The sequence below is a fragment of the Gluconobacter sp. genome, assembly GCF_047723935.1.
Lineage (GTDB): Bacteria > Pseudomonadota > Alphaproteobacteria > Acetobacterales > Acetobacteraceae > Gluconobacter.
The window spans coordinates 1-56,146 of the sequence record NZ_JBDOBO010000016.1; the positions used below are offsets into that span (position 1 = coordinate 1).

The window sequence follows — 56,146 nt, forward strand, 5'->3', positions numbered from 1 at the left end:
GAACACAGTGCTCTACCAGGCTGAGCTACACTCCGGCCGACGGCGCTTCTCCTACCGGGAATTTGCTTTCGTGGCAAGAGGATGGAGTGAAAAATCAGATGGGAAGCAATATTCTCTTGATGCTTCTCCACGAGAATAGAACAGTGATTGCGTGACCCTGAAGATTCCAGACTGGGAGCAGCCCTACACCACCTTCTGTTACGGGAACACGAGAGTCAGCTGAATTATCCCGGTTGTCCCCCATGACGAACAATCTTTCTGCCGGGACCGTAAATTCGGGGATGTTATCAAGTGGCCCATGGGCGGCCAATTTGATGATGTCATGGCGTACTCCGTCAGGAATCGTTTCTTCATAACGTTCACCGGAATGCGCTTGAGCACGATCTTCCTGATCAGAGCCCTCGTCTTTCCAAGGCAATATTTTCCCATTCAATACAATTCGGCCGTTTGTTAGTGCAATTCTGTCTCCGGGCAGGCCGATGACGCGTTTGACCCATGTTTCATGAAGATTTGCAGGGGCTCTAAAGACAACAATGTCGCCCCGGTGCGGCAAGTGACCAAAGATGCGTCTTTGCGTAACTTGGGCGAATGAGGAGCCAAAGGGTAGGGATGCTGTGCTCAGGCCATAAGAGGGTGCAGAAACAATAATTTCGTCACCGATCCTCAGGGTCGGTTCCATCGACGCTGATGGGACAATGTAAGCTGCGCCGAGCGCGGTATGGATAAATAGCACACCCATAATTGGGGGCAGTGCAGCTAGAATTTTTTGGAAGATCTGACGGTATTTCATTGCGGTCTCTCCATGGCCGGAGAGTGCCATACGGCAGGCGTTCCGCAACTTAAGCCTTGGACAGGCTATGTCAGAAAAATTGCAGGTGACCTGTCATAATGGTCACCTGCAAAGACGTGTTAGAGAGCTTTTTCGAGTGCCGGAAGCACTTCAAACAGGTCACCCACGATACCGTAATCGGCAACGCGGAAGATCGGAGCTTCAGGATCTGTGTTGATTGCCACGATCACGCGGCTGTCCTTCATGCCAGCCAGATGCTGGATTGCGCCAGACAATCCGACAGCGATGTAGAGTTCTGGTGCCACGATCTTGCCGGTCTGCCCGACCTGCATTTCGTTCGGAGCAAAACCAGAGTCCACCGCCGAACGGGAAGCACCGATTGCGGCATTCAGCTTATCAGCAATCGGCTCAAGCAGCTTGAAGTTGGCTGCATCCTTCATGCCTTTGCCGCCAGAAATTACCACCCGCGCGGATTCCAGTTCCGGACGATCGGATGCTGACAACTCAACCTTCACGAAAACTGACTTTTCGCTGGCTGGGGCTTCCAGTGTTTCGACCGCTGCAGAACCGCCATCCTTTGGAGCAGGATCAAAGCTGGAACTGCGAATGGTCAGAACCTTGATGCTGTCGGCAGAACGAACGGTTGCCAGTGCATTGCCCGCGTAGATGGGACGCACGAACGTCTCGGCGTCCTTGATCTCCACAACATCCGGGACAGGCTGCACGTCAAGCAGGCCCGCCAAGCGTGGCAGGATATTCTTTCCACTTGCTGAGGCCGATGCCACGATGTGGCTGTAGTCCTTTGCAATGGACGCCAGAAGGTCGGCGGCAGGCTCAGCAAGATCCGTGGCCAGAGCTGGCACGGACAGAACCCGCTTTACCCCAGGAAGGGCTGCGGCTGCGCTGGCGCCTTCACCAAAAACGATGGCGTCTACATCGCCAAAGCGTGCGGCGGCTGTCAGGGCTGAACGTGATGCCTGACGAACTTCACCATTCTCGACTTCGAGCAGAACAAGAGCGGTCATCAGATCACCTTCGCTTCTGTCTTGAGCTTTTCGACCAGTTCGGCCGCACTGCCCAGCTTGATACCTTCCTTGCGTTCCGTCGGCTCGGCGACAGATACGATGGTCAGGCGGGAGGCCAAATCAACACCGAGATCTGCGGCCTCAAGCGTTTCAAGTGGCTTTTTGCGAGCTTTCATGATGTTCGGGAGGGACGCGTAGCGCGGCTCGTTCAGGCGCAGATCGGTCGTCACCACAGCGGGAAGCGTCAGGGAGACGACTTCCGTGCCGCCGTCGATCTCGCGAGCAACTTCAATACGATCGTTCGCAACGGTCACCGCGCTGGCGAACGTGCCCTGGGGCCAGCCGAGCTTTGCTGCCAGGATCTGGCCCGTTGCGTTCATGTCGTCATCGATGGCCTGCTTGCCCATGCAGACAAGACCCGGCTGTTCACGCTCGACAATGGCTTTCAGCGCATTGGCGACGGCGCGGGGCTCAAGCGTATCATCTGTTTTGACCAGAATGGCCCGGTCTGCGCCCATCGCCATTGAGGTACGCAGGATATCCTGCGCGGCCTGAACGCCGATGGTCACCACGACCACTTCGGTTGCCACGCCTTTTTCGCGTAGGCGGATGGCTTCTTCCACCGCAATTTCATCGAACGGATTTAGAGACATTTTCAGTCCCTGCGTTTCGACACCACTACCATCGGCCGCTACACGTACCTTGACGTTGTAATCGACCACCCTTTTGACTGGGACCAGAATTTTCATCGTGATCTTTCGCTGCTGACGCCGCTGGAAAAACGGCCGCCACCGTAGCGGAAATGGATCAGGAAGTCACATTCCGGTCAGGAAGCGGCCCATCTGTTTAGAGGATTTACATCCCGACAGGGTAGTTCGGGCCGCCGCTACCTTCTGGCGTGCACCATTCAATGTTCTGCGTCGGGTCCTTGATATCGCAGGTTTTGCAATGGACACAGTTCTGCGCATTGATGCGCAGCGACCAGTCATTGTCTCCACTCTTTTCCTGCTCATACACACCTGCCGGACAGTAACGGCTCTCTGGCGCGTCAAACACGTCATGATTGACGGTGCGCCAGATGGCTTCGTTCCGCAGCTTCAGATGGACAGGCTGGTTTTCTTCGTGATTTGTCGCACTTAGGAAAACCGAGCTGACACGATCGAAGGTCAGGACATTGTCTGGCTTCGGATAGTCGATCTGCTCGCACAGCGCCGCTGGACGTAAAGTCTCATTGTCTGCGTGCGGATGATGCAGGGTCCAAGGTGCGCGGCCGCGCAGGATCATGCTGTCGATGCCAGCGTAGAGCGCGCCAGCCTTCATACCCCATTTGGCAAATGCCGGACGGATATTGCGGACATCGCGCAATTCGGACCAGAGCCAGGAATTGCGGACGCGCTCTGTCAGGCTTGAAGCTTCTGTACGCTCAGTCTGGAGCGCTTCGGCTACAGCCTCGGCGGCCAGCATGCCGGATTTCATGGCGGTATGCGTTCCTTTGATCTTGGGAACGTTCAGGAAACCTGCCGAATCGCCGGCCAGAACGCCGCCGGGGAATGTCAGGCGTGGAATGGACTGAAGTCCACCTTCCGAGAGCGCACGGGCGCCATAGATCAGGCGCTTGCCACCTTCAAAATGTTCCCGGAATGCCGGGTGCAGCTTCGTGCGCTGCATTTCCTCAAAGGGGGAGAGGTAGGTGTTGCTGTAGTCGAGGCCGGTCACGAAACCGTAGCTGACCAGATTTTCCCCGAAATGATAGAGCCATGCGCCACCGTAGGTGTGGTCGTCCAGTGGCCAGCCAAAGCTGTGCTGGACGAGGCCGGGGCGATGCTTCTCCTTCGGGATTTCCCAGACTTCCTTGATGCCGAGGCCGTAAGTCTGGGTATCAACATCCTTGCGCAGGCCGAAACGCTTCATGGCGTGGGCGCTCAGCGAGCCGCGTGCGCCTTCGGTCAGGATCGTCTGCTTGGCACGCAGAATCATGCCGGGTGTGAAGTTGGAACCATGCGTGCCATCGCGTTCGATGCCCATGTCGCCCGTAATGACGCCAGCAACGCGATTGTTTTCGATGAACAGCTCAGCGCCCGCAAAGCCGGGGTAGATCTCAACGCCCAGCGCTTCTGCCTGTTCACCCATCCAGCGGCAGACTTCCCCCAGAGACACCACATAATTTCCGTGGTTCGCCATATGGGGCATGACGCGGTCCAGATAGGGAATCTGAATGGCGCGCTTTTCCGTCAGGAAAAGCATGCGCTCTTCCGTGACTTCCGTATTCAGGGGCGCACCAAGTGAGCGCCAGTCTGGCAGGAGTTCCTCAAGCGAACGCGGTTCGATGACAGCACCAGACACGATGTGCGCACCGATTTCGCTACCCTTTTCGATCAGGCAGACCGAGGCGTCCGGAGCCACCTGTCGCAGCCGGATAGCCGCGGACAGACCGGCGGGGCCACCACCGACCACCACGACATCGAATTCCATTTCTTCGCGTTCGATCTGGGTCATGATGTCAGGAACTCACTGTAGTCAGATAAAGGGACGGCGCCTCAAGGGCGCCGGGTAAATGTCCAGTAGAAAGGCTGTCGACCTTCCCGGAAGGCTTTGGCCTCATATCGGGTTGGGGACCATCCTTCAGGACGTTCCGTTTCCGGAGGTGGTGCATCAAACAGATCCTGTTTGCCCATCACTTCCGTCACCCATTCCTGATAGACCGGATGATCGCTGGCGACGCGCCAGATTGCTCCGGGTTTCAGAACGCGGTGAACCTCCTTGAGGTTTTCCGGGTGGATGAAACGGCGCTTCGCATGGCGTGACTTGGGCCATGGATCCGGAAACATCAGATAAGCCCGATCCAGAGAATTGTCCGGCATATCCTTCAGGAGTTGCCGAGCGTCTTCTGGCCAGATCCGGAAATGAGGCGGAGGCTCGGCTGTCTCGTCCTGTCCTTCTGGGACAAGACGCGACATAAGCGAGCACAAGCCGTTCTCGAAAACTTCAGAAGCAATGTACCCGACATCCGGATTCATTTCAGACTGGGCAGCGGCATGCTCGCCGCCACCAAATCCGATTTCGAGAAAAACGCGCGATACAGGCGTGGAAAATCCGGCTGTCGGATTTTCAGCAGACGCAAATGTAAAGCGCGGCAGCACGTCTTCGAGAAGGCGCTGCTGTCTGGCCCGGAGCGGATGGCCGCGTTGGCGGCCGTAAAGCCGCTCCGGCTGGGGTTTAAGAGACTGTGTCAGGGTCTTACCTGTTCAGTGCGTTACGGAGGGTGTCGACCAGATCTGTCTTTTCCCACGTGAAGTTGTCCAGAGCCTCATTCGGCACACGACCGAAGTGACCATAGGCAGACGTCGGAACATAGATCGGGCGGTTCAGGCGCAGGTGCTTGCGGATGCCGCGCGGGGACAGATCCACAACTTCATTGAGGAGCAGGCCAAGGCGTGCTTCGTCGATGTCCTTGCCTGTGCCATCGAGGTCCACATAGACTGAAAGCGGCTTGGAGACGCCAATCGCATAGCTGAGCTGGATCGTGCAGCGATCTGCAAGGCCAGCAGCCACAACGTTCTTGGCAAGGTAACGCGCAGCATAAGCAGCCGAACGGTCAACCTTCGTGGGGTCCTTGCCGGAGAATGCGCCACCACCATGAGGGGCTGCACCGCCGTAGGTGTCCACAATGATCTTACGGCCTGTCAGGCCCGCATCGCCATCCGGGCCACCGATGACGAAGTTGCCGGTCGGGTTCACATAGAACTCGTCTTCCGGGCAGCTCCAGCCATTCGGCAGAACGTCATTGACCACGCCGCGAAGCGTTTCGCGGATCGTGTTCTGGCTCATGCCTTCAGCGTGCTGCGTGGAAATCACGACAGACGTGACGCCAACCGGCTTGCCATCGACATAACGCAGCGTGACCTGGCTCTTCGCATCCGGAAGAAGGCCAGCGCCGCGGGCGTCGCCGTTCTTGCGGTAGTCGCGGATACGCTCAAGGATCGTCTGGGCGTAAAACAGCGGGGCCGGCATCAGGTTTTCGGTTTCGCGCGTGGCGAAGCCAAACATGATGCCCTGATCGCCAGCGCCTTCGTCCTTGTCGCTGCCGCTGTCCACGCCCTGGGCAATGTCAGCAGACTGTGCGTGAAGGTAGGACGTGATGTCAGCCGTCTTCCAAGAGAAGCCGGCCTGGTCGTAGCCGATGTCCTTGATGGCCTCACGGACGCGGTCGATCAGCGTGTCTTCGACGGCCTCGGGGCCACGGACTTCACCGGCCAGAATGACACGGTTTGTGGTGACCAGCGTTTCACAGGCAACGCGGGCTTCCGGATCGGCTTCAAGATAAGCGTCCAGAACTGTGTCGGAGATACGGTCTGCCACCTTATCGGGATGGCCCTCGGAAACAGATTCAGAGGTGAACAGGAAATCGCCGTGATTGCGCACTCAGGGACCTCGCAGGGAATGAGTGGTGAAAAGGGCTGCAGGCGTCATGACGAACGGATGCAGCATTCAGGAGAGGCACGGCTTGGCGGAATTGAACGCAGGGGTCAAGGGGCTTAGGAAAACTTGGACATTTTTTCTGTGAAATCCAAAGAGAAGTCCTTGGAAAATCAGGAAAACCAACAGGAGTATTCACGTTTTCTCATGGTGCGAAATCAGGGGGAGACGACTGCCTTCGATCGCGATATTGTGGGCCGCAGGTGAAAGCACCGTATTTTCATGAGGCACCAATGGCATACGTCGTAAGTTTCTTTAGCGGTAAAGTTTGTCTCGTTACGGGCGCTGGGGGCAATATTGGCCTCGCGACTGCACTCCGGTTGGCAGAAATGGGCACGGAAATTGCTCTGCTCGACATGAATCCGGACGCACTGGCCAAGGCGGAAGCCGCCGTGCGGGAGAAGGGCGTGAAAGCTGCGTCCTATGTCTGTGACGTGACGTCCGAGCAGTCCGTGACTGATGTTGTCGGCCGCGTTGTCGAAGAGTTTGGAAAAATCGATTTCCTCTTCAACAATGCCGGATATCAGGGTGCCTTTGCCCCGGTTCAGGATTATCCGTCCGAAGATTTCCCGCGTGTTCTGAACATCAATGTCACGGGCGCCTTCCATGTGATGAAGGCTGTCTCACGGCACATGATCGAGAACGGTTACGGTAGCATCGTGAATACTGCCAGCATGGCAGGGGTAAAAGGACCGCCGAACATGGCGGCTTACGGGGCATCCAAAGGTGCCATTATCGCCCTGACGGAAACTGCAGCCCAGGATCTGGCACCCTACAACATCCGCGTTAACGCCATCAGCCCTGGTTATATGGGCCCTGGTTTCATGTGGGATCGACAGGTGGAACTGCAGGCCAAGGCCAACACGCAGTACTTCTCCACCAATCCTGAAGAAGTTTCCAAGCAGATGATCGGTAGTGTGCCGATGCGCCGTTATGGCGATATCAGCGAAATTCCAGGTGTGGTGGCGTTCCTTTTGGGCGACGACTCCAGCTTTATGACGGGTGTGAACCTCGAAATCTCGGGCGGCTAACCACTAAATACTTTGCCGGAAAGATCAGTCTTTCCGGCGAAGAACATCTGCCATGCCGTAAAGGCCAGGAGGCTGATGGACGAGCCAGCGTGCAGCCATCAGTGCACCGCGGGCGAAAACCCGTCGATCCAGCGCACGATGAGACAGGGTGATCTGTTCATCTGCAGCCATGAAGAGAAGATCGTGCTCGCCAATAATCTGCCCTCCACGCAGTGAGGCAAACCCGATAGCGTTATCCGGTCGCGGGCCGTTCTGATCCAAGCGAGCAACATCCTCGAACGCTACGTTTCGTCCTTCAGCAACTGCGCGTCCAATGGCCAGCGCGGTGCCGGACGGTGCATCAACTTTCTGCCGGTGATGAATCTCTACGATTTCCGCATCATAACCTGGTAGCCCTGCGCCAAGCTGCTTCGCGAGCTCCAGAAAAAGCGTCAACGCCGGGGAGAAATTGGCAGCCTGTAAAACCGGAATATGTTTTGCAGCCTCGCTCACGGCAGCTTGCGCCGTAGCGTCAAGGCCGGTCGTTCCAAGAACCCATGGGCACTTTGCCGCTGTGAAGGCTTCTGCATGGGTTGCTGCGGTTGAAGCATGGCTGACGTCGATAATGACGTCGCAGCGCGTCGCTAGTTCTGCCGGGTTATTGGTGATGCTGCGTGCTGCATCTGCGTGACGGGACAGCCCGCCAGCCAGGGAGTCTCCCGCTTCTTCGGCGCACAGAGCGCCCAGACGCCCAGTAATACCAGCAATACCGATGTGGGGAGAAATCGTCATAATCCATGCCTGACCGTCAGAAACTATTGGGCGCAACCTAAGGGATTATTGGCGTGCGTCAAAACGGAGGCGGGCATTTTCAATCTGATCCCGGTGTGTGACAGCCCAGCGCCCAAAGGCTTCTGTGATGCTTTGCAGGGAGTGGCCAAGATCCGTCAATTCGTAATCCACGCGGGGCGGAGTAGTGGGGGTGACGGTTCGGGCGACCAGTCCATCGCGTTCCAGATTTCGCAGGGTCAGCGTAAGCATGCGTTGCGAAATGCCTTCGATGGATCGTCGGAGTTCACTAAAGCGCATAGAGCCGTCTCCCAGCATCCGCACGATCAAGATGCTCCACTTGTCTCCAATACGCGCCAGAATGGCACGGACAACAGCGCATGTGTCGCTTTCATGAGCTTCCGGAGGGGGAAGGGTACTAACATCCATGTGCCTATGATCCCTGAATGTGCCGTCTTGCGGAGGTGCAGAAAAGGTTTCTTATCATGTGCTAGTTACGATCAGGAACCGAAAGAAACTCCAATGAAACTGCTTCATATCGATTCCAGTATTCTTGGCGGGTATTCCGCAACCCGCCAGCTGAGTGTGGCGATTGTGGACCGCTACCGTCAGAAGCATCCGGATCTGGAGGTTACGCCCCTTGATCTGGCGGTGAACCCGCTTCCTCACCTGGACGGCGAAGCTCTGTCTTTTCTGGGCAAGGACCTTACGGAAGACGCTGCCTCCAACAAGGATCTGGTAGCGGGCGCGAAAGCTCTCTCCGATTTTAAGGAGGCCGACATTCTCGTACTCGGTGTGCCGATGTATAACTTCGGCATTCCAAGCCAGCTTAAGGCCTGGATTGATCGCATTGCCATTGCCGGACAGACATTCCGCTATGGTGCGAATGGTGTTGAAGGGCTTGCTGGCGGTAAGACCGTTATTCTCGCTGTTGCTCGTGGAGGCATCTATTCGGAGGGTACGCCGCAGGCAGCCTTCGAGCATCAGGTGGCCTATCTCAAGGCCGTCCTCGGCTTCCTTGGTGTCACGGACGTGAAGGTCATCGAAGCGGAAGGTCTTGCAGTCAATAGCGGCAATGATCGCCCTCGCATCCTTGCGGAAGCGGAAAGCGCCATCGCCGCCCTCTGACAGATCAGTCTGTTACGCCGGTATCCGGTCCGAACGTCTCATAACGCAGACGATCGGCTGGAATGCCGGCCTTTGAAAGATCCTGAATCATATCGCGCATGAACCCGGTCGGACCGCACAGATAGCAGATGGCTTTCTCCGGAATGCGGGCTGCGACCCATGCCGCATCCGGGCGACCCTCAACAGACGTCAGACGCGTATGAAGCGTAATCGGGCTTTTCGCTTCCTTGGCGAGGCTGTTCAGTTTCCCTGAAAACGGTACGGCCGTTTCGGAATGGGCAATCTGAATAATACTGACCGCTGGTGAGCCTGACTGCGCGGCCAAAGACTCGATCATTCCAATCATGGGCGTGATCCCAATCCCTGCACAGATGAAGGCAATCGGCGCGTCGTTTTTCTCCGGTAGGACAAACTCACCTGCTGGCGGCGATAGTCGAACCTGATGACCTTTGCAGTCCGGACTGTTGAGCCATGTGGAAACCACACCGTTCGGAACGTGGCGCACGCTGATGGTGTAGGAATCGTGGTTGGGGCGCGATGTGATGCTGTAGTTACGTCTGGTCTGCCCATGTCCCGGAATATTTAGGTCCACACCCAGATATTGGCCGGGGATAGCCTGAATGACGGTTTTGCCATCCACAGGCTTCAGTTCCAGCGTCGTGACATTGTCGCATTCGCGTGTTGCATTGATGATCGTGAAGTCGCGCCAGCCGGTCCAGCCGCCTTCGGCATGTGTGCTGGCGTCATAAAGCTGGCCTTCCCGTCCCATCAGAATGTCGGCCAGAGCCCAGTAAGCACGGCCCCATGCATCCAGAATTGCAGGCGTCGCGGCGTCTCCCAGAACATGTTGAATCGCGCCGATCAGGGCAGTGGCAACATGTGGGTAATGCTCTGGCAGAATTTCCAGGCTGACATGCTTCTGGGCAATGCGCTCAACCGCTCCGCCCATCACTCCGAGATTATCAATGTTCCGGGCATAGGCCAGGACGGCCATGGCGAGCGCGCGTGGCTGCGTTCCTTTGTTTTGATGTGTCGGGTCAAACATCTCAGCAATGGCCGGATCAGCCAGAAGGCGGCGGTACATCTCACTGGTGATGTCGAGACCATGCGCTTCGAGGGCCGGAATGGTCGCCTTGATGGTGGCAATGACGTCTGGCGTGAGGCTGCGGTCGGAAGAGGACATGATGGGTCTTCTTAAAGGTGTATAATAAATACATCTTTAAGCGCGTGACTTCTGACTGTCAATCTGCCAGAGGACTCGTATGCGCCTGACCCTGCATACCGACTATGCCTTGCGGACCCTGCTCTACATCGGGGCACGCCCGACTGTGCGCGTCTCCATTCGCGAAATTGCCGAGGCATACGGCATCTCGGAAAACCATCTGGTGAAGGTTGTGCATCGTCTGGGGCAGGGGCGTTTCATCACCACCGTACGAGGTCGTGGCGGTGGCCTGACGTTGGGCCGCCCGGCACAGGACATTGGTGTGGGAGAGGTCGTCCGGTTTACGGAAGACGATATGATGCTCGTGGACTGTGAGGGCCGGGCAACAGGAAGCCGTGCCTGTGTTCTGTCTCCCTCCTGCCGCTTGCGTGGAGTGCTGGGAGAGGCGCTTTCCGCATTTCTGGCCGTGCTCGATCGCTACACTCTGGCAGATCTTCTTCAGCCTGCGGATCTGGCCAGACTGTTTCCAGAATTAGCCGACCCCCCGTCCAACAATATTGAAAAAAACTGATTTCCCTGCCGCTCCAGCAGGGTTGAACCGCGTCCTATGGGTGATCCGTGCAATGTGATTGGAAGAGTCTTCAATCCCGCGCGAAGGTCAGTCGTTACTTCTGGTCATGTGACTGAAGAAAAGGATGTAGTGTTCATGCCTGATGCAAAAATGGCCGAGCAGGTGTCAAAAACTCCCGGATTTATCGCTGCTCTTGATCAAAGCGGCGGATCGACTCCCAAGGCTCTGGCACACTATGGCATCGGGCCGGATGCCTACTCGAACGATGCGGACATGTTCCGTCTGATGCATGAAATGCGCGTTCGCATCATTTCCTCTCCTGCTTTCCAGAGCCACGAGGTCCTTGCTGCAATCCTGTTTGAGAAAACAATGGATGGCACGGTCGACGGCACGCCGGTGCCGTCCTATCTCTGGAAAACCTGTGGAATCGTCCCGTTTCTGAAGATCGATAAAGGTCTGGAAGACGAAAAGGACGGCGTTCAGCTCATGAAGCCCATTCCGGGCCTGGATGAACTGCTGGAACGAGCGGCGAAGCTGGGCATATACGGTACCAAGGAACGGTCAGTGATCCGTCTGGCCAATCCTGCTGCCATTAAGAGCCTTGTTCAGCAGCAGTTCGATATTGCGGCGCAGGTGGCATCGCACGGACTCGTCCCCATCCTTGAGCCGGAAGTGCTGGTGAAAAGCCCGGAAAAGGCTGAGGCTGAAGCGCTCCTTGAAGACGCTGTTCTGAGTGGACTGGAAGCACTTCCAGGAGATTATCCGATTATGCTGAAGGTGACGTTGCCTGAAAAGCCGGACCTGTATGCCCGCGTGATGAAGCATCCGCGCATGCAGCGTGTTGTCGCGCTTTCGGGCGGTTATCCTCTCGATGAAGCGTGCCAGAAGCTCAAAGCCAATCATGGCATGATCGCCAGCTTCTCGCGGGCTCTCGTGGATGATCTGCGCGTTTCACAGTCCGATCAGGCGTTCAACGAAACCCTGAGTAAGGTTGTGGACAAGATTTACGACGCCTCTGTTCACAAGAACTGAACAGCGGCTTGAGAGGCGGGTGGGCATACGAATCATTCGCCTCTGATCCAGAAATTTCAGTAATCCGGCTTCGGACTGGCAAAGGGCTTTCAGTTACTGAAAGCCCATAGGGAAGGCATGTGTCATGAGCACCACCCTCTGGCTAATTCGCCACGGCGAAACAGAATGGACCATCAGCGGCCAGCACACGGGGCGTACGGATATTGCCCTGACGGAAAACGGACGTAAGCAGGCGCTGTCTCTTAAGAGCCGTTTAGAACATCAGAACTTTGATCAGGTGTTCACCAGTCCGCTTCAGCGTGCGCATGAAACCTGCGTTCTCGCCGGGCTTGGCGAGCAAGCTCAAATCGAGCCTGATCTCATGGAATGGAATTACGGCGTGTACGAAGGGCTCACCACGCCGGAAATTTTGAAAGCCGAGCCCGACTGGTCTTTGTGGACGTCTGACGTGGAAAATGGCGAAACGGCCGCCCAGGTTCAGAAGAGGGTCAACGGCTTGCTGGAGAGGCTGACTGCACAGGGAGGAACGATTGCCCTGTTTGCACACGGTCACGTTCTTCGCAGCTTGATAGGCGTGTGGATTCATAACGATGTGCGGCTTGGGAAAAATCTGGCACTGGATACGGCATCTGTGTCCGTTCTCGATATTCATCGGGGCGCACGGGTTTTACGCAGACTAAACGCCTGATTGGCCAGAAGGAGGAGTTGCCGTCACGTCATTGTTTGTATGGTGTTGTGCAACATAATGTCAGGGCACGAGATAGCCTCTTGGTTGTCTTCAAACAGACTGGCAGTCTCCTCCTCATTGAATACGTTGGACATTGATGGAACTGCCAGATGATTATTTCCTCAGCCACTGATTATCGTGAGGCAGCCCGCCGTCGTCTGCCGCCTTTTCTTTTCCAGTATATTGATGGCGGTTCCTACGCAGAGCAGACAATGCGGCGGAACATCACGGACCTAGCAGATATTTCCCTGCGGCAACGCATCTTGAAAAACGTGTCCGGTTTGACGACTGGGACAGAGTTGTTCGGGCGCAAATTGAATATTCCTGCGGTTCTTGCCCCTGTGGGACTGACAGGCATGTATGCCCGTCGGGGGGAAGTGCAGGCAGCAAGGGCCGCGGCGCGTAAAGGTATTCCCTTCACGTTGTCCACAGTATCGGTGTGTCCCATCGAGGAAGTGCAGGGTAGAAGCCCGGTGCCCATCTGGTTTCAGCTTTATGTGCTTAAGGACCGGGGATTCATGAAGAATGCCCTGGAGCGCGCGAAGGCTGCGGGCATTACGACTTTAGTGTTTACCGTAGACATGCCAACGCCGGGCGCGCGTTATCGCGATGCCCATTCGGGAATGTCCGGCTCCCATGCCAACATCCGGCGTTATCTTCAGGCCGTGACCCATCCCATGTGGGCTTGGGATGTGGGTCTTCGTGGCAGACCGCACGATTTGGGCAATATTTCGCGCTATCGCGGAAATCCAACCAAACTGGAAGATTATATCGGCTGGCTCGCCAATAATTTTGATCCGTCCATTAGCTGGAAAGATCTGGAATGGATCCGGGAATACTGGGACGGCCCCATGATTATCAAGGGTATTCTTGATCCAGAGGATGCCAAAGATGCTGTCCGTTTTGGTGCGGATGGTATTGTTGTCTCCAACCATGGTGGTCGCCAGCTTGACGGCGTCCTCTCCAGCGCCCGGGCACTTCCGCCGATAGCGGATGCCGTGAAGGGAGAACTGAAAATTCTGGCAGATTCAGGCATTCGATCCGGCCTCGACATTGCCCGTATGGTTGCGATGGGGGCGGACGCTGTTCTGCTGGGTCGCGCCTTTGTTTATGCTCTTGCTGCCGGCGGCCAGAAGGGTGTGGAGAATGTGCTCGATATCATCGAGAAGGAACTCCGTGTCGCTATGACCCTTACGGGTGCGAGTGCTATTTCGGATCTGACGTCAAAGAGCCTGGCTCATTTGGTTCCGGAATCTGATTGAGCCTTTGCCACAAGATATCGGCTAAGGCGCAAGGCTATTCCCAGTAGGAGTTTCCTGTAAGTCAGTATGTCTTATAATAATCAAGAGCTGTGTTGTAAGGAGAACGGCACAGCTTCTATCTGTGCTCAAACATAAGATAGTAGACATTTTCATTCGTCTAAACGGTATGCCGAACGATGTTGAAACCATCCTTTGGTGTAAAAATTTAAAGATAGAGTGTGATCGGTGATAATCGCACGGCACTATCCAGCGACAATCCGACCTTACGAAAGCCATCGAATGTTTGATTCAGGGAATTGTGTATCCGTTGGCGATACGAATTTGTTCGTTTCTGAAGGTGGAAATCCACGAGGAAGAGTCATCGTTCTGCTTCATGGCGGCTTGCAAAGCCGGCGCGATTTTATTCCGCTCGCACAGAACCTGGCAAAAGATTACAGGCTGATTGCTATTGATACGCGCGGGCATGGTCGATCTGGTCTCGGGACGGCCTCTCTGACTTATCGGCAACTCCAGGATGATTTTACTCTACTTCTCACCACGTTGGGGCTGCAAAAATTTGGTATCATCGGACATAGTGACGGAGGCATTGTCGCCTTGCGTCTGGCTGCATCGCGTGCCGTACAACCGGAGTTTGTCATAGCGGTTGGCGCGCATTGGGTGTTGCCCGAGAACGATCCTGCCCGGCAGATTTATCAGACGATCACTCTTGAAAAATGGCGTGGCATGTTCGGGAGTCAAATTGCAGTTTACAATACGGAAAATCCCAAGCCAGATTTCGGAAAGTTATTCAAGGCAGCGACGCAGATGTGGCTTGGCAGCGACGAAAATGCCTATCCCGGCGCGTCTGTAAAAAACATTCAGTGTCCTTTGCTTGTAGTGCATGGTGACGACGATATGCTGGTGTCGCGGCAACAGGCATTCGAGCTTTCTGAGGAGGTTAAAGGTGCCAGGTTACTTAACATACCCTTCGCGAGCCACACGTTACTTGAAGATATGCCTGAACGTGTTTTTCCTTTTCTACAGGATTTCATGAAGTGCGTCCCGGCCTAAGGACCATGTCGTTGCATGTCCCGTTAGAGAAATCCCATTGGGTTCTCCCCAAAAAATGTTTGGCATGCAGGTGGAAGCGGTCGATCAAATATTCATCCTGCTGGAGAGTAGGCTGTAAGTGAGCGTCAGAAAATCGACTCTGGAAGACCACTTCGCTATAGGAAAAACATTCTTCAACGTGGTCTTCAAAAGGGCAGTTTGTGCAGTACGAATGGCGTCGATCTTACGACAGACTGGTTCCGATGCTGATCAAGGAACACTTCGGTGATCCGGGTGTGCTGACTCGGCAGTTCCCCTATATGAAATCGACGTTTCCCGGGAAAAGCGACGACTTCATCCTCACGGCAGAGACGCTTACCAATCCGAATAATAAGTACCACGGGCTTGAACGGCTCGCCTTGCAGCATCATCAGGCTGGATCCTGGCAACTTGCTGGTGAGTATTGGCTGATTGCAGCAGGCTGGCGTCGTAACACAATGGATGCCAGTAACGAGCGTCATGTAGAATCACTGCAGTTTGTCCTGTGTCACGTTGAATATAACAGGGCGCTGGCTGACTGGAAAAAGAAGAAGCTAGGTAGAAATGCGATGCCGTACCCCGAACAGTTTGGCCTTTCTGACGACTGAAGTGTGAGATTTTTAGAGATATAGAGGTCTATTGCAGGCGCACACTCTATTTAGGGCGTAGAAAAATACTCCGTCTGCTTCAGATGAAGACGAAAGGTCTGTTCAAGAAGATAGATCGTAGTGAGTATGTCAAAAAAAATACCCCTCCGTTTCGGGAGGGGTATTTTTAAAATCAGCGACCTTCGAAGAAATCACGGACCTTGGCAAAGAAGCCGCTGTTTTCAGGGCTTGCCTTGGCGTGATCGTCACCCGCTTCTTTCTCGAATTCTTCAAGAAGTTCGTGCTGGCGCTTGGTCAGGTGATGCGGTGTTTCCACCGAGACCTGAATGTACATGTCCCCACGGGCAGAAGACCGCAATACGGAGAATCCTTTGCCTCTTAGGCGGAAGGTTTCACCTGTCTGCGTCCCTGCAGGAATGCGAACACGGGTACGGCTTCCGTCAATGACAGGAACCTCAACCTCCGTCCCCAGCGCAGCCTGCGTCATGCGCAGCGGAACGCGGCAGTAGATATTGGCGCCGTCACGCTGGAAGATGTCATGCGACAGGACCGAAACGTGCACATACAGATCGCCGGGCTGTACACCTTCTCCCCCGGCTTCACCGCGGCCTGCCATGCGGATGCGGGTGCCATCCTCAACGCCAGCCGGGATTTCGATCTGTAGGGTCTCAGTCTTTGCCTGCGTGCCTGTACCCTGACAGACCTTGCACGGATTGCGAACCGTACGGCCTGACCCATGACAGGTCGGGCAGGGACGCTCGACAAGGAAGAACCCCTGCTGTGCACGAACCTTGCCCGCGCCATGACAGGTGGCGCAGGTCGTGCTGCCGCCACCGGCATCAGCGGAACCGGACCCATGACAGGATTCACAGGCAACGCGCGTGCGGACTTCAACACTTTTGGTTACGCCGGAGAAGGCTTCGGTCAGACTGATTTCAACCTGAACCTGAACGTCAGCGCCTGTACGACGTCCACCGCCACGGCGGCCGCCCATCATGTCTCCGAACATCTGGTCAAAGATGTCCCCAAGACCACCGGCGCCGAAACCACCAAAGCCGCCGCCGCCGCCCATTCCACCCATGCCGCCGTCAAAGGCTGCGTGTCCGTACTGGTCGTAGGCTGCGCGCTTCTGCTCGTCCTTCAGGACGTCATAGGCTTCGTTGATTTCCTTGAATTTCTGCTCGGCTGCATCATCACCAGGATTACGATCCGGGTGATAACGCATGGCTTGCTTGCGGAAAGCTTTCTTCAGCTCATCTCCGGAAGCCGTACGCGAAACTTCGAGGCTTTCGTAGTAATCGATCTTCGTGGCCATGATCGGTCCTTGTCTGAGGGCCGGAAACAAGAATGGCGCCCACCCCCTTGCGGGAACGGGCGCCCTTCGGAAAACAGGTCAGGCGGGGCGGGAAGCCCCACCTGGGGAAGTCACCCGATCAGTGTTTCTTGCTGTCGTCGACGTCTTCAAAGTCGGCGTCGACAACGTTTTCGTCCTTGGCTTCCGCACCCGCAGCTTCACCACCCTGCTGGGCCTGATCTGCCTGATACATGGCCTGGCCAACCTTCATGGCAGCCTGCGTCAGACGCTCGCTTGCGCTCTTCAGCGTTTCGACATTCTCGCCGCCCAGAGCTTCACGGGCTGCTGCGATAGCGGCTTCTGCTTCAGACTTGTCTGCAGCCGGAACCTTGTCGCCACCTTCCGTGAGGGACTTTTCGGTCTGGTGGATCATGCTCTCGGTGCTGTTGCGCAGCTCGACCAGCTCGCGCTTGGCCTTGTCAGCGGAAGCATTCGCTTCAGCTTCCTTGACCATGCGATCGATGTCACCGTCGGACAGACCACCAGAAGCCTGGATCTTGATCTGCTGTTCCTTGTTCGTCGCCTTGTCCTTGGCGGACACGTTGACGATACCGTTGGCATCGATGTCGAACGTAACTTCAATCTGCGGAACGCCACGCGGTGCCGGAGCAATGCCCTGCAGGTCGAAGTTGCCAAGCAGCTTGTTGTCCGCTGCCATCTCACGCTCGCCCTGATAGACCTTGATGGTCACGGCGTTCTGGTTGTCTTCGGCCGTGGAGAAAGTCTGGCTCTTCTTGGTCGGGATCGTCGTGTTGCGGTCGATCAGACGGGTGAACACGCCACCCAGCGTCTCGATACCCAGCGACAGCGGCGTGACGTCGAGGAGCAGAACATCCTTCACGTCACCCTTTAGAACAGCGCCCTGAACCGCTGCACCGATAGCGACCACTTCGTCAGGGTTGACGTTGCGTGCCGGATCCTTGCCGAAGAACTCCTTAACCGTCTCGATGACCTTCGGCATACGGGTCATGCCGCCAACGAGGATGACTTCGTCAATCTCGCTCGTGGACACGCCAGCATCCTTGATAGCCGAACGGCACGGACCAAGCGTACGCTGAACCAGATCGTCAACCAGGCTCTCCAGCTTGGCACGGGACAGCTTGACCACAAGGTGCTTCGGGCCAGACGCATCAGCCGTGATGAACGGCAGGTTGATCTCGGTTTCCTTGGAGGAGGAAAGCTCGATCTTGGCCTTTTCAGCGGCTTCCTTCAGGCGCTGCAGAGCAAGCTTGTCGCCACGCAGGTCGATGCCCTGGTCCTTCTTGAACTCATCAGCCAGGAAGTCGATGACGCGGTTATCAAAGTCTTCACCGCCCAGGAACGTATCACCGTTCGTGGACTTCACTTCGATCACGCCGTCAGAGATCTCGAGAATGGAAACGTCGAACGTACCACCACCAAGGTCATACACAGCCACCGTGCCGGAATCGCGCTTGCCAAGGCCATAAGCCAGTGCAGCTGCGGTCGGCTCGTTGATGATACGCAAGACTTCGAGGCCAGCGATCTTGCCAGCGTCACGCGTTGCCTGACGCTGTGCGTCGTTGAAGTAAGCCGGAACCGTGATGACGGCCTGTGTAACCGTTTCACCGAGGTAGGACTCGGCCGTTTCCTTCATCTTACCAAGAACGAATGCAGCGATCTGGGACGGGGCGTAATCTTCGCCACGGGCGCGAACCCATGCATCGCCGTTGTCGCCCTTGACGATTTCGTAAGGGACCATGCCCTTGTCCTTGGCGACGGTCGGGTCATCGTAACGACGACCGATCAGACGCTTGACGGCATACAGGGTGTTGGTTGGGTTCGTGACAGCCTGACGCTTCGCGGCCTGTCCAACCAGACGCTCACCGGTTTCGGTGAATGCGACCATGGACGGCGTCGTACGTGCGCCTTCGCTGTTTTCAATAACGCGGGTCTCGTCGCCTTCACGCACTGCAACGCAGGAGTTGGTCGTGCCGAGGTCAATACCGATGACTTTGCTCATAATATGTCCTTTCAGCGGCTCGCTTCGGCCCTGTCAGGCACCGGGGCGAGCCCTTGTGACGTAAAATCCGATCCATCAAGGGATCGTGTTTCCGAGACCAGATTTAGGCGGGGCAGCAAAGTGTTTCAAGCCTTGGCGGTAACATCTTTCATGAAAAATATACGTTCGCATCATTCAGGAAACGGTTGTGACTTCCGCTTGGCCACGGAATGGTCCACTTTGAGATAAGTCATGAAAATTAATCTGATATTCCGGGCCGCGCCCCTGGCTGCACTTATCTGTCTTGCTGCCTGTGGGCCGATAGGGCCATCAAGGCTTCAGCATGACGAGCTTGAATACTCGCGCGCTCTGGGCGAATCCCAGAAGCACGAGATGCTCCTGAATATCGTTCGCCTGCGCTATGCCGATCCGCCGACGTTTCTGGATACGACGCAGGTCATTGCCGGATATAGCGTATCCAAGAGCGTGAGTGGCGGCTTCTATGCCTATCCTGCCACTGCTGTCGGCAATTATCTCTTCGGAACGGGGACGATGACATCGGGTGAAAGTCCGACCTTCACCTATCAGCCGGTGACGGGGCAGCAATACGCCGAGAATATCGTGCGGCCAATTTCTCCTACCGTTATCATGCCCCTGAGTCTCGGTGGTCTTCCCATTGACACCCTCTTGCGCCTGACAGCGCAGTCGATCGATGGACTGTCCAATGTTCGGGGTTTGGGAGCAGGGCCATTTGGTGGAGGTTCTGTCCGCTTTTATCTCCTGCTGCATGATCTGCGTCAGCTTCAGATCGCAGGCGCGATGACCATCCGCATCACGACTGATGCGCCGCCCCCAACGGATGATAGCAATAACAAGAAAGGTTCTTCCAAGCCGGAAAATGGCAATGGGCAGGAGCATTCCTATCTGGTGCTCTCTTCAACGTCCGATAGCAGCCTTCTTTCGACACAGGCAGAAGTGCGTCGCCTCCTGCATCTGGATGCCCAGGCTGAAGAAGCGGAAATCGTTTACGGCCCCTATCCGAAGCATCCCGGGCAGATTGCCATTCTGACGCGCTCGATGCTCGCGATGCTGACACAGTTGGCTTATGAGGTTGAGGTTCCGGAAGAAGACATCAAGGTGGGCCGGACACCACCGACGATTGGGCAGGTGGGTATCGAGAACCGCCCGGAAGTTGTTATTCATTCAGGACACAAGGTCCCCGACCGCCGATATGCTGCGGTAGAATATAACGACATGTGGTTCTGGATTGATGAAAAAGATTTCCAGAGCAAACTTGCCTTTACAATGGTTCAGGTCCTCAGTGCCTTGGCGGCCACGAACCATACAGGCGGGGCAGTGGTCACAATTCCAGCTGGATAATCCCAATATTTGCAGAAATATTCATTTTTCAAATAGTTCCAAGCACGTTTTTGTTACCGCAAACACGCCTTTGTTAAAGGATATTCAGAAGAACTCTAATGGACCTCGCTGGATAATCGACATACCGTCCCGGGTATTCAGTCTGGGAGGCATCCGGTTATGCCGAATATTAACGGCACGAAGACTCTGACGGAGTGGCTGACGCTGCTTCTGGGGGTCGTTATTCTTCTTGTGGGCCTGATCTTTGTCATCATGGGGGCTGACCTCGCGATGTTGGGCGGCTCTGTTTACTACGTCATTTGCGGCATCGTGCTGGTTGCCAGCGGGGTGTTCATGGTGATGGGCCGCACGCTCGGTGGGTTCCTGTACCTTGGCGCGCTGGCCTACACATGGGTGTGGTCCTTGTGGGAAGTCGGGTTCAGCCCCGTTGATCTTCTGCCGCGTGCTTTCGGTCCGACCATTCTCGGCATTCTCGTGGTCCTGACCATTCCGGTTCTTCGCCGCCTGGAATCCCGCCGTACACTCAGAGGAGCCGTCTGATGCGTCGGTCTCACCTTCTCGCAACAGCCGCAGGCCTCGCGCTCGCCTGTTCGCCTCTTGCTGCTCACGCTCAGTTCGCGCCCGCAGGTTCCGGTGGCTCACCGACTGCGGCAGTTCCTGGGCCAGGGAACGCAAATGAGCCTACGGAAAGTGCTCCGAAAGAGCAGAGCTATTTTGCTGGTCCGTCTCCCTATGCTCCGCAGGCTCCAGGCGTAAATGCTGCCAACCTGCCGGATATTGATTCGATCGATCCGTCAGAAATTCCAGCGATGGCTCCGCAGCAGAGCGCAAATCCTGCCCCTGGAGACTGGGTTGCTTATGGCCGTGATGATCACCAGACACGCTATTCACCGCTGTCTGAAATCACGCCTGAAAATGCTGGCAACCTGAAGGTCGCGTTTACCTATCATACGGGCAGCTATCCACGTCCGGGTCAGACCAACAAATGGGCGGCTGAAACCACACCGATCAAGGTGGGTGACGGCCTCTACATGTGTTCGGCCATGAACGATATCATGAAGCTTGACCCGGTCACGGGGAAGCAGATCTGGCGTCGGAATGTGGACGTAAAGTATCACTCCATTCCGTACACGGCAGCCTGTAAGGGCGTGACGTATTTCACGTCGTCCGTCGTGCCTGAGGGGCAGCCCTGTCACAATCGGCTTATCGAAGGCACGCTCGATATGCGCCTGATTGCTGTTGATGCGGCAACGGGTGAGTTCTGTCCGAACTTCGGTCACGGTGGTCAGGTCAACCTGATGCAGGGTCTTGGCGAGTCCGTTCCGGGCTTCGTTTCCATGACCGTACCACCACCGGTTGTTGATGGCGTTGTCGTCGTCAACCATGAAGTGCTGGATGGTCAGCGTCGTTGGGCACCGTCTGGTGTGATCCGTGGTTACGATGCTGAAAGCGGCAAGTTCGTCTGGGCCTGGGACGTCAACAACCCGACAGATCACAGTCAGCCAACAGGTAATCGCCATTATAGCCGCGGTACGCCGAACTCATGGGCTGCACTAACGGGCGATAGCGCTCTCGGTCTGGTTTATGTGCCGACCGGGAACTCCGCTGCCGACTATTACAGCGCCCTGCGTAGCGATGCCGAAAACAAGGTTTCTTCCGCAGTCGTGGCGATTGACGTCAAGACGGGTGAAGAAAAGTGGGTTTTCCAGACCGCCCATAAGGACGTCTGGGATTATGATATTGGCTCTCAGGCAACCCTGATGGATATGCCTGGTCCTGACGGCCAGCCCGTTCCAGCTCTTATCATGCCGACGAAGCGTGGTCAGACGTTCGTTCTGGATCGCCGGACAGGCAAGCCAGTTCTGCCCGTCGTAGAGCGTCCGGCTCCGTCACCAGGCGTCATTCCTGGCGACCCACGGACGCCGACGCAGCCTTGGTCTGTCGGGATGCCTGCTCTGCGCGTGCCTGATCTGAAAGAGACGGATATGTGGGGCATGTCTCCCATTGACCAGCTCTTCTGCCGGATTAAGTTCCGTCGTGCGAACTACGTTGGTGAGTTCACGCCGCCGAGCGTTGATAAGCCATGGATTGAATACCCGGGCTACAATGGTGGCAGTGACTGGGGTTCCATGTCTTATGACGAGAAGAGCGGAATCCTGATCGCGAACTGGAACATCACCCCGATGTATGACCAGCTCGTCACCCGCAAGAAGGCCGACACGCTTGGTCTGATGCCGATCGACGATCCTAACTTTAAGCCAGGTGGCGGTGGCGCCGAAGGTAATGGTGCCATGGACGGAACGCCTTACGGCATCGTCGTGACGCCATTCTGGGATCAGTACACGGGCATGATGTGCAATCGTCCGCCTTACGGCATGATCACGGCCATCGACATGAAGCACGGTCAGAAGGTGCTCTGGCAGCATCCGCTGGGAACGGCTCGTGCCAATGGTCCATGGGGTCTGCCGACAGGTCTTCCCTGGGAGATCGGAACACCGAACAACGGCGGCTCTGTTGTGACAGGTGGCGGTCTGGTGTTCATCGCAGCCGCTACGGATAACCAGATCCGTGCCATTGACGAGCACACCGGCAAGGTCGTTTGGAGCGCTGTGCTGCCGGGTGGTGGTCAGGCTAACCCGATGACCTACGAAGCCAATGGCCATCAGTACGTTGCCATCATGGCAGGTGGTCATCACTTCATGATGACGCCAGTCAGCGATCAGCTCGTGGTTTACGCTTTGCCTGACGCCGTTAAGTAAAGCCGACGACTGTAGCGGATGTGCTGTGCACATTCGCTACACTCCATCGTCAAAGGGGGACTTCTGTGCTAGCAGGGCATGGACGTCTCCCTTTTTCGTTTCTGCCTGTTTTTCATTCTGAAAGCCTCAGGCGCAGACCGATCAGGAAGGCTTCTCGTTCGGATCAAATTTTCAGAATGGCCCGCCGAAACGCTCATGACTGACCGTTCTCCCGTGATCCTCCAGGTCCTTCCTGCACTCAGTACTGGGGGGCTTGAGCGCGGTGCCATCGAAATCGCCGCTGCCATCACTCAGGCAGGCGGGAAAGCCATTGTTGCTTCAAAGCCGGGCCCGCTGTTGATCCAGCTGAGGCATGCTGGCGCACTTCATGTTCCGCTCAACCTGAAATCCAAGTCACCTGTTGCTGTACTGCGCCGGGCGCGTGATCTTCAGAAACTGATCCGCGAGCAGGGGGTGGATCTGGTGCACGCCCGCTCCCGTATTCCGGCATGGGCGGCCTGGCTGGCCTGTCGTCGTGAAGGGATACCGCTGGTCACGACATGGCATGGTGTTCATGGTGCGGGCTGGTGGGGCAAGAAGCTTTATAATTCTGTTCTGGCCCGTGGCACGCGCGTAATTGCCATTTCGAACTTCATCGCCGGCCGTCTGTCCAGGCAATATGGTGTTCAGCCAGACCGTCTGCGGACTATTCCCCGTGGCGCTGACCCCTCTCTCTTTGACCCGCAAAAGGTTTCCGGCGAGCGGATCCAGCGGCTTGCCGAAGCTTGGTCAGTGCCTCACGGCGCCCGCGTGATCCTGATGCCTGCACGTCTGACGGCGTGGAAAGGACAGAGGGTCCTGATCGAAGCACTGAAGTTTCTCAAACAGGTCTCTGTTGCACCCTGGATCTGTGTTTTGGTTGGCCCGGAAACGGATCATAAATTCGCGCTTTCTCTTGGGCGGAGAATTCAGGAGCTGGGTCTGGAAGACAGGGTTCGCTTCGCAGGGACATGCCGGGACATGCCAGCGGCCTGCGCTTTGGCGTCCGTTGTCGTTGCACCGTCTTTGCGGCCTGAACCATTCGGGCGCACGCTTGTAGAGGCGCAGATGATGGGTAAACCCGTTATCGGAACGGCACAGGGCGCCATGATGGAGACGGTATTGCCCGGACAGACCGGTCTCGTTATTCCTCCTGATAATCCTCAGGCATTGGCAGAAGCACTCGTCGGCATTCTGTCGGCCGATGATGAAACGCTTGCCTATCTGGCGGAAAATGCCCGTGAGCATGTCTTGCGAAATTATACGATCCGACAGATGCAGTCGGCGACACTCGGTGTATATGACGAGCTGCTTGGAACGCATCTTCGAGCATCTTTCGACGGACAGACTGATGACAACTGACAAGACGGAAAACGACAAAGCTACGGCCCATCTGACTGATAAGGCGCAGGCTGCCAAAGAGGCACGTGCAGCTCGCGAAGCCAAGGCGCTTCGGGCCAATCTTCTGCGTCGTAAACAGCAGCAGCGCATCAGGCCCCCAGCGCCCACACCGTCTTCCGAAAGCTAAGGCATCATGAAAATTCGTCTGCCAACGCCATCGCCACAGGAACTGGCGTTGGCGGGCGTTACGGCGCTCTGGGGAGGCACTTTTCTGATCCTGCATCTGGCCATGCAGCATTGCGGACCGATGTTCTTTGTCGGTGTGCGATTTCTGATGGCCGCAGCCATGGTGGCGTGTCTGGCAGGTCGTCACATGACGGGTCTGACACGGAAAGAAGTGCGATCCGGTATTCTGATCGGGATTGCCCTTTCAATCGGGTATGTTCTGCAAAGTGCAGGGTTGCGTGAGGTGACCAGCAGCCGTTCTGCATTCATCACGGCTCTCTATGTGCCGTTGGTGCCACTGTTCCAGTGGGCCATTCTGCGTAAATCGCCGCATATCATGAGCTGGGTCGGAATCGGCCTGGCGTTTGCCGGATTGATTGCGCTGGCAGGGCCGGCAGCCCTGACCCTGACCTTTAGTCATGGTGATTTGCTGACGGTGCTCTCAGCATGCGCCATCGCTGCCGAAATTGTTTTGATCAGCCTGTTTGCCCAAGGCGTGGACAGCCGTAGAATCACAGTCTGCCAGCTTGTTGGAGGCGGCCTTTTTGCACTTTTGCTTATGCCGGTCGCCGGGGAGCATGTGCCGACATTTTCATGGATCTGGGTTGTTTGTGCTGCGGCTCTGGGAAGCCTGAGCGCTCTGGTACAACTCGTGATGAACTGGGCTCAGAAGTCCGTCCCACCTTCAAAAGCTGCTGTGATTTATGCAGGAGAGCCTGTCTGGGGTGGGCTGGTCGGCTGGCTGGCGGGCGATCAGCTGCAGGCCACCACGCTTCTTGGGGCTGCTTTGATTGTCTGTGGTGTTCTTGCCAGTGAGATGAGACCGCGCTGGCTTGTCAAAAGGCAACAGCACCTCACGGAAAATGGCTAAACCGACACATTGCGTGATCGGGCGGCTGTCGCTAGAGCAGATCGATCCCCCCGTGTAGGAGTTAATGCGTCCATGCCAATCATGCCTGATACCTGGATCCGCCAGATGGCCAAAGAACGCGGCATGATTGAACCGTTTGTGGAAAACCAGAAACGGGAAGGCGTTATTTCCTATGGTCTGTCGTCATACGGCTATGACGCGCGCGTCGCGGAAGACTTCAAAATCTTTACCGATGTGGACAGTGCCGTCGTCGATCCGAAGAACTTCGCCGCGAACAGCTTCGTGACACGGACGGGCGACATCACGATTCCCCCGAACAGCTTCGCACTGGCGCACACGATCGAATATTTCCGTATTCCACGGGACACATTGGTCGTCTGCCTTGGTAAGTCCACCTATGCGCGCTGTGGTATCATCGTGAATGTGACGCCGCTTGAGCCGGAGTGGGAAGGGCAGGTCACCATCGAAATCAGTAACACGACGCCGCTGCCTGCGCGCATCTATGCGAACGAAGGCATCTGCCAGTTCCTGTTCTTCCAGGGCGCCAGCCCTTGCGAAGTCAGCTACGCGGATCGTGCCGGTAAATACATGCGCCAGTCCGGCGTAACCACGCCTCGGCTGTAAGGAGCGCATCACTCATGGACCGTTTCATTATTCGCGGTGGCCATCGCCTGACGGGCGAAATCGAGATCGGGGGCGCAAAGAACTCCGGCCTCAAGCTCATGGTCGCAGGCCTGCTGACCTCTGATCGTCTGGTACTGTCCAACGTTCCGCAGATTGCTGACATCAAGACGATGCGTGATCTTCTCAAGGGACTGGGCATCGTCGTCGAGGCTGTGGGGGAGCGTACCCTCTCTATCGGAGGCGAAATCGGATCGGTGGAAGCCCCGTACGACATCGTTTCCAAGATGCGTGCTTCTATTCTTGTTCTTGGCCCGCTTCTGGCGCGTGCCCGTGAAGCCAAGGTTTCGCTCCCGGGTGGCTGCGCTATTGGCACGCGCCCTGTGGACATGCACCTCAAAGGTCTTGAAGCTCTGGGTGCTGAAATCCGCCTTGAGAACGGATACATCAATGCCCGTGCGCCCGAAGGCCTGAAGGGTGACCGGATTATCCTGCCGTTTGCCAGCGTTGGTGCGACAGAAAACCTGCTGATGGCGTCCACGCTCGCCAAAGGCCGTACCGAAATCGTCAACGCAGCGCGTGAGCCCGAAATCAGCGATCTTGTGCACTGCCTCAACGCGATGGGCGCACAGATCACAGGTGAGGGCTCCGGAACGCTCATCATTGAAGGCGTAGAGCGCCTGCATGGTGCCAACTACGCCGTCATGCCAGATCGCATCGAGTGCGGCACTTATGCTTGCGCTGCGGGCATCACGGGCGGTGATCTTCTGCTCGTCGGTGGTCGTGCCGATGATCTGGGGGCTGTAATCCGGACCCTTCAGGAAACCGGTGTTGAAGTTGAGGAAGACCCGCGTGGTCTGCGTGTCCGTCGCACGGGCAAGCTGACAGGCGTGGACATCATGACGGAGCCATATCCGGGTTTCCCGACGGACATGCAGGCCCAGTTCATGGCGATGCTCTCTGTTGCGGATGGTGCGTCCATGATTACCGAGACGATTTTCGAAAATCGTTTCATGCATGTTCCTGAGCTGAACCGGATGGGTGCGCGCATCAATCCGCATGGTCGTTCGGCAATTATCCGTGGCGTTCCGAAGCTGTCCGGTGCTCCGGTCATGGCAACCGACCTTCGGGCGTCTTTCTCGCTCATCCTGGCTGGACTTGCTGCTGAAGGCGAGACGCAGCTTAGCCGGATTTACCATCTGGATCGTGGGTATGAGGGCGTAGATCGCAAGCTCGAAGCATGTGGTGCTGATATCGAACGCGTTTCAGACTGAAGACTGTTCAGGCTTCTTTTTTAGACAAGCGGTGAGCCATTTCGGCTCACCGCTTTTTTTGTGGCTCGTGCGTCTGAAGCCATCCGTTATGAAACGCTTCCTCTCTGTCGGGCGTAATACGTCAAACCCGAAAGTCTTCCTTAGGCATTTGATAAATCCCAAGGGGATTGAATGCAGCAGAGTCAGGAGAAGCAGAGAATGACGATTCCGACAGTCACGCTGAATGACGGCACGACCATTCCGGCGATCACGTTCGGAACCTATAAGCTCAATGGCGCTGCGGGCGTTGAAGCCATGAACAGTGCCCTCAACGTGGGCTATGACGCTCTGGACAGTGCGTTCAATTATGAAAATGAAGGGGCAGTTGGCCGCGCCGTGCGTGAGAGCGGCCGCCCCTGGGAAGAACTGCGCGTCGCCTCAAAATTACCAGGCCGCCATCATGACTATGATGCTGCGCTGACAACGATCGAGGAATCCCTCTATCGCACGCAGCTTGACTACTTTGACCTGTATTACATTCACTGGCCTAACCCGAAGCAGGGCAAGTACGTTGAAGCCTGGAAAGCCCTGATCGAGGCAAAGAAGCGCGGCTATATCCGATCAATTGCTGTATGCAATTTTCTGCCGGAGCATCTTGAGCGGCTAAAAGCTGAAACGGGAGTTCTTCCGTCGATCAACCAGATTGAACTGCATCCCTATTTCCCGCAGGACGATATGCGGAAATGGAACCAGAGTCATGGAATCATTACGCAGGCTTGGAGCCCGCTGGGGCGCGCCAATGACCTTCTGACAAACCCGCTTTTGAAAACGATCGCTGAGCGGTTAGGAAAGGAAGTCGGACAAGTTATTCTCCGCTGGCATCATCAAGTTGGTTCTGTGCCTATCCCCAAGTCTGCCACGCCTGAGCGCCAGATTAAAAACAGGTCCATCTTCGACTTTACCCTGACAGAAGACGATATGAAAAAGATCGCCTCTCTGGCGCGTCCGGATGGACGCCTCGAAAACCAGAACCCTGCCACTTATGAGGAATTCTGAGGCAAGTCGGGGCTTCTGAAACGGAAGCTCCCTTTTTCGTTACCCGCGTGTCAAAGCCCGCTGAAACAGGGCATTCGTCCAGTTCATGGCCTGCAGGAAGAGAGCGGCGTCAAATCGTGGTGCTCCATCGCGGAGAAATGCATGTTGGGCGTTAACTTCATGCCACTCCAGCATGACGCCTGCATCCTCAAGTCGATCCCGGATAATGCGCCGTCCAGCATAGGGAACATGCGGGTCTGACTGGCCCCAGACCATCATCAGTTCCCCTGTGATGTCCGTCGCACGAAGGAGCGAGTCATCGGACTTGCCTTCACCGAGCGTCGCTGAATGTAGGTCTGTGGCGTAAAAACACGCAGTCGCCTTAACGGCCGGATGAAGAGCCGCCCGATAGGCGAGATGCCCCCCAAGGCATACACCGAAAGCACCAATGGCGCCTGTGCAGAAACTGCTGCCCTGTAGCCATTCGACCAACGCTGCCGTGTCAGAGTCAAAGGCTGAGACAGGCTTAGTGTATTTCAGGTCATTTCCGCGGTCGGTCCCATCCTTGTCATAGGCGAGGACAGTCCCGGCAGGTTCGTACTCATGATACACTTCGGGGATTGCGACGAGATATCCCTGTCCCGCAATCATGGCGCCCAATCGTTCGATAGGTGCCGTGACCTGGTAGATTTCCGAAAACAGCATGACAGCCGGGAAACGTCCATCCTGAACCGGACGGAAGATGTGAACGCGCATCGAGCCAGTAGGCGTTTGAAGATCGATTTTTTCGTCAGTTCTGATGATCATGAGACGATCTCCCCTGCGAGAGTTTGCAAGTAACGCATCTGGCTCTGTTTGTAGGCGGCCCACTGTCGTGCCGCAACATACTCTGGGAAAGGGTCCTGTCCCGGTCGATTGCCATTCAATCGGGACAGGGTAGCCTGATCAGCCTTACGGCGCGATGACGTCAGCGAGCGTTGCGGCTGTTCCACGGTCCTGCAAGCTTTGCCGCATTTCAGTGAAAAGCTGGACGAAGCCAGGATTGTCAGTGAGGCCCCAGCCCGCAAAGACGCCCATATCCAAAGCGCGAGCCGGATCGGTGTCCGTCACCAGTGCACGATCTTCCTTGCTGAGACGAGGCTCTGTGACAGGGAAGTCCGCGTCCGTGTCGTCCCGGCCGTTCATGTAGGCGCAGTAGCAGGCCAACAGGAACGCGATCCGGCGCATGTCACCGTTGTCTTTCACCACGATCTCGGCTGTCGGGCGAATAAAGACCGGCAGTTTGGATGTGCTGTCCGACGCAATGCGCAGAAGCTGATCGCTGACAGCCTTGTTCCGGAAACGCTGGAGCAGAAGGGCTCCATATTCCGGAAGGCTGATGCCCGGAGGAGCGGTCAGGTGCGGCTCAGAGTCAAAACCCAGAAACTGCTGAAGCAGACGGAAAAGGTTCTCATCTTCCATGGCTTCGCTGACGAAGCGGTACCCCATCAGGACGGCGGGGAGGGCCAACATGGAATGAGAGGCATTGAGCATGCGCAGCTTGACCTGTTCGTACGGCTCAACATTGTTCGTGAACAGAACACCCGCCTGCTCCCAGGCCGGGCGCCCCTCCGGGAAATTGTCTTCCACAACCCATTGGATGAAATCTTCGCAGAACAGCGGGGCGCGGTCTTCAATGCCGCTTTCACTATTGAGGCGAGCAATGTCTGCGGGTCCAACCGCTGGGGTAATACGATCAACCATGCAGGCTGGGAACGAGACGTTCCGGGCAATCCAGTCCGCCAGTTCGTCGTCTCGCAGGCGTGCGAAGGACAGGACAGCGTGGCGCGCAACCTCTCCGTTCGACGGAACATTGTCGCAGGAGAGAATTGTGAAAGCATTCACACCGGCTTCACGGCGCAGACGAAGAGCCTCGGTGAGGATACCAAATGCTGTTTCCGGCACTTCCCGCTTGAGGTCCGCAACGATAGTCGGATGGTCAGCCATGAAATGGCCTGCCTCATCCATGTAATATCCACCTTCCGTGATCGTCATGGTGACGATGCGGATTGCTGGATCGGTCAAGCGCTTCAGAGCTGCCAGACGGTCTGCGGGAGCGTGGATGTATTCCACCAAAGACTTTACAACCCGGACGACATCCGGGCGCCCCGAGGGACATTCCCGAAGGGTGTAAAGACCATCCTGAGCCTGAAGGGCCTCGGCTTTCTGCACTTCAGAGGGCACATCCATCAGGCCAAGGCCAACAATGCCCCAGCTTTCCTGGCCTGGAAGAGCCAGTGTGCGGTCCGTATAGACGGCCTGATGGGCGCGATGGAAGTTGCCGACACTGAGATGGGCAATCCCCGCAGTCACCTTCTGGCGGTCATAAGGGGAGGTGAGGATGGTCTCTGGAAGATGGGCCAGAGTTTCCGGGGTCAGTTTCATAATGGTTCTTCCGAACGAAAGGCCCGACCCTTTTAAGAAGAAGCTGTGATGAGGAAACTCTTTTTATGGAATATAAATTTTTTCTAATATTCCTCGCATCAATGAGAGGATTGATTAGGAAAACGAAAATATTCATAACCTGAAATCAGATGCTTCCGCCATGGCAATAAAGTCCGGCAATGCTTCTATACGCTCCAGCCATTGCTGAATGGCGGAATAGGGCTCCAGGGAAACGCCTCCTTCAGGTGCGCGCTTGATGTAGGCGTAACAGGCCAGATCGGCGAGTGTCGGTGTTTCACCTGCAAGAAACAGCCGCTGTTTCAGCTCATCATTCATGAAGGGAAGCAGCTTCGCAGCTTTGGCTTGAGCCGGGGCAATATCTTCCGGGCGTTTCCAGAGTGTCGCGGCACGCGCCATGGCTGGCCCATAGCGCAATTCACCCGCTGCAATGGAAAACCACTTCTGAACCCGAGCCGCGCCGAGTGCATCCTCTGGCAGCCATGAACTGTCGGATGCATAGGTTTTCGCGAGATAGACCAGGATGGCATTGCTGTCCGTCAGGACGATATCACTATCTTCCAGGATCGGGATTTGCCCCAGCGGATTGAGCTTCAGCACCGCAGGGGACTGCATGGAGGCTTCTACAAAGCTGTAATCCAGCTTCAGGATCGACAGGAAAAGCCGGACGCGATGCACATGGCCGGACAGAGGAATTCCATAAAGACGTCTAGCCATGATCTGGTCCGGTAATGGTGAAAAGGACAGAGTGGCCATCGTGACGGAGACACGCAACGGCTTTATGGTCCTGTTTCATCTCATTTTAACTCAGGATCATCCGACATGAGTGCGCCTATCCATCGTCTGACCGTGGAAGATCTGGTGGAAACCGTTGAGTCGGTTGTCGCGTCTGAAACGGATCAGATTGCGAACATGGCCAATATCGCGGCCCTGCTGTTCGAGGCCTTGCCAGACATTAACTGGGCCGGATTCTATCTTTTCAAGGATGATCAGCTGGTCCTTGGCCCGTTTCAGGGGCGTCTGGCCTGTACGCGCATTCCGCTTGGGAAAGGTGTCTGTGGAACTGTTGCCCATCAGAAAACCACGCTTGTTGTCCCGGATGTGCATGCATTTCCAGGGCATATTGCCTGTGATGCTGCCTCGGCTTCCGAAATCGTGGTTCCCATCCTGCATGATGGAAACCTGATCGGAGTTCTGGATATTGATAGCCCTGTGAAGAACCGCTTCGATGCGGACGATCAGGCCATGATCGAAAAGATTGTCAGCGCCTTTGAAAAGACGCTGACAGCCTGATTTTCAGGCAGGAACGTTTTCGCGCAGATGGTTCATCAGCGCGGGAACGTCTTCTACAACGGTGAACAGCTTAAGTGTGTTGGGGGAGGCAAAGCCCTGCTCAACGGCATCGGTCAGGGTGCGGACAAGGGATTTTGCCCAGCCACCAATATTGACGATGTAAATCGGGTCCTGATGCAGGCCGAGCTGCTTCCAGGTCAGAATTTCCATCAGCTCATCAAAAGTGCCGAATCCGCCTGGGATGATGGCATACGCATCTGAAAGCTCGAACATGCGGGCTTTGCGGCTATGCATGTTGGGTGTCACTTCAAGCTCTGTCACGCCTTTATGCATGACTTCGCGGTCATGCAGGAACCCCGGAATAACGCCGATAACCTGCCCCCCTGCGGTTAGAGCTGCGTCCGCAACGGTTCCCATCAGACCCACATGGCCACCGCCATAAACAAGCGTAATTCCGTTCTGGGCCAAAGCTGTTCCAAGTTCGGATGCACCTTCTGCATACACAGGGGAGTTGCCGAAGCGGGAGCCGCAGAAGACAGCGCAGGAACGGATGGTCATAGGAAGCAGGTCCTGTAAGGAAGCGGGCAGAACGCTTAGACGGCAGGCTTCCGCCCGAGCGAACGGCTGATGAGCACACCGACCAGACAGCACACCGCAGTCGTGCCGAACATGGTCTTGTAGCCAGCAAACTCGATGACCTGCCCGAGCACAAGACCCGAACATGCAATCGCCAGATCAATGAAGATCGAATAGGCACCCAAAGCGGCCCCACGGTTCTGTGGGCCAGCACTGTTGACGGCCAGCACGCCGAGGGCAGGGAACAGGAGGGAGAAACCTGCACCAGTCAGTGCAGCACCGATAAGAGCGGCCCCTTGTGAGGGGAAAATTGCCAGACACGCCAGCCCGACAGCTTCGATCAGCAGAGAGACGATCGCCACGAAGACGCCACCACGCCGGGCAATCTGTGAGGCGAAAAAGAACCGGATAACAACGAATACGATACCGAAGACGGACAGCGCTGTTGCAGCGCCTTCCCAGTGCAGAACGGCATAATACAACGCCAGAAAGGACGAGATGGCACCGAATCCGATGGAGCCTGCCGCCAATGCCATGCCATGGGGAAGAACCAATCGAAGCGCGCGTGCAAACGGAACAGGCTTTTCCGTGGCCGGGAGAGGCTTGATCCCTTTGTAAAAGCCGATCAGGGCAAGGCCAAAAAGCGGGAGAAGGGCAGACAGGATACCGACCGAGACAATGCCGCCGTAAGGATGAGGAAGCTGTGAGAGCTTGGCACCAATCGGTGCACCAAGAGCAATGCCTCCATAAGAACAGATGCCGTTCCACGAAATGGCAATAGCTGTGTTTTCAGCACCGGCCCGGCGGATATTCCAGACAATGACGCCCGTGGCGGCCCAGCTTTCTGCCCAGCCTAGAAACAGACGACTTAAGAGCAAAATTCCAAGGGAAATGGCTGGCGTTTCGCCCGACCACCCCGCACCGATCATCAGCAGGCCTGATATGAGGCATGTCACCAATCCGCCTAAAACAACCGGTTTTGGACCAATACTATCGACTAGCCGACCGGCAGAAGGGCGCGCTGCGAATGTCGCAAGATATTGCAGGGAGAAGGCCAGACCAGCGATCGTCGTGCTATAACCCAGCGTATGGTGCACGAAGATCGTCAGGACGGCATTGGGAAGCCCGATAACGATGTAAACCAGAAGATTGAACAGGACGACGGTAAGAACCCGCTTCGTCGGTGAACTCACCGGCGTTTCTTCCGCAGTCATGTCTTCAGTCTCCCGGCTCTTATAAGTAACTAATTGGTTACGTCCTGTCAGGCATAGGACAGTTTGAACGATCCGTCACGGTCAATGGACCTCTCAGGTCCAAAAAACAACCGTATGTGATCTCTCGGGAATGAACATCCCGAGAGAAGGTGGCCTTAAAGCATGTTCTGCAGGCGGCTTGAAACCGCTGAACATACTTTCTGGCGCAATGGCTCTGCCAGCGAGGACAGGGAGTATTGCTGGGACGTGTTTGTCTGATTGCTAACGGCCTGAAGAATGCCCTGCTGGCCAGCACTGTATGCGGGGCTATTAGTTACGCCTGCCGCCTGTGTGGCAGAGGAGAGAAGACCCGTAGCATTCGTGCCCGTGGCCAGGTTGTTCGTCACACAATAATTCAGCACGCCTGCCAGATTGCTGGTGGAGGTGGAGGAGAGATTTGGCAGGCCGAGGGCACCCGTCAGGCCACTGGTCAGCTGTGAAGCCGTGCTCTGGGCTGCGGCCGTTGCAGCGGATGTCGCGGCAGCCTGAGTTTCCGGGTTCTGTGCAGCCGATACACCAGACGTGCAGCCTCCAAGGGAGAGGGCGGCAATGGTGGCAATTGCACCGGTTGAGAAAAGAGCTGGCAGGCGGAACGGAACCATGGAATTTCATCTCCTGTGAAGACAACCAAGAGGCGCGATATGCCTCTTTTGTGTCCTAACAACGCTCAAAAGAGAGAAAGTGAGCGAAAAACCTGTCGATTTTCGGGGAGCGTTGTTTCTGGCTGATCGAAAGCAAGCTGCATCTGTGAGTTGTTGTCCCGCTCGTCCAGCGTGGGGCTCGCAAGAGCTGACAACGTGAGGCCAAGAAGACGTACGCCAGGCATTAACGGGAAAAGCGGCGTCAGAAGGGACTGGCCGATTTCAGCCAGACTCGCCTCGGACTCAACGGAGACAGGCAGACTTCGGGCCCGCGTAATCTGCCGGAAATCGGCATATTTGACCTTGAGGGTTACGGTTCGGCCTGTGATCTGTTTACGCTGGGCCTGGAGCCAGAGTTTGGTGGCAATCATCCCCAGAGCATTGCGTGCAGCGGCTTCATCTCGCAGGTCTGTCAGATAGGTCTGTTCCGTTCCCAAAGACTTGCGCTCGCGATTAACAACGACGGGGCGGTCATCAATCCCGCGGGAAATGCCATGATAAAAGGAAGCGGCCTTTCCAAAGTGGCGTGTGAGCGTGAGCAGATCCATTTTCCGGAGGTCCGCGCCGGTTTTAATGCCCAGAGCATTCATTTTTCGAGCAGTCGCCGGGCCAATTCCATGGAACTGGTCTACGGACAAATTTAGCACAAAATCCGGCCCCATTCGCGGCGTGATGACAAAAAGCCCATCAGGTTTGCGGTAATCGGACGCCAGTTTGGCCAGAAACCGGTTGTAAGAGACCCCAGCGGAAGCTGTAAGGCCGGTTTCTTTGCGGATGTCTGCACGAATGCGCTCAGCAACCAGCGTGGCTGAACCATAAGCGCCCAGATAATCTGTGAGATCCAGATAGGCCTCATCAAGGGAAAGAGGCTGGATGAGGGGCGTATATCGAGCAAAGATCTCGTGGATCTGCATGGAAACAGCGCGATAGACGTCAAACCTGGCCGGTACGAATACAAGATCCGGACAGAGGCGCTTGGCTTTCAGGGAGGGCATCGCAGAGCGAACACCAAAAGGACGCGCTTCATAACTGGCAGCGGCAACAACGCCACGGGCCTCGCCCCGTCCAACCGCGAGGGGGCGGCCACGTAAGGACGGGTTATCTCGCTGTTCGACAGACGCATAAAAAGCGTCCATGTCGATATGCACGATCCGGCGGGACTCCATCTGTACAGTGTCGCCGATCAACAGGAACGAAACAAGATCGGATCAGTCCATGAGCATCGAAGACGCCCGTCGCGCCGCTGGTTTCCAGACAGTCTCAACCCGTCTGGCTTACAGCAATCCGTGGACGGCCCTGCGAGAGGACATCATCATTCATCCCAACGGCAAGAAAGGCCTTTATGGCATTGTCGAGCGTGGAGAGTTTGTGGTGATCCTGCCCATGCATGCTGATGGCCGCGTGACCCTGATCCAGCAGTTTCGGTACCCGGTTGGGGAGCGCCTGCTCGAACTGCCAATGGGAATGTGGGAGACCAAAGAGAACGTCGATCCTGTCGAACTGGCTCTTGGTGAACTCCGCGAGGAAACGGGCCTGCGCGCCGGCGAGATGATCCATGTGGGAACGATGTATCAGGGGGCCGGATATTCGAACCAGAAAGGCCACGTCTTTCTGGCGCGTAACCTTACGCGTGGGGAAACCGAGCTGGAAGACACCGAGCAGGACATCACGACGCAGGACATGACGCTGGGCGAATTTGAAGATCTGATCGCACGTGGCGAACTTAAATGCATGGTGTCTCTGGCTGCCTTTGCGCTGATTCGCGCAAAGGGCCTGATCTGACGTTTGTTCAGATTACCGTATCGAGAAACACAACTTTCGAGCCGCCGTCTTCAACCAGTGTTTCTATGGCCTTGTTGAAGACGCGGCCGTGCTCGTTGGAAATATGCGTTCTGAAAGCGGCTTCATCACGGTAGCTTTCTTCCACATGGAAAAAATTAGGGTCTTCTGCCAGTGTGTGCACAACGAAGCGCTCACAGCCGGGCTCAGCGCGCACATCGGCAGCTAAAGCAATCAGAAGGTCACGGACCTTCTCACGGCAGCCCGGCAGGGCTTTCATCGTGGCGTACAGGGATTTGGACATCGATCTTATCCGCATTAATGGTCTGAAAAGCGTGTCATCATTGGGCCTCCTGACGATCTACATCAAGTGGGGCAGTGCTTAACCTTTCCCGATGAGTTCCTGACATCGCATGAATGACAGTTTTTCGCGAAAAATGAACAGGACATAGTAGTCCAACTCACGGCTGCGGGTCTTTGTCGTGCGGGTATAGAATGGATAAATATCCAGCGGTCCCTGCAACCCTGCAGGGCGCGGCTCTGACTTTAAAATACAGTCCACCCGGAACAGCGGCATATAAACTGCATCTTCCCCAGGATTGCGCCGGACGTGCCACAGATTGCGCCGGAATTTCTTGAGTCGGTCAGGAAGCGCAAAGATCATTGATTTTTCAATGAAGCCGGCTGGAAAGACTTCAGGCCGATAGTACTGCGTGTCTTCGGGCATGTTGCAGAAGTAAGGGTGGTCCTGAACAATCATGACCACCCTTTACTCCATTCATTCTCATAGACGAAGAGGCGTGATCTTCAGTCGGCGGACGGCTTGTCTTCTGGTGTTTCACCGCTGATGTCGGCTGCAGCCTGCCGCAGGATCAGCACCACCCGGCGTAGTTCCTCTGCATTCGCTCCGCGACGGGATTTCAGTGCCAGCTTCAGAGCAAGACGTGCCTCATGCAGGTCCTGACCCAGGCTTGGATCAAGATCGTTCACTCCACTGAAGGCATCCCGAACTTCCGACATCCGGGCACCAATCCGGGCGAGGACCTCGAGAATACGATTCGCCGTCTCCCGGTTCGCTTCGTAATGGGTGCGCCCTTCATCCGTAAGGCTGTAAAGCTTACGGTTGCCTTCCTGTGTGACGGCGGTGAGGCCAGCTTCTTCAAGATAGGTGAGGGAAGGATAAATGACGCCAGGGCTCGGTTTGTAGAACCCACCGGAGTGCTCTTCGAGGCGGCGGATCAGCTCGTAACCATGCGCAGGCTGATCATGGAGAAGGGCTTCAATGACAATCTGAAGTTCCTCAGCTGTCAGTTTGCGACCACGCCCGAAAGTGTCGTCACCAAAACTGCCGCCACCGAACCGGCTGCCGCCGCGTGGCCCCCGACCACCAAAGCCGCGTCCGCCACGACCTTCGCCACCCCGGCCACCAAATCGGCGCCCTGCGTGTTCGCCACGCTCTGGAGGAAATCCGCCTTCGCGGAAGTCCGGACGATCCTGCATTTTTTCTCCTTCGCTGTTTGATGCGTCGCTGCGGCTTCGACCGCCCTTGCGATGCTTGTGTCCGCCGAAGCCAAAACCCCGGGAGAACCTTGAGAAACCGCGCTCAGCGCGATGGGTATCATGTTTGAACATTCTGTTTTCCTTCATTCGATATGTCGTACGATATAGTATCTTAAGATATATCTGCAAGAGTTTCTTTTTCAAAATCTGCTCGTGCCATAGCCGCGTGCCGTTTCCGCTGGTATCCGGCGGAGATGGGTAGCCCGATCTCTTCCCCTCCTGATCCCGAACTGCGGCGCACATTTCGTCAGCTTGTGCCGTGGCGTGCTGCTTTGACGATTGGTGCGATGTTGTTGTGTGTGGCGGTGTTGCAGCGGTTGCCCTTCATTCATCGTCTGCTGGAAAACGCGCCGCATTGGCACGAGACTCCCTATGCAGCAGTCTGGTTCCTGCTACTGGCCATTCCGTATTGTGCCTGCGGTCTTCCGCGACAGGCGTTGTGCATTGCCGCGGGGCTGGCGTTCGGAGTCTGGGGTGGGCTGGGCCTGTGTTCTCTGGCGTATATGCTGGGGGCGATGGCGGCTTATGGCTGGGCCAGAGTGCTTGCACCGGTAAAATTTCGACAAAGGTTGCATGACCGCCTGCAAAGGAATTATGCAGCGCTGGCAAGAATCCTTCATCGCAAACCCTTCCGTGCTGTTCTGACCTTGCGGCTTATGCCTGTTGGGTCTGCTCTGCTGGTCTCCATGGCAGCCGGATTATTTGAACTTCCGCTTCCAGCCTTTGCGTTGGCAACCTGCCTTGGCGGTTTGCCTCAGAACCTGGTGTTTGTTCTGGTAGGGGCTGGCACACGTATTGGTCATATGATCCAGCTTGGTCTCGCGGGTGGCCTGTTTGTGGTTTCTGGCGTTCTGGGAGCGTTGCTCCTGCGTCAGGCAGATGAATAACCGTTCGAACATCTCGTTCTGAACGATTCACTGGTTTGATCCGTTCGTGAGGGACGGGTCCTTTCTCATCTTCTGAACATTGCTTTTTCACAGGCAGAAACGAATGACAGAACAGAGCATGGCGTTCCGGCGTGGAGATACCATTCCGGGATGGTTGCCGCTTATGCTGGGTATCTTCACGGCAGTCGGACCTGTCTCCACAGATATCTATCTCCCGGCCCTCCCTGAAATGGAACGCCAGCTTCATTCTGCTCCCGGTTCAGGCAGTATCACCATGGCTGCCTGGGTTATCGGACTGGCCATTGGTCAGATCACGATTGGCCCGGTGTCAGACAGGTTCGGCCGACGGCTGCCGCTTCTGATTGGCATGATCGGATACACAATCGGCGAGATCGGCTGCGCACTGGCCCCGACCATGACCATCATGTGTATCTGTCGGGTTTTTTCAGCTCTGATGGCCTCGGCCGGCCTGGTGATTCCCAATGCATGTCTTCGGGATCTGACGGAAGGTGATGAAGCGTCCCGCCTCATGTCGCGCCTGATCGTCGTGCAGGGTGTTGTTCCGATTCTCGCGCCCATGCTGGGTGGCTTTGCGCTGAAGTTTGTGGACTGGCGGGTCATTTTCTGGGCCACCGCCGTATACGGAGGCCTCTGTACCCTGATGCTCCTGACGGTCTTCCCGGAGACTCTCCCCTTGCAGGAACGCCGGGACATGCGACCTCTCTCCATCATCGAACGCTATATCTATATTCTACGGACCCGCAGCTTCATCACGAATGGCCTCGTCTGGAGCTTTCTGGGCTTCGTAACCTTCACCTATCTGACAGGTGCTCCCACGCTGTTCGAAGAGCGCTTTGGCATGTCTCCGTTCCATTACGGGATGCTGTTTGGTCTGTTCGCTGTCTGTATGATCGGGGCTTCCGCCATCAATGGGCTTGTGGTGGGGAAGGTTAGTACGACCCACATGCTTTTCAGTGCGTTGGGGATCAGCCTGACAGGCAGTATCCTTTTCCTGGCGCTGGCCGTCATTTCCGCTGTTGATCTGACATCGGGCGGACAGCTTCGATCGTTCTTCCTCTGGCCGCTTATCATCTCGCTTGTCATCACAATGGCGCCAACAGGCATCATTGGACCCAATTCAATGGTTGGCATTCTGTCCGAACAGTCCGAACGTGCAGGCTCGGCTTCTGCTCTGGCAGGAACAATGCAGTACCTGTTCGGAGCGGTAGCAAGTGCGCTGTTCGGTCTGATGTCCCCCGGGACGGCCATTCCATTTGCGGGCTTTCTGGTGTTCGCCTTCTGCGCGGCAACCGTGTTTGCTCTGCTGAGGCCCAGACTGCCATCATCAGCGCCCTGAAGGAGTTGAGAGTGATGCAGGTACTTCTTGTTGAAGACGATGTGGCCGTGGCCCTCGTGGTGAAGACGGTTCTGACGCGGGAAGGATGGGACGTTCATCTGGTTGAAGATGCTGAAAGTGCCTTGGCGTGGGACGGGTCCGCAGACCTGCTGGTGACGGACTACAATCTTCCCGGCGTTCTCAATGGCCTGCTCCTTGCCCGGAAACTGCGGGAGCAGAATGCCAGCCTTGCCGTTGTTCTCATGTCAGGAGACTTTGAGGAGGGACAACTCATGGGGGAAAGCGTGGCGGTTTTGCCCAAGCCGTTCCGCAGGAATGCACTGCTTGAAGCCATCGATCAGGCCCGGAACGCAATCCGGGCTTGAGTTAAAGGGGAAGAGTCCCCTACATGGCGCGCTGTTTGTCATGCCCAGAAGAAAGCAGTGCCGCCATGTCGTTTCAGGAACCCCAGCCGCTCAACCTTAAGGACTACATCCGTGAGGTTCCCGATTTCCCGAAGCCGGGCATCCTGTTCTACGACATTTCCACGCTGATCCGCTCTGCCGAAGCCTGGCAGGTTGCAACGGGGCGTCTGGCACGCATTATCTCCGCCTGGCAGCCGGACCTGCTGGCTGGCATCGAAAGTCGCGGCTTCCTGACTGCAGCGCCTTTGGCACAGCGCCTTGGCTGTGGCTTCACCATGCTCCGTAAGCCGGGCAAGCTGCCGGGCGAGACGATTTCCCTGAAATACGGCCTCGAATACGGTGAAGACGAACTCCATATCCAGGTAGACGCCATCAAGCCGGGTCAGCGCGTTGTCGTGCTTGACGACCTTCTGGCTACGGGTGGCACACTTGCTGCTTCCATCGACCTCTTGCGTAAGGTTGGGGCAGAAGTTGTGGGTGCAAGCGTGCTGATCGAGCTTGCAGGTCTCAAAGGACGTGACAAACTGGACGTTCCGCTGAACGCACTCATCACTTACGAAGACTGAGGAACCACCATGTCCGGCATTTCTTCCCTGTGGCAGACCCGCTATCGCACTGACGCCCCAAAAGACCTGCCGGACAATCCGGTTCTCCAGACTCTTCTGAAACACCATTCCGTCCGGGCCTATCTCCCGGATGCGCTGCCTCCCGGAACGCTGGAAGCTGGAATTGCGGCATCCTCTTCTGCGGCAACGTCCAGTAATCTGCAGGTATGGTCCGTTGTTGCGGTTGAAAATCCGGAGACGCGGGCGAAACTTGCCCAACTCTGTGGCAATCAAAAGCACATCGAAGTTGCACCGTTGTTTCTCGCCTGGATCGTCGATCTGGCGCGTCTGGAGCGGATTGCGGGCCGGGCAGGCAAGGGTAGTGAAGCACTGGATTATGAGGAGATCTTCCTCATGAGCACGCTGGATGTCGGTATCGCTGCCCAGAATGCTGTGACGGCGTTCGAGTCCATGGGGCTGGGGACTGTTTACATCGGTGGTCTGCGGAATCATCCGGAAGACGTTGCCAGGCTGCTAAACCTTCCGCCCAAAACCGTTGCAGTTGTTGGTCTCTGTGTGGGACGTCCTGATCCGTCGGCTCAGAATGGTTACAAGCCGCGTCTGGGACAGGATGTCGTGGTGCACCGTGAACGCTATACTTCCGCAGATGAAGCCGAAGGTGTTGCCGCCTATGACCGCGTTGCCGATGCCTATCAGCAGGAACAGGGGCTTCCACCACGAGCCTGGTCCGAAACCGTAGCAAGTCGTGTGGATAGCTACCACGGCTTGAGCGGCCGCCATGTCATGAAAGCCGTGCTCAACCGGCTTGGCTTTGCTCTGAAATAAGATGGTGGTGACGGAAGCTGGACGTGGACGCTTGCACATCTGAGCACCCATTGAAGAGAGTCGGGTTTTGAGACATCTGTCTCCAATTACGCTCAGTGTTGCGGTTCCACGTCGAGCCCCTAATTCCGGAGTTTTGTCCTGAGCGATTTCCTTTCTCCAGATCTTCCGGTTGCGGCTGTTCTTCCTGATCTTTTGAAAACGTTAGAGCAGCAGCCGAACGCTGTTCTCGTTGCTCCTCCCGGTGCCGGTAAGACAACCCTGACGCCGCTGGCACTGCTTGAGGCGGCATGGCTTGCGGGGCAGAAAATCATTCTGGTCGAACCTCGCCGTGTGGCTGTGCGAGGGGCCGCGTCACGGATGGCCTCCACGCTGGGAGAGCGACCGGGTGAAACTGTAGGCTTCCGTACGCGCACCGACAGCGCCGTATCAGGCCGAACGCGTATTGAAGTTGTGACGGAAGGGTTGCTTGTACGGCGCCTTTTGGCAGACCCAACGTTAGATGGGGTTGGCGCTGTGCTATTTGATGAGGTGCATGAGCGCTCGTTGGATCTGGATGCAGCTTTGGGGTTCTGTCTGGACCTCCAGCGTGAACTCAGGCCGGATCTCCGCATTCTGGCCATGTCCGCAACGCCTGATGGGCGTGCGTTTACAGATCTTATGAATGCCGCCCTGATCGAGAGTGAAGGCCGACAATATCCCATTGATATACGCCACACCCGGGATGTAATGCACCCGCGTGACCTGCCAGAAGCCTGCGTACGCGCTATCCGGCAGGCTTTTACAGAGGAAGAGGGCGATATTCTTGCGTTCCTTCCCGGCGTTGGGGAAATTCGCCGAACACAGGCTCTGCTTGGAGATGCTGTGCCTGTTTTTCTTCTTCATGGAGAACAGACGACAGAAGATCAGGACCGCGCGATTGCGCCATCCGACAGACGGCGTGTTGTGCTGGCAACGTCGATTGCCGAAACTTCCGTGACGGTTTCCGGCGTTCGGATTGTTGTCGATGGTGGTCTGCGCCGGGCACCGCGTCTGGATTCCAACACAGGGCTATCCCGGCTGGAAACACTGAAGATTTCGCGTGCGACGGCCACTCAGCGCGCGGGGCGTGCAGGGCGTCAGTCTCCTGGTATCGCGATCCGTCTGTGGTCCGAGGCTACGCAACGCTCTCTGCGGCCACAGGATGTGCCCGAAATCCTTGTTGCGGATTTAACGGACTTCGCTCTCGTGACGGCAGCCTGGCAGGACGTCATGGGAACAGCGCCCGACATGTTGCCACTCCTTGATGCGCCTCCTACCGGAGTGCTTGCGGGTGGGCGTGAGTTGTTGCGTGAGTTGGGTGCCCTGAATGAAGCCGGCCAGATTACGACTCTTGGAAAACGGATGGTTGGGCTCGGAACACACCCGCGTCTTGCGGCCATGCTCTGTGCGGCGAAAACCATCCCCGAGCGTGTGACGGCTGCCTGCCTGGCCGCTCTTCTGGAAGAGCGTGATCCTTTACGCCCCAGACCGAATATGCCTTCCGGGGCATCTGCGGGAGCGGACATTCGCACACGTCTGGCTTTGTTTGAGCGGGATGATCCACGAGCGGACAGGGCCAGCCTGTTCCATATGCGTCAGGCGGCGAAACGCTTTCTGCGCCGCATGGGTGGCAAAGACCTTCCACTCAGCCCGATGCCATCTCATGCAGGGCCACTTCTGGCCGCCGGTTTTCCTGATCGTGTGGCGCAGGCTGCGGGAGAAATTGGCCGATTTCGGCTTGCGGGCGGTGGGAGTGCCCGTGTGCAGGCCAATGATGGTCTTGCACGGGAGAAGCTTTTGGCTGCGGCAGCGTTTCACACGCGAACGTCGACGGAAATCACGCTTGCGGCGCCTCTGGACGCAGAAAATTTACCCCAGACGCTTCTGGATCGAACAACCGAGCAGGTTGAAACCAGTCTGGATGGGGCGTCAGGTCGGATCATCGCGCGACGCAGGCTGCGTCTGGGTGCGTTGATCCTGCGTGATCGCAATACGGAAGTGACGTTTGAGGAGGCACAGGCACTTCTTCTACAGCAAATCGCGGCTGATCTTGCCCGTGCTCTGAACTGGTCTGACCCGGCGTTTCAGTTCCAGGCCCGTGTAGCGCATGCACGCGCGACCTACGCGCCTCATCTGCCGGACCTGTCGATGGCTGCTCTTGCTGATGATCTGGCATGGCTGGAGCCATATCTCGCAGGCTGCGATCGTCTGACTCAGGTGAAAGCTCTCGATCTTCTGTCCATTCTTCGGGCCCGTATGGACTATAGCGACCTTTCCGCACTTGATCGAAAGCTGCCGCCTCGCCTGACGCTCAAAGCCAGCACCCACGACATTGATTATACCGGGGCCGTGCCAACAGTGTCTGCACGAGCACAGGCATTCTATGGCACGGCCGGAACGCCGTTGCTCGCTGATGGCGCCGTGCCGCTTCAGTGTGCATTGCTCTCACCGGCGGGCCGCCCACAGGCGATTACCGCTGATCTTGCCGGTTTCTGGAAAGGGAGCTGGTCAGATATGCGGAAGGATATGCGAGGGCGCTACCCAAGGCATGACTGGCCTGAAGATCCGGCAACGGCTGAACCGCCAAAGCCACGTCCCAAACGCTAGGCTCCATCAGGCCATCTGGAAAACTGCCTTACGGAACAGGGAACGCACGCCCTCGGCGTCCACCTCCGTGCAGATCTGAACAGATGGGCGATTGTCCCAGTCTCCGGGTGGATAAACCCGGCCGTCTGCTTTTTGAACTGATTCACCAAGGGTAACGCCTTCCGTCGAGACGCGAACGGCACCTTTCTGGGTTTTGAACAATTCCGGCGCAATCACGTATGCTGCGGCAGAGGCATCGTTGACATAAATGCCGTCCAGACCCAGCCCCCGATGAAACGTCATGTAGACCCGCGTGATATCCCACAGGAAACGTCCTGACTGGCCTCCATGCTGGCGCAGGTTTTCGAAGTAGGCGTCTGTCATCAGAGTTTGCGTCGTGACATCGAGCCCTACGATTGTCACCGGCCAACGCGCGGCACAGATCTCATCGGCAGCTCGTGGATCGCCATTGAAATTGGCTTCCGCCGCGGGTGTCACATTTCCCCGTGCATCGTGATGCCCGAATGCGCCGCCCATCAGCACGACATCCTTCACCAGACTGGCAATGTCTGGCGCCTTGCGCAGAGCAAGAGCGAGGTTTGTCATGTGTCCTGTCGCCACGAGAGTGATCTCGTGTGGGTTGGCGCGCACCAGATCAATGATGAGATCATGAGCAGGGCGAGGATCGAGTTTTTTGTGGACTGCCGAGAGAGGAATATCTCCCAGAGCGTTTCGTCCATGAATGGTGACAGGAGGGGACGATGTCACACCATCCAGAGACGCGCCCTGGCCTTTTGAAACCGGGACATCGATCCGGAAGCGTTCGGCCAGATAGAGCGCATTGCGTGTTGTGGTGTCGATCAATCCATTACCGGCCGCAGTCGTAATGCCCACCAGTTCGATGTTTGGCGTGCCACACAGCAAAAGAAGCGCCATTGCATCATCGATGCCGGGATCTGTATCGAAAATGACTTTTCGTGGGGCAAATGCAGCGCGGGCCATATTCGGGAGCAGAGACAAGGATGCAAACCCGGCGGACTGAGCGAGCAGGGAGCGACGGGACAGGCGCATGACAAGTCATTCCTTAAGAAAACGAAGTTACCGTTACCATCAAGGAATGACCTGTCTGCGGCAAGCTTTTAGCGGAGCCTGATTGCGAAGCGTCCTGCGCCAGCGGCGGCAAGAGCGAGCAGGCCACCTGCAATGCTGATGTTCTTATAGAAATGGATCATCATGTCGTAGCGGAGCATTCCGGACATCGTCCAGAAATGATGGCCGATCAGCCCTGTCACGATGGTGTAGAGGGCAAGAACAATCGCAATGGGTTCCACTAAAATGCCGCCAAGCAAAGCTAGTCCTGCCCCGAGCTCCACGACGATAGCGAGGATGGCTGACAGGGTGGGAACAGGCGCACCGGTCTGAATCATGTAGGACACTGCTGCGGGGAAGTCGGCGAGTTTGCCCCATCCCATGACGAGGAAAAGACCGGCGAGCAATACGCGACCTGTGAGGAGAAGGGCATCGCGAGGCAGAAAATTGGTGAGCATCGGGAAAATCTTTCGAAGCAGAAGAACTGCCTTGAAAATATGAAAAGTAGATATTTTAAAAAATAGAAATGATGGAATGATATGATTTCCAAAATGCTCATTATCGGGTTTTTATATCTCCCTCCGGCCTAGCAGGAAACCCCTGTCTGCGGCTTCTTTTAGGAGCTTTGACGGTTTTGTGTTAGCAGCTGAAACATGACGATGTTCGTGACCTGTTTCCCATGAATCGCTCTCTTCAGGCCGCTGCAATCGGGGCCGGAACAGCGACTGTCGTGACAGTAGGCCTGATGCTGGCATTGCGTCTGCACAGCCACGGAGAGCAACACTCTCCCACATCTCAGCCTGCTGCAACGACCATTCAACAGCAGGCCGTCAAACCGCTTTCGTCCGTTAGTCCGGACAGCCCTCTGGCAGGAGAAAGCACGGACGCACACGGTATTCCGACGCAGCCGCCGGTTCCGGCCGCGGCACCGGCACTGCCTCCCTTGTTGGTTAAATACGGTCCTCTGAGTTTTGCGCCGCTTGTGCGTCAGGTCATTCCGGCCGTTGTGAACATTGCCATTACCCAGAGCAGCCCGGACGGGCATGATCACGTCCCACCGCAAATCAAGGGAACCCCGCTGGAAAAGCGCTATCATGACCGCATGAAGCGCCAGCAGGACGAAATGGTTGGGGCGGGCTCGGGCTTCATCGTGGATGCGACCGGAATCATTGTGACCAACCGGCACGTTGTCGGCGGAGCGGACAAGGTGGTCGTCTCCCTTTCCAACGGTCATGAAATGCCGGCCCGTCTTCTGGGAGCTGATCCGCTGACGGATATTGCCGTCATCAAGGTTGATAGTCCTGAGCCGCTGCCGCACGTCACCTGGGGCGACAGCCGCCAGACGGATATCGGAGACTGGATTCTGGTGGCAGGGAACCCGTTCGGGTTTGGTTCGTCCGTGACGGCGGGCATCGTCTCTGCCGTAGGGCGTGACTTGGGGATCGGCTCTCTGGACGATTTCATTCAGCTCGACGCCCCCATTAATCCAGGGAATTCTGGCGGTCCGGCCTTCAATATGCGGGGACAGGTTGTGGCGGTGAATGCTGCCATCGTGACGCCTGCTGGGGGCTCCGTAGGCATTGGCTTCGGTATTCCGTCCGAAATCGTCGCCCCGATCGTGGCTGAAATCGAAGCAACTGGACATGTCGAGCACGGCTGGCTCGGTATTACTCTTGATGACGGGGACACGGACGTCGGTATTGCGGGTGTCGATAACGGTGGACCGGCCCAGAAAAGCGGTCTGCGCCGTGGCGACATCGTGCGGCAGGTAGATGGAGCGCCCGTCATCAGCGCCCGTATGCTGTTGCGAAGCATCGCTGCGGCTAGACCGGGCATGGTTCTGAATTTTGGCGTCAGGCGTGGCGGCACGGACCTGACGCTTCCCGTTCATATCGGACCACGCCCCAAGAATGCGGATAACTGATCGAGCCTCCACTTTGACCCGTGGACACAAGCCGGTATTCTGAGGCCCTGATACGGCGCCCAGTCGCCCGGAAGGAAGAGAGTAAAATCAATGCGTATCCTGCTCGTTGAGGACGATTCCACAGTCCGCGCCTTTGTGCTCAAGGGATTGCGTGAAGCCGGGCACGTCGTGGATGAGGCGGATAACGGCAAGGATGGTCTGTTTCTGGCTGTCAGTGAAAATTATGACGTTGTGATCCTGGACCGCATGCTGCCCGGCGGGATTGACGGCCTGCGCATTCTGGAAACGCTGCGTGGACAGCAGAATGCGACGCCGGTTCTGTTGCTGTCCGCTCTGGCAGATGTTGATGAACGAGTGGCTGGCCTGAAGGCCGGTGGCGATGACTACATGACCAAGCCATTTGCCTTCTCAGAGCTTCTGGCCCGGATTGAGGCGCTCGGCCGCCGTGGTCGGCCTGAATCTGCTCCTCAGACACGTTTGACTGTGGGCGACCTGGAGATGGATCTGCTTTCCCGGACTGTGAAGCGCGGGAACGAGAAGATTGATCTTCAGCCCCGCGAATTTCGTCTGCTGGAATTTCTGATTCGTCATGCGGGGCAGGTCGTCACGCGGACCATGCTGCTGGAGCGCGTGTGGGACTATCACTTTGACCCGCAGACCAACGTGATTGACGTGCACGTCTCACGCCTGCGCCAGAAAGTGGACAAGCCGTTTGCAACGCCCCTCATCCATACGATCCGCAACGCCGGATACATCCTGCGCGCGGACTGACCCGTGAAAATCTGGCGCGGGTTTCGCCGTCTCGGGAAGCGTTTGCGCTGGCCGATCCGGTCTGCAGGGCTGAATTTCGCGCTCGCCTACGGATTGGTGTTCATCATTTCTGCGGGCGTGTTCCTGTCGTTCATCTGGTGGAACACCACTGGCCAGCTGGACCGCCAGGTCGAAGCTGCCGTGCAGGTGGATGCCCACGATCTGGCACAACGCTGGGTTCATGGTGGCCCGGCGGCTCTGGCGCTCGCTATTCAGGACCGACTGGATCAGAACGTCGAGGATGACGAGCTGTATTTGCTCGTTGGGCCTGACGGTCGCAAATATGCTGGAAATCTACCTGGCTGGCCTGTGGTCATCACCCAGATGGATGAGTTTTATGAACTCTCCATCCGCCGGGATGGTTTTCGCACCCAAGCCAAGATGCACGCCTTTCCGCTGTCGGAAGGCTTTCGCCTGATTGTTGGGCGGGATGTTCGTGGGCGGCAGGTCGTCCGGCACGTTCTGACCGATACGCTTATCTGGGCCTGGGTCATGGTGTCGCTGCTGGCTGCGGGTGGGACGCTCGCCATTCGGCGGATTTTCCGGCAGGTCGTGCGCTCCATTGCCCGCACGACGTCTGCTGTGGCGCAGGGAGACCTCAGTCGTCGCATACCGCTGACCGGCAATGAAACCGATCTTGTCGCTCAGACGGTCAACACCATGCTCGAACGTATCAACCGTTTGATGGATGGCGTGCGGCAGGTCTCGAATGCCATTGCCCATGATCTGAGAACACCCATTGCACGAGCACGCGCGCGTCTGGAAGATGCGAGCCTCACGGCCACTTCTGAAGACGAGCTTCGTGCGGCGATTGATCGTGCCGTTCTGGATCTGGACCATGTGACGTCCATTTTCGAAGCTCTTCTGCGTATCGCCCAACTTGAAGCGGGCGCGCAGCGGGCGGCTTTCACAGTGCTGGACATTCCGCCTTTGTTGGAAGGTTTGAGCGAGCTTTATGAAGCATCCATGGAAGATGCTGGCCTGAAACTCGATTTCCGGATCGGGACATTGGCGCCGGTCAATGGAGACCCGCATCTTCTGCAGCAGGCCGTTGCCAATCTTCTCGATAATGCCATCAAGTTCGCGCCGGAGAACACGACAATCACACTTGCCGCTGTGATGCAGAAAGGGCGTGTTGCCGTCAGTGTTTCGGATCAGGGCCTTGGCATGAGTGAACAGGATATGGCCCGCGCTTCAGAGCGGTTTTTCCGCGCTGAAACAGCGCGAAACACCCCAGGCGCAGGGCTTGGCCTTTCGTTGGTGCAGGCTGTCGTTCAATTGCACGGTGGAACTATGGAGCTTGCTGCTGGAAAGCCGGGGCTACGGGTAACGCTGCTTCTGCCCGTCATTCAGAATACAAAGACCCTCTCCGCATGACGGAAGTTTCATTCCTCCCTCACACGTGGCTTAGGTGAGACCGTGTAAAGAAGGCCGAATGCGCCTTCTGCCTCCAATGTCTGTCTGTCTTCTGGGTCTGGTGGGAAGCCTCGCGGCTGCCCCTGTTGGGCATACGCCATCGCAGAATGCGCCTGCCCGACCTGTTAGCGGGAAAGAAGAGGGCGTCATTTCCGTGACCTCTGACAGTGCGGAATACTGCACGCAGCTTGCACAAAATGTGGACCATCTTCTGGCGACGCCACATGGCATTCCTGTAGGAGCCATGGATGATGCGCGCCGCCTGCGCACAGAGGGCGATACACTCTGCAAGCATCACCATTTGCGCGCAGGGATCGCACGGCTGCGTCGTGCGTTGGTGCTTCTGGAACATAGTGAGGAGCATTCATGAAGCGTCTTTTCCGTCTGGCCACGCCGCTAGCTGTCCTGTCTCTGGCGATTTTCTGTCAGGCACGGGCAGTGGAACCCCAGACAACTGGAACAGAGCTTGATTTTACCGTTACGGGTGAAGCCCATGCAGCGCCAACGCTTCTGACGGTACGTCTTTTCGGGCGGGCGGAGAGTGCCTCTGCAATTGAGGCTCAGAAAACCCTGAATGCCCATATGGCGGAAGCCATGAAAACGGCATCCGGGCTCTCAGGGATTGAAGCTCAGGCTGGCAGTTATTCCCTGTCGGACCAGACGCCGGAACACGGCCCAACGCGCTGGACCGCTCGTCAGGATCTGAGTTTGAGCGGTAAGGATGCTGTGTCGCTTCTTGCTCTGTCAGGCAAGTTGCAAAGTCATGGCCTGATGATGGATGGGCTGGACTGGTCTTTGGACTCCGAAACACGGGAAACGCTCCTGCGTCAGGCCCGCACTCAGGCGCTTCAGAAAGTTCGCCAGGAAGCTGAAGAAAGTGCCAAAACGCTCGGCTTGCATGTGGTCCGGTTGAAGCAGATCCGTGTGTCCTCCATAGAGCCAGGGCCACGTCCCGTTATGCTGATGGCGGCCCGGGCTGCCAGCGATTCGTTCACACCGCCACAAGGCACTCCGCAGGAACAAACTCTTCGCGTCACAGTGAGTGTTGAAGCCGAGCTGGCTCCCTGACATGTCACGTTTGACGGTCTGGCATGATGGAAACTGCCCCTTATGCCAGCGGGAAATCGCCCTTATGCGTCGGCTCGACTGGCGCGGGAACATTGATTTCATCGATGCTTCTGGCGACATTACGGATTGCCCACTGGATCGGGAGGCCTTGCTCGCCCGGTTTCATGCCAGAGAGGGAGAGCAGCTTTATGACGGTGCGGCCGCCTTTGCGGCCATGTGGCGTGCCATCCCAATTCTCCAGCCTTTGGGAGAAATCGCCCGTTGCTCGCTGGTGCTTAAAGGCCTGGAGGCCCTGTATGGGCAGTTTTTGAAGGTGCGGCCCGTACTCCAACGGCTGGTTCGCAAGGCCAGCCAATAAGGTAACCTTCATTTTTTATTCGAAATGGTTGTGCAAATAGCAAAGTTCAGACATATTTTGACATGAAGCGTTGTGAAGGGCTGTTTCATGAAAGTCTGGATGCCTCTTGTTGCCGCATTGCTTGCCTTAGCGCCTTCTCTTCACGCTCAGGAGAAACTGGTCGTGCAGGGTTACTCTGCCGATCAGACCCGGCATGCCGTGGAAGAAATCGTCCAGCCTGCCAGTGGTCGTCAGATTGCTCGTTGGGACCAAACGGTCTGTTCACAGTTCATTGGTTTTCCAGCCGGGGTGGAAGAGCAGTTTCAGGCTCATCTGGAAGAGCGTTTTGCGAAATATGGTGTTCGCCTGCAGGCACATTGCAGGATACCCCGTCTTTTCATTCTCGCCACTGTCCATGAAGACGATCTCATCTCCCATATTCTGGATCGTGATCCTTATCTCATGCAGGGTGTCGATACGTCGCCCGTCTTTGCGGACAACATCCGCCTCCCATCGCCACGCGTAACGAAAGCCCTGAGGGACAATTATCCGGTTCGTTGGTTCGCCGATGTTGGGATTGAGGATAGCGACCACACGCCGATGCATGTCATTCCAACACTTATGGGCCCAACCTATGTGCAAGAGCCGTTAACGACGTCTTTCCTGGGATCACGGACGGTCGAAACGATCAAGTATATGGCGGTGACAATAGACCTTTCGAGAATGGACGGCGTGTCATGGCCCTCCCTCTACGAGTATGTTTCCATGATCGCTCTCACAAATCCGTCGCTTAAGGATTACGACACCACAGAGAGCATTCTGGGCAGCTTTGTGCAGAAGAAGCAGCCACAGCAGGGTAGTTTTTCCATGACCAACCTGGATGACGCGATTGTTCATCAGGTCTATTCCCTGGACCCTGCTGAAGATGGCCGCTCAGAAACGCAGAAAATTACGTGGGACGTTACGGCCAGTCTTCATCACTGAAGTGCTTTCAGGACAGAGCCATCGTGGTCAGATCACCGCAAAGGGCAGCGGTATTAACGGTCACGACGTGCTCTTCCAGAAGCCATTCGGGGCGCAGACAATCCAACACATGAATGGGCACAATGCGCCCTTCGCGTGCTGTCAGGGTTGAGGCAGCCTGCAGCGCGCGGGGGGAGTGTCTTTCCATGATCATGACGGCACATTCCGGCAAGGCCCCTGGATCAACGCGCTGGATACGGTCGGCCAAACCGGGTGAAAGACGTTGCATCCAGTCCAGTGCATGATCTGGGCCAAGAACCAGAGCAGGGTTGCCGGTTCCCAAAGCCATACCGACAGCCCTGAGAATGGCAGGCCAACTTTCACCTGCGCAGAGTACCGGGCCACAAGGCTTGAGTGTCAGTGTGTTGGTCTCTCCAGCGGGGCCGGGCAGTGTCATTGAGAAGCCCGTCATGGCATGCGCAATATCCTGTCGGATCTGGCGGGCTGAGACGGCATCCCGGCTTTCAAGAAACGTCACCAAACTTTGCGCATGGCGCGGGATACTACCCGGATTTGCATCTTTAGGCGCAAACCATGGGGACGTGCGGGCACTCATGCGACGGAGGGCAAAAGGCCCCCCTGCCTTGGGGCCGCAGCCTGAAAGTCCGGACCCACCAAAAGGCTGTGAGCCAATAACTGCCCCGGTTATGGCCCGATTGACGTAGATGTTCCCCGCTTGAATGCGGTTAGTCGTGCGATCCACTGTCATGGCGACACGCGAATGAACGCCAAAAGTTAGGCCGTACCCCATGGAATTTACAGCGTCGATCACGCCGTCCATTTCGTTGCGGTTGAAGCGACGCACATGCAGGACCGGCCCGAACACTTCATGCGGAATATCGGCAACACGGCCGATTTCAATCAGCGTCGGCGGAAGGAAATGGCCGTATCGACAGTTTTCACCCAGTTCGGGGGACCAGACCGTTCGGCCAGCCCGACGCATCATTTCAATATGATCCATCGCTTCTGTCCGGGCTTCCGGAGAGATGATTGGCCCGATATCCGTTGAAAGGCGTGCCGGGTTCCCAATAGCCAGATCCTGAATCGCGCCCTTCAGAAGCTCAAGAACATGGTCTGCACAGTCTTCTTGGATCAACAGGATACGAAGAGACGAACAGCGTTGCCCCGCACTGTCAAACGCAGAGCTCAGAATATCCTGCACGACCTGCTCTGCATGCGCGGAGCTATCGACCAGCATTGCATTCTGTCCGCCCGTGCGCGCCACGAGAGGAACAGGTGTGCCCGTGCGCCCCTGCCGATCAAAGATCTGGCGTGAAACGGCTTTGCCAACGGGCGTTGAGCCGGTGAACATTACGGCATCAACCCGGTGATCGGCTACTAGACGCTCTCCCACCGATCCATCGCCTGGCAAAAGGTGCAGAACTTCAGGTGGAATCCCAGCATCATGCAGAAGCTGAACGGTGCGGCTTGCAATAAACGGGGTTTGCTCGGCTGGCTTGGCCAAAACAACGTTTCCCGCTGCAAGAGAGACGGAAATCTGTTGCACGAACGCCGCCAGCGGGCTGCTCCAGGGACTGATACACGCAACAAGGCCGAGCGGTGAGGCCTGCAAATGATAATCCCGCCCTTGCAGACGTTCCGCATCATGGCGAAGAATACTGACGGCCTCACGGACTTCATCCTGAGCAGCTGGAAGGGTCTTTCCAGCTTCCCGTACCAGAAGCGCCATTAGCTCAATCCGGTGGGCCTCAATCAGATCAGCAGCTTTCTCCAGACAGGCAATCCGCACTTCAGGGCTGCTGCCTGCCCAACTGGCAAGCGCACGCTCCGCTGTCTCCAGTGCAGATAGCAGTGTCTTTCCATCAGTCTCGACAACGTCTCCGATCGGGTCGTGTCGGTCTGCAGGGTTGTAGAGCAGACGGGAGCGGTCGTGCTGACTGGTGACACCCGGCGTCAGAGCTCGGGCGTGGAGGAAGGGCGCATCTCCATCAAGGGTTTCATGGAGGGCACGAAGTGTCAGCTCATTGAAAAGATCCAGACCTCCCGCGTTGCGTCGCCCAGGCTGGAAAATGTCTGACGGCGCACGAACCGCACGATTAGGGCGCTCGGTTCTCAGCATGGCGCGTGTTGCCTCGACGGGGTCAGCCGTTAACGCTTCGATCGTAATGGCCGGATCTTCGTCGCGGCTGACAACGAGTGAGGCAGCTCCATTTTCCAGTAGCTGTCTGACGAAACTGGGCATGAGTGCCGCGACTTCCCCGATGGGAGCATGCACCCGGCAGGGCAGGTTCATGCCCTGTTGGTTTCGGAGATGCTGCGCGAGAGCCAGCCCTAGCCCATGCAGGCATGCGAACTCGAAATCTCCCGGCCGAACCTGCCCTGCAAGCGCCAGAATATGACCAATAGTCCGCGGGTTATGGGTGGCAAACTGCGGATAGGTGGCATCCAGCGATTCAAGAAGCTGTCGGGCGCAGGCGAGATAACTGACATCCGTGTGGCAACGGCGCGTGAAAACAGGGAAGTCAGCCAGTCCGGTTTTTTGGGCTTGTCGAATTTCCGAATTCCAGCAGGAGCCTTTGACCAGTCTGACAAGAACGCGGCGCCCGGTGCGCCGTCCCAGATCAATAAGAAAATCTACGACAGCTGAAGCACGCCGATCATAGGTCTGGACGGTCATGCCAAGCCCGTTCCAGTTCCCGAGTTCAGGCAGCACACAGAGAGCCTCAAGCAGATCCAGCGTCAGCTCAAGATGTGTGCTGTCTTCGCTGGAGAGCAGGATGCCGACATCCAGTTGCCGGGCCCGGATGGTAAGCCTTTGCAGGATCGGCAGCAGCTCCGTCATGATCCGCTCGCGCCTGAAACGGCTGAATCGCGCGCTCAATGCCGGCAGGCGTACATACAGCATCGGGCGATCATGGAAGTCGCCGGTGATGCCAGCGTGTTGGCTGATGTCTTCCAGTGCGTCTTCATAGACGGTAAGGGCATCGAGGGCTTGATGAGCCGTCAGAGCAGTGTTGACCTGCGGATCATATGCATATGTCAGCCCATATTTTTCTGCAGGGGCGGATAGTCTTAGAGCCTGAGCCAGTGTAGAGCCCAGAATGAATCCGCTTCCTACGGCACGGATAGCTTTTTCCAGACTGCGCCGAACCATGGGAGTAGATGTCTGAAGGGTTAGCCGACGAAGGCTGAACCCCTTGCTCTGGTTGAAACGCCCTGCAAGGGACAGGTTCAACGCAATCGAGTTCACAACCGACGCACGGCGTTTACTGATATGCCGTCCCCAGTCGGTAGCTCCCACGAGAGAACGGATCAGCGCATCCTGAGTCGCAGAATCCGGAATGCGCAGGAGTGCCTCTTCCAGAGCCAGAACAGATTGCCCTTCAGGTGAAGACAGAGGGAATGCCTGTAAAAGGCTCCCCACAATATCGGGCGAGGAGTCTCGTGCGGCCTCAGCAAGGCCGTGGGCTATTCTGGTAGCTTGACGATCCTGCTCAGGTGTCAGGTCAGCACGCGGCAGCAGCGCGTCCACACATTCCGCCTCGGGGCGGTAGTGAGCAGCGGAAACAGCGTTACGGAGCGGTGAGCGTGGTGCGCGTGAGAGTAGAAATTCCGCAAATGGCGCGGCGGGGCGTGAAGCCGGGTTCGTCGTCGGATGGGTCATGGAGTCCATTCCAGGCGGGTTAAAGCCCGGGGAGGCCTTGAAAACAGAATAGAAAGCGCTCTTAGCGCAACATCGTAGCCAAGACACCCAATGATTGATCTGAAATCGGATTTATTTCCGATCACAGCCTCTTTTTCAAACGGCCATAAGATGCACAGAGAAGCTCATTTTATAAATATTGGAAATATTTTCGGACTTGTAA

56 protein-coding genes are annotated in these 56,146 nt (G+C 56.6%); 32 read left to right on the forward strand and 24 right to left on the reverse strand.

Translation table 11 applies throughout. The annotated features are described in order from the left end of the window. Positions 1–94 precede the first annotated feature (94 nt). The 6 genes from lepB to metK form a co-directional block, all read right to left on the reverse strand. Positions 95–790 (reverse strand): signal peptidase I, encoded by a 696-nt coding sequence (gene lepB / locus ABF979_RS07895; protein ID WP_415558980.1) that lies wholly within the window; start codon positions 788–790, stop codon positions 95–97. Positions 791–909: 119 nt separating this feature from the next. Further along, the gene (locus ABF979_RS07900; protein WP_211502388.1) at positions 910–1,815 is read right to left on the reverse strand and encodes an electron transfer flavoprotein subunit alpha/FixB family protein; all 906 of its coding nucleotides are present in this window, start codon (positions 1,813–1,815) and stop codon (positions 910–912) included. Next, positions 1,815–2,564, reverse strand: coding sequence for an electron transfer flavoprotein subunit beta/FixA family protein (locus tag ABF979_RS07905; protein ID WP_415558981.1), 750 nt, complete (start codon positions 2,562–2,564; stop codon positions 1,815–1,817). The genes ABF979_RS07900 and ABF979_RS07905 overlap by 1 nt, the downstream gene beginning before the upstream one ends. Before the next feature lie 106 nt (positions 2,565–2,670). After that, entirely contained in the window at positions 2,671–4,311 is a 1,641-nt protein-coding gene (locus tag ABF979_RS07910; RefSeq protein WP_415558983.1) for an electron transfer flavoprotein-ubiquinone oxidoreductase, read from the reverse strand. A gap of 41 nt (positions 4,312–4,352) precedes the next feature. Continuing rightward, on the reverse strand, positions 4,353–5,048 hold the full coding sequence (gene trmB, locus ABF979_RS07915; RefSeq protein ID WP_415559060.1) for a tRNA (guanine(46)-N(7))-methyltransferase TrmB: 696 nt from the start codon (positions 5,046–5,048) through the stop codon (positions 4,353–4,355). A gap of 4 nt (positions 5,049–5,052) precedes the next feature. Beyond that, a complete protein-coding gene (metK, locus tag ABF979_RS07920; RefSeq protein ID WP_064275660.1) occupies positions 5,053–6,237 on the reverse strand; it encodes a methionine adenosyltransferase in 1,185 nt (394 codons plus the stop codon). 287 nt (positions 6,238–6,524) lie between these two features. On the opposite strand from metK, the gene ABF979_RS07925 reads away from it, so the two are divergent. Continuing rightward, positions 6,525–7,322, forward strand: a complete 798-nt coding sequence (locus ABF979_RS07925; RefSeq protein ID WP_415558985.1) for an SDR family NAD(P)-dependent oxidoreductase — start codon at positions 6,525–6,527, stop codon at positions 7,320–7,322. Positions 7,323–7,346: 24 nt separating this feature from the next. Here ABF979_RS07925 and dapB read toward each other — a convergent pair whose 3' ends face one another. Further along, positions 7,347–8,093 carry a 4-hydroxy-tetrahydrodipicolinate reductase gene (gene dapB / locus ABF979_RS07930; protein ID WP_415558987.1) on the reverse strand — a complete coding sequence of 249 codons (747 nt, stop codon included), beginning with the start codon at positions 8,091–8,093 and terminating at the stop codon, positions 7,347–7,349. Between the two features lie 45 nt (positions 8,094–8,138). After that, positions 8,139–8,519 carry a winged helix-turn-helix transcriptional regulator gene (locus tag ABF979_RS07935; RefSeq protein ID WP_202207018.1) on the reverse strand — a complete coding sequence of 127 codons (381 nt, stop codon included), beginning with the start codon at positions 8,517–8,519 and terminating at the stop codon, positions 8,139–8,141. 93 nt (positions 8,520–8,612) lie between these two features. On the opposite strand from ABF979_RS07935, the gene ABF979_RS07940 reads away from it, so the two are divergent. Then, positions 8,613–9,218, forward strand: a complete 606-nt coding sequence (locus tag ABF979_RS07940; RefSeq protein WP_415558990.1) for an FMN-dependent NADH-azoreductase — start codon at positions 8,613–8,615, stop codon at positions 9,216–9,218. Between the two features lie 4 nt (positions 9,219–9,222). Here ABF979_RS07940 and ABF979_RS07945 read toward each other — a convergent pair whose 3' ends face one another. Beyond that, entirely contained in the window at positions 9,223–10,401 is a 1,179-nt protein-coding gene (locus ABF979_RS07945) for a globin domain-containing protein (RefSeq protein ID WP_415558992.1), read from the reverse strand. Positions 10,402–10,480: 79 nt separating this feature from the next. Between ABF979_RS07945 and ABF979_RS07950 the strand changes: the two genes are divergently transcribed. The 6 genes from ABF979_RS07950 (at position 10,481) to ABF979_RS07975 (ending at position 15,648) form a co-directional block, all read left to right on the forward strand. After that, positions 10,481–10,951, forward strand: a complete 471-nt coding sequence (locus ABF979_RS07950) for an Rrf2 family transcriptional regulator (protein ID WP_211500435.1) — start codon at positions 10,481–10,483, stop codon at positions 10,949–10,951. Positions 10,952–11,086: 135 nt separating this feature from the next. After that, on the forward strand, positions 11,087–11,983 hold the full coding sequence (locus ABF979_RS07955) for a fructose bisphosphate aldolase (protein ID WP_415558995.1): 897 nt from the start codon (positions 11,087–11,089) through the stop codon (positions 11,981–11,983). A 124-nt stretch (positions 11,984–12,107) separates the two neighbouring features. After that, positions 12,108–12,671, forward strand: coding sequence for a histidine phosphatase family protein (locus ABF979_RS07960; RefSeq protein WP_415558996.1), 564 nt, complete (start codon positions 12,108–12,110; stop codon positions 12,669–12,671). Between the two features lie 149 nt (positions 12,672–12,820). Further along, positions 12,821–13,972, forward strand: coding sequence for an FMN-dependent L-lactate dehydrogenase LldD (gene lldD / locus ABF979_RS07965; protein WP_415558998.1), 1,152 nt, complete (start codon positions 12,821–12,823; stop codon positions 13,970–13,972). 279 nt (positions 13,973–14,251) lie between these two features. Then, a complete protein-coding gene (locus tag ABF979_RS07970; protein ID WP_415559000.1) occupies positions 14,252–15,022 on the forward strand; it encodes an alpha/beta fold hydrolase in 771 nt (256 codons plus the stop codon). 242 nt (positions 15,023–15,264) lie between these two features. After that, the gene (locus tag ABF979_RS07975; RefSeq protein ID WP_415559002.1) at positions 15,265–15,648 is read left to right on the forward strand and encodes a hypothetical protein; all 384 of its coding nucleotides are present in this window, start codon (positions 15,265–15,267) and stop codon (positions 15,646–15,648) included. 172 nt (positions 15,649–15,820) lie between these two features. Here ABF979_RS07975 and dnaJ read toward each other — a convergent pair whose 3' ends face one another. Together dnaJ and dnaK are read right to left on the reverse strand one after the other, a co-directional pair. Then, the gene (gene dnaJ / locus ABF979_RS07980; protein ID WP_415559004.1) at positions 15,821–16,963 is read right to left on the reverse strand and encodes a molecular chaperone DnaJ; all 1,143 of its coding nucleotides are present in this window, start codon (positions 16,961–16,963) and stop codon (positions 15,821–15,823) included. Positions 16,964–17,081: 118 nt separating this feature from the next. After that, on the reverse strand, positions 17,082–18,983 hold the full coding sequence (gene dnaK / locus ABF979_RS07985) for a molecular chaperone DnaK (protein ID WP_415559006.1): 1,902 nt from the start codon (positions 18,981–18,983) through the stop codon (positions 17,082–17,084). Between the two features lie 231 nt (positions 18,984–19,214). On the opposite strand from dnaK, the gene ABF979_RS07990 reads away from it, so the two are divergent. From ABF979_RS07990 to ABF979_RS08030, 9 genes are all read left to right on the forward strand, one after another. After that, positions 19,215–20,342, forward strand: coding sequence for a hypothetical protein (locus tag ABF979_RS07990; protein ID WP_415559008.1), 1,128 nt, complete (start codon positions 19,215–19,217; stop codon positions 20,340–20,342). A 159-nt stretch (positions 20,343–20,501) separates the two neighbouring features. Beyond that, complete coding sequence (locus tag ABF979_RS07995; protein ID WP_202207028.1) at positions 20,502–20,882, forward strand: glycerol dehydrogenase; 381 nt, start codon at positions 20,502–20,504, stop codon at positions 20,880–20,882. Then, entirely contained in the window at positions 20,882–23,101 is a 2,220-nt protein-coding gene (locus ABF979_RS08000) for a PQQ-binding-like beta-propeller repeat protein (RefSeq protein WP_415559010.1), read from the forward strand. The genes ABF979_RS07995 and ABF979_RS08000 overlap by 1 nt, the downstream gene beginning before the upstream one ends. A gap of 195 nt (positions 23,102–23,296) precedes the next feature. Continuing rightward, on the forward strand, positions 23,297–24,481 hold the full coding sequence (locus ABF979_RS08005; RefSeq protein ID WP_415559012.1) for a glycosyltransferase family 4 protein: 1,185 nt from the start codon (positions 23,297–23,299) through the stop codon (positions 24,479–24,481). Then, complete coding sequence (locus tag ABF979_RS08010) at positions 24,471–24,647, forward strand: hypothetical protein (protein ID WP_415559014.1); 177 nt, start codon at positions 24,471–24,473, stop codon at positions 24,645–24,647. The genes ABF979_RS08005 and ABF979_RS08010 overlap by 11 nt, the downstream gene beginning before the upstream one ends. 6 nt (positions 24,648–24,653) lie before the next feature. Further along, positions 24,654–25,556 carry a DMT family transporter gene (locus tag ABF979_RS08015; RefSeq protein WP_086633538.1) on the forward strand — a complete coding sequence of 301 codons (903 nt, stop codon included), beginning with the start codon at positions 24,654–24,656 and terminating at the stop codon, positions 25,554–25,556. A gap of 72 nt (positions 25,557–25,628) precedes the next feature. Then, on the forward strand, positions 25,629–26,180 hold the full coding sequence (gene dcd / locus ABF979_RS08020) for a dCTP deaminase (protein WP_211508179.1): 552 nt from the start codon (positions 25,629–25,631) through the stop codon (positions 26,178–26,180). A gap of 14 nt (positions 26,181–26,194) precedes the next feature. Then, positions 26,195–27,451, forward strand: a complete 1,257-nt coding sequence (gene murA / locus ABF979_RS08025; protein WP_415559016.1) for a UDP-N-acetylglucosamine 1-carboxyvinyltransferase — start codon at positions 26,195–26,197, stop codon at positions 27,449–27,451. Positions 27,452–27,649: 198 nt separating this feature from the next. Continuing rightward, positions 27,650–28,486, forward strand: coding sequence for an aldo/keto reductase (locus tag ABF979_RS08030; protein WP_415559018.1), 837 nt, complete (start codon positions 27,650–27,652; stop codon positions 28,484–28,486). Between the two features lie 39 nt (positions 28,487–28,525). Here the strand turns inward: ABF979_RS08030 and ABF979_RS08035 are convergent, their stop codons facing one another. The 3 genes from ABF979_RS08035 to ABF979_RS08045 form a co-directional block, all read right to left on the reverse strand. Then, positions 28,526–29,272: a dienelactone hydrolase family protein gene (locus ABF979_RS08035; RefSeq protein ID WP_415559020.1), complete on the reverse strand. Its 747-nt coding sequence runs from the start codon at positions 29,270–29,272 to the stop codon at positions 28,526–28,528. A 144-nt stretch (positions 29,273–29,416) separates the two neighbouring features. After that, positions 29,417–30,889 (reverse strand): mannitol dehydrogenase family protein, encoded by a 1,473-nt coding sequence (locus tag ABF979_RS08040; protein ID WP_415559022.1) that lies wholly within the window; start codon positions 30,887–30,889, stop codon positions 29,417–29,419. A gap of 132 nt (positions 30,890–31,021) precedes the next feature. Further along, complete coding sequence (locus ABF979_RS08045) at positions 31,022–31,624, reverse strand: glutathione S-transferase family protein (protein WP_415559024.1); 603 nt, start codon at positions 31,622–31,624, stop codon at positions 31,022–31,024. A 105-nt stretch (positions 31,625–31,729) separates the two neighbouring features. Here ABF979_RS08045 and ABF979_RS08050 point away from each other — a divergent pair, with 105 nt between their 5' ends. After that, positions 31,730–32,200 carry a GAF domain-containing protein gene (locus ABF979_RS08050; RefSeq protein WP_202207036.1) on the forward strand — a complete coding sequence of 157 codons (471 nt, stop codon included), beginning with the start codon at positions 31,730–31,732 and terminating at the stop codon, positions 32,198–32,200. Between the two features lie 3 nt (positions 32,201–32,203). Here the strand turns inward: ABF979_RS08050 and ABF979_RS08055 are convergent, their stop codons facing one another. From ABF979_RS08055 to dinB, 4 genes are all read right to left on the reverse strand, one after another. Next, positions 32,204–32,758, reverse strand: a complete 555-nt coding sequence (locus ABF979_RS08055) for a TIGR00730 family Rossman fold protein (protein ID WP_086633532.1) — start codon at positions 32,756–32,758, stop codon at positions 32,204–32,206. A gap of 35 nt (positions 32,759–32,793) precedes the next feature. Continuing rightward, complete coding sequence (locus ABF979_RS08060; RefSeq protein ID WP_415559027.1) at positions 32,794–33,990, reverse strand: MFS transporter; 1,197 nt, start codon at positions 33,988–33,990, stop codon at positions 32,794–32,796. 155 nt (positions 33,991–34,145) lie between these two features. After that, entirely contained in the window at positions 34,146–34,631 is a 486-nt protein-coding gene (locus ABF979_RS08065) for a DUF2501 domain-containing protein (protein ID WP_415559029.1), read from the reverse strand. A gap of 65 nt (positions 34,632–34,696) precedes the next feature. Continuing rightward, positions 34,697–35,836, reverse strand: a complete 1,140-nt coding sequence (dinB, locus tag ABF979_RS08070) for a DNA polymerase IV (RefSeq protein ID WP_415559030.1) — start codon at positions 35,834–35,836, stop codon at positions 34,697–34,699. Between the two features lie 49 nt (positions 35,837–35,885). Between dinB and ABF979_RS08075 the strand changes: the two genes are divergently transcribed. After that, entirely contained in the window at positions 35,886–36,452 is a 567-nt protein-coding gene (locus ABF979_RS08075) for an NUDIX domain-containing protein (protein WP_064275640.1), read from the forward strand. Positions 36,453–36,459: 7 nt separating this feature from the next. Here ABF979_RS08075 and ABF979_RS08080 read toward each other — a convergent pair whose 3' ends face one another. The 3 genes from ABF979_RS08080 to ABF979_RS08090 form a co-directional block, all read right to left on the reverse strand. Then, positions 36,460–36,753: a putative quinol monooxygenase gene (locus ABF979_RS08080; protein WP_415559032.1), complete on the reverse strand. Its 294-nt coding sequence runs from the start codon at positions 36,751–36,753 to the stop codon at positions 36,460–36,462. A gap of 78 nt (positions 36,754–36,831) precedes the next feature. Further along, the gene (locus ABF979_RS08085) at positions 36,832–37,209 is read right to left on the reverse strand and encodes a hypothetical protein (RefSeq protein ID WP_415559034.1); all 378 of its coding nucleotides are present in this window, start codon (positions 37,207–37,209) and stop codon (positions 36,832–36,834) included. A 47-nt stretch (positions 37,210–37,256) separates the two neighbouring features. Further along, a complete protein-coding gene (locus ABF979_RS08090) occupies positions 37,257–38,081 on the reverse strand; it encodes a PadR family transcriptional regulator (RefSeq protein ID WP_415559036.1) in 825 nt (274 codons plus the stop codon). 122 nt (positions 38,082–38,203) lie between these two features. Between ABF979_RS08090 and ABF979_RS08095 the strand changes: the two genes are divergently transcribed. From ABF979_RS08095 to hrpB, 6 genes are all read left to right on the forward strand, one after another. Then, positions 38,204–38,896: a TVP38/TMEM64 family protein gene (locus ABF979_RS08095; protein ID WP_415559038.1), complete on the forward strand. Its 693-nt coding sequence runs from the start codon at positions 38,204–38,206 to the stop codon at positions 38,894–38,896. Between the two features lie 103 nt (positions 38,897–38,999). Next, positions 39,000–40,253, forward strand: a complete 1,254-nt coding sequence (locus ABF979_RS08100) for a multidrug effflux MFS transporter (protein ID WP_415559040.1) — start codon at positions 39,000–39,002, stop codon at positions 40,251–40,253. Between the two features lie 14 nt (positions 40,254–40,267). Then, a complete protein-coding gene (locus tag ABF979_RS08105; protein ID WP_064275635.1) occupies positions 40,268–40,618 on the forward strand; it encodes a response regulator in 351 nt (116 codons plus the stop codon). 65 nt (positions 40,619–40,683) lie between these two features. After that, a complete protein-coding gene (locus ABF979_RS08110) occupies positions 40,684–41,223 on the forward strand; it encodes an adenine phosphoribosyltransferase (protein WP_415559042.1) in 540 nt (179 codons plus the stop codon). A gap of 9 nt (positions 41,224–41,232) precedes the next feature. After that, positions 41,233–42,048: an NADPH-dependent oxidoreductase gene (locus ABF979_RS08115; protein WP_415559043.1), complete on the forward strand. Its 816-nt coding sequence runs from the start codon at positions 41,233–41,235 to the stop codon at positions 42,046–42,048. Between the two features lie 138 nt (positions 42,049–42,186). Next, the gene (gene hrpB, locus ABF979_RS08120; protein ID WP_415559062.1) at positions 42,187–44,673 is read left to right on the forward strand and encodes an ATP-dependent helicase HrpB; all 2,487 of its coding nucleotides are present in this window, start codon (positions 42,187–42,189) and stop codon (positions 44,671–44,673) included. A gap of 6 nt (positions 44,674–44,679) precedes the next feature. Here hrpB and ABF979_RS08125 read toward each other — a convergent pair whose 3' ends face one another. Then, positions 44,680–45,723, reverse strand: a complete 1,044-nt coding sequence (locus ABF979_RS08125; RefSeq protein ID WP_415559045.1) for a nucleoside hydrolase — start codon at positions 45,721–45,723, stop codon at positions 44,680–44,682. A 68-nt stretch (positions 45,724–45,791) separates the two neighbouring features. Next, positions 45,792–46,199 carry a DoxX family protein gene (locus ABF979_RS08130; protein ID WP_086633523.1) on the reverse strand — a complete coding sequence of 136 codons (408 nt, stop codon included), beginning with the start codon at positions 46,197–46,199 and terminating at the stop codon, positions 45,792–45,794. Between the two features lie 221 nt (positions 46,200–46,420). On the opposite strand from ABF979_RS08130, the gene ABF979_RS08135 reads away from it, so the two are divergent. The 7 genes from ABF979_RS08135 to ABF979_RS08165 all read left to right on the forward strand — a co-directional run bounded on the left by ABF979_RS08135 (position 46,421) and on the right by ABF979_RS08165 (position 52,280). Then, complete coding sequence (locus tag ABF979_RS08135; protein ID WP_415559047.1) at positions 46,421–47,665, forward strand: S1C family serine protease; 1,245 nt, start codon at positions 46,421–46,423, stop codon at positions 47,663–47,665. Between the two features lie 90 nt (positions 47,666–47,755). After that, positions 47,756–48,436, forward strand: coding sequence for a response regulator transcription factor (locus tag ABF979_RS08140; RefSeq protein WP_046900612.1), 681 nt, complete (start codon positions 47,756–47,758; stop codon positions 48,434–48,436). 3 nt (positions 48,437–48,439) lie between these two features. Beyond that, complete coding sequence (locus tag ABF979_RS08145; RefSeq protein ID WP_415559049.1) at positions 48,440–49,852, forward strand: ATP-binding protein; 1,413 nt, start codon at positions 48,440–48,442, stop codon at positions 49,850–49,852. A gap of 58 nt (positions 49,853–49,910) precedes the next feature. Further along, positions 49,911–50,261 (forward strand): hypothetical protein, encoded by a 351-nt coding sequence (locus ABF979_RS08150; protein ID WP_415559051.1) that lies wholly within the window; start codon positions 49,911–49,913, stop codon positions 50,259–50,261. Beyond that, a complete protein-coding gene (locus ABF979_RS08155; RefSeq protein ID WP_415559053.1) occupies positions 50,258–50,959 on the forward strand; it encodes an SIMPL domain-containing protein in 702 nt (233 codons plus the stop codon). Before ABF979_RS08150 ends, ABF979_RS08155 begins: the two co-directional genes overlap by 4 nt. Position 50,960: 1 nt before the next feature. After that, positions 50,961–51,317, forward strand: coding sequence for a DCC1-like thiol-disulfide oxidoreductase family protein (locus ABF979_RS08160; protein ID WP_415559055.1), 357 nt, complete (start codon positions 50,961–50,963; stop codon positions 51,315–51,317). 87 nt (positions 51,318–51,404) lie between these two features. Next, positions 51,405–52,280 (forward strand): hypothetical protein, encoded by an 876-nt coding sequence (locus ABF979_RS08165; protein WP_415559056.1) that lies wholly within the window; start codon positions 51,405–51,407, stop codon positions 52,278–52,280. Between the two features lie 7 nt (positions 52,281–52,287). On the opposite strand, the gene putA is transcribed toward ABF979_RS08165, so the two are convergent. Beyond that, positions 52,288–55,944, reverse strand: a complete 3,657-nt coding sequence (putA, locus tag ABF979_RS08170; protein WP_415559058.1) for a bifunctional proline dehydrogenase/L-glutamate gamma-semialdehyde dehydrogenase PutA — start codon at positions 55,942–55,944, stop codon at positions 52,288–52,290. Positions 55,945–56,146: the final 202 nt, after the last annotated feature.

What these genes read in the sequence shown, in the direction of transcription:
- lepB (WP_415558980.1), bottom strand. Translation starts at nt 790, where the DNA reads ATGAAATACCGTCAGATCTTCCAAAAAATTCTAGCTGCACTGCCCCCA.
- ABF979_RS07900 (WP_211502388.1), bottom strand. Translation starts at nt 1,815, where the DNA reads ATGACCGCTCTTGTTCTGCTCGAAGTCGAGAATGGTGAAGTTCGTCAG.
- ABF979_RS07905 (WP_415558981.1), bottom strand. Translation starts at nt 2,564, where the DNA reads ATGAAAATTCTGGTCCCAGTCAAAAGGGTGGTCGATTACAACGTCAAG.
- ABF979_RS07910 (WP_415558983.1), bottom strand. Translation starts at nt 4,311, where the DNA reads ATGACCCAGATCGAACGCGAAGAAATGGAATTCGATGTCGTGGTGGTC.
- ABF979_RS07925 (WP_415558985.1), top strand. Translation starts at nt 6,525, where the DNA reads ATGGCATACGTCGTAAGTTTCTTTAGCGGTAAAGTTTGTCTCGTTACG.
- dapB (WP_415558987.1), bottom strand. Translation starts at nt 8,093, where the DNA reads ATGACGATTTCTCCCCACATCGGTATTGCTGGTATTACTGGGCGTCTG.
- ABF979_RS07935 (WP_202207018.1), bottom strand. Translation starts at nt 8,519, where the DNA reads ATGGATGTTAGTACCCTTCCCCCTCCGGAAGCTCATGAAAGCGACACA.
- ABF979_RS07940 (WP_415558990.1), top strand. Translation starts at nt 8,613, where the DNA reads ATGAAACTGCTTCATATCGATTCCAGTATTCTTGGCGGGTATTCCGCA.
- ABF979_RS07945 (WP_415558992.1), bottom strand. Translation starts at nt 10,401, where the DNA reads ATGTCCTCTTCCGACCGCAGCCTCACGCCAGACGTCATTGCCACCATC.
- ABF979_RS07950 (WP_211500435.1), top strand. Translation starts at nt 10,481, where the DNA reads ATGCGCCTGACCCTGCATACCGACTATGCCTTGCGGACCCTGCTCTAC.
- ABF979_RS07955 (WP_415558995.1), top strand. Translation starts at nt 11,087, where the DNA reads ATGCCTGATGCAAAAATGGCCGAGCAGGTGTCAAAAACTCCCGGATTT.
- ABF979_RS07960 (WP_415558996.1), top strand. Translation starts at nt 12,108, where the DNA reads ATGAGCACCACCCTCTGGCTAATTCGCCACGGCGAAACAGAATGGACC.
- lldD (WP_415558998.1), top strand. Translation starts at nt 12,821, where the DNA reads ATGATTATTTCCTCAGCCACTGATTATCGTGAGGCAGCCCGCCGTCGT.
- ABF979_RS07970 (WP_415559000.1), top strand. Translation starts at nt 14,252, where the DNA reads ATGTTTGATTCAGGGAATTGTGTATCCGTTGGCGATACGAATTTGTTC.
- ABF979_RS07975 (WP_415559002.1), top strand. Translation starts at nt 15,265, where the DNA reads ATGCTGATCAAGGAACACTTCGGTGATCCGGGTGTGCTGACTCGGCAG.
- dnaJ (WP_415559004.1), bottom strand. Translation starts at nt 16,963, where the DNA reads ATGGCCACGAAGATCGATTACTACGAAAGCCTCGAAGTTTCGCGTACG.
- dnaK (WP_415559006.1), bottom strand. Translation starts at nt 18,983, where the DNA reads ATGAGCAAAGTCATCGGTATTGACCTCGGCACGACCAACTCCTGCGTT.
- ABF979_RS07990 (WP_415559008.1), top strand. Translation starts at nt 19,215, where the DNA reads ATGAAAATTAATCTGATATTCCGGGCCGCGCCCCTGGCTGCACTTATC.
- ABF979_RS07995 (WP_202207028.1), top strand. Translation starts at nt 20,502, where the DNA reads ATGCCGAATATTAACGGCACGAAGACTCTGACGGAGTGGCTGACGCTG.
- ABF979_RS08000 (WP_415559010.1), top strand. Translation starts at nt 20,882, where the DNA reads ATGCGTCGGTCTCACCTTCTCGCAACAGCCGCAGGCCTCGCGCTCGCC.
- ABF979_RS08005 (WP_415559012.1), top strand. Translation starts at nt 23,297, where the DNA reads ATGACTGACCGTTCTCCCGTGATCCTCCAGGTCCTTCCTGCACTCAGT.
- ABF979_RS08010 (WP_415559014.1), top strand. Translation starts at nt 24,471, where the DNA reads ATGACAACTGACAAGACGGAAAACGACAAAGCTACGGCCCATCTGACT.
- ABF979_RS08015 (WP_086633538.1), top strand. Translation starts at nt 24,654, where the DNA reads ATGAAAATTCGTCTGCCAACGCCATCGCCACAGGAACTGGCGTTGGCG.
- dcd (WP_211508179.1), top strand. Translation starts at nt 25,629, where the DNA reads ATGCCAATCATGCCTGATACCTGGATCCGCCAGATGGCCAAAGAACGC.
- murA (WP_415559016.1), top strand. Translation starts at nt 26,195, where the DNA reads ATGGACCGTTTCATTATTCGCGGTGGCCATCGCCTGACGGGCGAAATC.
- ABF979_RS08030 (WP_415559018.1), top strand. Translation starts at nt 27,650, where the DNA reads ATGACGATTCCGACAGTCACGCTGAATGACGGCACGACCATTCCGGCG.
- ABF979_RS08035 (WP_415559020.1), bottom strand. Translation starts at nt 29,272, where the DNA reads ATGATCATCAGAACTGACGAAAAAATCGATCTTCAAACGCCTACTGGC.
- ABF979_RS08040 (WP_415559022.1), bottom strand. Translation starts at nt 30,889, where the DNA reads ATGAAACTGACCCCGGAAACTCTGGCCCATCTTCCAGAGACCATCCTC.
- ABF979_RS08045 (WP_415559024.1), bottom strand. Translation starts at nt 31,624, where the DNA reads ATGGCTAGACGTCTTTATGGAATTCCTCTGTCCGGCCATGTGCATCGC.
- ABF979_RS08050 (WP_202207036.1), top strand. Translation starts at nt 31,730, where the DNA reads ATGAGTGCGCCTATCCATCGTCTGACCGTGGAAGATCTGGTGGAAACC.
- ABF979_RS08055 (WP_086633532.1), bottom strand. Translation starts at nt 32,758, where the DNA reads ATGACCATCCGTTCCTGCGCTGTCTTCTGCGGCTCCCGCTTCGGCAAC.
- ABF979_RS08060 (WP_415559027.1), bottom strand. Translation starts at nt 33,990, where the DNA reads ATGACTGCGGAAGAAACGCCGGTGAGTTCACCGACGAAGCGGGTTCTT.
- ABF979_RS08065 (WP_415559029.1), bottom strand. Translation starts at nt 34,631, where the DNA reads ATGGTTCCGTTCCGCCTGCCAGCTCTTTTCTCAACCGGTGCAATTGCC.
- dinB (WP_415559030.1), bottom strand. Translation starts at nt 35,836, where the DNA reads ATGGAGTCCCGCCGGATCGTGCATATCGACATGGACGCTTTTTATGCG.
- ABF979_RS08075 (WP_064275640.1), top strand. Translation starts at nt 35,886, where the DNA reads ATGAGCATCGAAGACGCCCGTCGCGCCGCTGGTTTCCAGACAGTCTCA.
- ABF979_RS08080 (WP_415559032.1), bottom strand. Translation starts at nt 36,753, where the DNA reads ATGTCCAAATCCCTGTACGCCACGATGAAAGCCCTGCCGGGCTGCCGT.
- ABF979_RS08085 (WP_415559034.1), bottom strand. Translation starts at nt 37,209, where the DNA reads ATGATTGTTCAGGACCACCCTTACTTCTGCAACATGCCCGAAGACACG.
- ABF979_RS08090 (WP_415559036.1), bottom strand. Translation starts at nt 38,081, where the DNA reads ATGTTCAAACATGATACCCATCGCGCTGAGCGCGGTTTCTCAAGGTTC.
- ABF979_RS08095 (WP_415559038.1), top strand. Translation starts at nt 38,204, where the DNA reads ATGGGTAGCCCGATCTCTTCCCCTCCTGATCCCGAACTGCGGCGCACA.
- ABF979_RS08100 (WP_415559040.1), top strand. Translation starts at nt 39,000, where the DNA reads ATGACAGAACAGAGCATGGCGTTCCGGCGTGGAGATACCATTCCGGGA.
- ABF979_RS08105 (WP_064275635.1), top strand. Translation starts at nt 40,268, where the DNA reads ATGCAGGTACTTCTTGTTGAAGACGATGTGGCCGTGGCCCTCGTGGTG.
- ABF979_RS08110 (WP_415559042.1), top strand. Translation starts at nt 40,684, where the DNA reads ATGTCGTTTCAGGAACCCCAGCCGCTCAACCTTAAGGACTACATCCGT.
- ABF979_RS08115 (WP_415559043.1), top strand. Translation starts at nt 41,233, where the DNA reads ATGTCCGGCATTTCTTCCCTGTGGCAGACCCGCTATCGCACTGACGCC.
- ABF979_RS08125 (WP_415559045.1), bottom strand. Translation starts at nt 45,723, where the DNA reads ATGCGCCTGTCCCGTCGCTCCCTGCTCGCTCAGTCCGCCGGGTTTGCA.
- ABF979_RS08130 (WP_086633523.1), bottom strand. Translation starts at nt 46,199, where the DNA reads ATGCTCACCAATTTTCTGCCTCGCGATGCCCTTCTCCTCACAGGTCGC.
- ABF979_RS08135 (WP_415559047.1), top strand. Translation starts at nt 46,421, where the DNA reads ATGAATCGCTCTCTTCAGGCCGCTGCAATCGGGGCCGGAACAGCGACT.
- ABF979_RS08140 (WP_046900612.1), top strand. Translation starts at nt 47,756, where the DNA reads ATGCGTATCCTGCTCGTTGAGGACGATTCCACAGTCCGCGCCTTTGTG.
- ABF979_RS08150 (WP_415559051.1), top strand. Translation starts at nt 49,911, where the DNA reads ATGCGCCTTCTGCCTCCAATGTCTGTCTGTCTTCTGGGTCTGGTGGGA.
- ABF979_RS08155 (WP_415559053.1), top strand. Translation starts at nt 50,258, where the DNA reads ATGAAGCGTCTTTTCCGTCTGGCCACGCCGCTAGCTGTCCTGTCTCTG.
- ABF979_RS08160 (WP_415559055.1), top strand. Translation starts at nt 50,961, where the DNA reads ATGTCACGTTTGACGGTCTGGCATGATGGAAACTGCCCCTTATGCCAG.
- ABF979_RS08165 (WP_415559056.1), top strand. Translation starts at nt 51,405, where the DNA reads ATGAAAGTCTGGATGCCTCTTGTTGCCGCATTGCTTGCCTTAGCGCCT.
- putA (WP_415559058.1), bottom strand. Translation starts at nt 55,944, where the DNA reads ATGACCCATCCGACGACGAACCCGGCTTCACGCCCCGCCGCGCCATTT.